47 protein-coding genes and 1 tRNA gene are annotated in these 47,029 nt (G+C 34.1%); 24 read left to right on the forward strand and 24 right to left on the reverse strand.

What is annotated here, in order from left to right:
• The 21 genes from Q1V95_RS12645 to Q1V95_RS12745 form a co-directional block, all read right to left on the reverse strand.
• Window positions 1–2,004: efflux RND transporter permease subunit (locus Q1V95_RS12645; protein ID WP_300674563.1), on the reverse strand; the 2,004-nt coding region annotated here is incomplete at its 3' end.
• A gap of 151 nt (window positions 2,005–2,155) precedes the next feature.
• Complete coding sequence (locus tag Q1V95_RS12650) at window positions 2,156–3,673, reverse strand: hypothetical protein (protein WP_300674566.1); 1,518 nt, start codon at window positions 3,671–3,673, stop codon at window positions 2,156–2,158.
• A 78-nt stretch (window positions 3,674–3,751) separates the two neighbouring features.
• On the reverse strand, window positions 3,752–4,546 hold the full coding sequence (locus tag Q1V95_RS12655; RefSeq protein ID WP_300674568.1) for a hypothetical protein: 795 nt from the start codon (window positions 4,544–4,546) through the stop codon (window positions 3,752–3,754).
• A 55-nt stretch (window positions 4,547–4,601) separates the two neighbouring features.
• On the reverse strand, window positions 4,602–5,240 hold the full coding sequence (locus Q1V95_RS12660) for a hypothetical protein (RefSeq protein ID WP_300674570.1): 639 nt from the start codon (window positions 5,238–5,240) through the stop codon (window positions 4,602–4,604).
• A gap of 244 nt (window positions 5,241–5,484) precedes the next feature.
• Window positions 5,485–7,047, reverse strand: a complete 1,563-nt coding sequence (locus Q1V95_RS12665; protein ID WP_300674572.1) for a helix-turn-helix domain-containing protein — start codon at window positions 7,045–7,047, stop codon at window positions 5,485–5,487.
• Window positions 7,048–7,331: 284 nt separating this feature from the next.
• Window positions 7,332–8,126 carry a hypothetical protein gene (locus tag Q1V95_RS12670; RefSeq protein WP_300674573.1) on the reverse strand — a complete coding sequence of 265 codons (795 nt, stop codon included), beginning with the start codon at window positions 8,124–8,126 and terminating at the stop codon, window positions 7,332–7,334.
• Between the two features lie 136 nt (window positions 8,127–8,262).
• A complete protein-coding gene (locus tag Q1V95_RS12675; RefSeq protein WP_300674576.1) occupies window positions 8,263–8,844 on the reverse strand; it encodes a hypothetical protein in 582 nt (193 codons plus the stop codon).
• Window positions 8,845–9,002: 158 nt separating this feature from the next.
• Complete coding sequence (locus Q1V95_RS12680; RefSeq protein WP_300674578.1) at window positions 9,003–9,719, reverse strand: hypothetical protein; 717 nt, start codon at window positions 9,717–9,719, stop codon at window positions 9,003–9,005.
• A gap of 127 nt (window positions 9,720–9,846) precedes the next feature.
• Window positions 9,847–10,422: a hypothetical protein gene (locus tag Q1V95_RS12685; RefSeq protein ID WP_300674580.1), complete on the reverse strand. Its 576-nt coding sequence runs from the start codon at window positions 10,420–10,422 to the stop codon at window positions 9,847–9,849.
• A gap of 83 nt (window positions 10,423–10,505) precedes the next feature.
• On the reverse strand, window positions 10,506–11,012 hold the full coding sequence (locus Q1V95_RS12690) for a hypothetical protein (protein WP_300674582.1): 507 nt from the start codon (window positions 11,010–11,012) through the stop codon (window positions 10,506–10,508).
• Between the two features lie 43 nt (window positions 11,013–11,055).
• Window positions 11,056–12,120 carry an ankyrin repeat domain-containing protein gene (locus Q1V95_RS12695; RefSeq protein WP_300674584.1) on the reverse strand — a complete coding sequence of 355 codons (1,065 nt, stop codon included), beginning with the start codon at window positions 12,118–12,120 and terminating at the stop codon, window positions 11,056–11,058.
• Window positions 12,121–12,239: 119 nt separating this feature from the next.
• Window positions 12,240–13,748 carry a hypothetical protein gene (locus tag Q1V95_RS12700; RefSeq protein WP_300674588.1) on the reverse strand — a complete coding sequence of 503 codons (1,509 nt, stop codon included), beginning with the start codon at window positions 13,746–13,748 and terminating at the stop codon, window positions 12,240–12,242.
• An 83-nt stretch (window positions 13,749–13,831) separates the two neighbouring features.
• Complete coding sequence (locus tag Q1V95_RS12705) at window positions 13,832–14,428, reverse strand: hypothetical protein (protein ID WP_300674590.1); 597 nt, start codon at window positions 14,426–14,428, stop codon at window positions 13,832–13,834.
• Window positions 14,429–14,543: 115 nt separating this feature from the next.
• On the reverse strand, window positions 14,544–15,374 hold the full coding sequence (locus tag Q1V95_RS12710; RefSeq protein ID WP_300674592.1) for a hypothetical protein: 831 nt from the start codon (window positions 15,372–15,374) through the stop codon (window positions 14,544–14,546).
• Between the two features lie 211 nt (window positions 15,375–15,585).
• Window positions 15,586–16,413, reverse strand: a complete 828-nt coding sequence (locus Q1V95_RS12715; RefSeq protein ID WP_300674595.1) for a PQQ-binding-like beta-propeller repeat protein — start codon at window positions 16,411–16,413, stop codon at window positions 15,586–15,588.
• Between the two features lie 209 nt (window positions 16,414–16,622).
• A complete protein-coding gene (locus Q1V95_RS12720; protein WP_300674598.1) occupies window positions 16,623–17,153 on the reverse strand; it encodes a hypothetical protein in 531 nt (176 codons plus the stop codon).
• Between the two features lie 34 nt (window positions 17,154–17,187).
• On the reverse strand, window positions 17,188–17,847 hold the full coding sequence (locus Q1V95_RS12725; RefSeq protein ID WP_300674601.1) for a hypothetical protein: 660 nt from the start codon (window positions 17,845–17,847) through the stop codon (window positions 17,188–17,190).
• A gap of 77 nt (window positions 17,848–17,924) precedes the next feature.
• Window positions 17,925–18,890, reverse strand: a complete 966-nt coding sequence (locus Q1V95_RS12730; RefSeq protein WP_300674604.1) for a hypothetical protein — start codon at window positions 18,888–18,890, stop codon at window positions 17,925–17,927.
• Between the two features lie 70 nt (window positions 18,891–18,960).
• Window positions 18,961–20,232 (reverse strand): hypothetical protein, encoded by a 1,272-nt coding sequence (locus Q1V95_RS12735; RefSeq protein WP_300674607.1) that lies wholly within the window; start codon window positions 20,230–20,232, stop codon window positions 18,961–18,963.
• 33 nt (window positions 20,233–20,265) lie between these two features.
• On the reverse strand, window positions 20,266–21,600 hold the full coding sequence (locus Q1V95_RS12740) for a hypothetical protein (RefSeq protein ID WP_300674609.1): 1,335 nt from the start codon (window positions 21,598–21,600) through the stop codon (window positions 20,266–20,268).
• Between the two features lie 4 nt (window positions 21,601–21,604).
• Window positions 21,605–22,024, reverse strand: coding sequence for a hypothetical protein (locus Q1V95_RS12745; RefSeq protein WP_300674612.1), 420 nt, complete (start codon window positions 22,022–22,024; stop codon window positions 21,605–21,607).
• A 218-nt stretch (window positions 22,025–22,242) separates the two neighbouring features.
• Between Q1V95_RS12745 and Q1V95_RS12750 the strand changes: the two genes are divergently transcribed.
• Window positions 22,243–22,692 carry a GNAT family N-acetyltransferase gene (locus tag Q1V95_RS12750; RefSeq protein ID WP_300674614.1) on the forward strand — a complete coding sequence of 150 codons (450 nt, stop codon included), beginning with the start codon at window positions 22,243–22,245 and terminating at the stop codon, window positions 22,690–22,692.
• 247 nt (window positions 22,693–22,939) lie between these two features.
• Window positions 22,940–23,506 carry a CPBP family intramembrane glutamic endopeptidase gene (locus Q1V95_RS12755; RefSeq protein WP_300674617.1) on the forward strand — a complete coding sequence of 189 codons (567 nt, stop codon included), beginning with the start codon at window positions 22,940–22,942 and terminating at the stop codon, window positions 23,504–23,506.
• Window positions 23,507–24,191: 685 nt separating this feature from the next.
• On the opposite strand, the gene Q1V95_RS12760 is transcribed toward Q1V95_RS12755, so the two are convergent.
• Both Q1V95_RS12760 and mce read right to left on the reverse strand, forming a co-directional pair.
• Window positions 24,192–24,265: transfer RNA gene (locus tag Q1V95_RS12760), tRNA-Ile, on the reverse strand.
• 62 nt (window positions 24,266–24,327) lie between these two features.
• Complete coding sequence (gene mce, locus Q1V95_RS12765) at window positions 24,328–24,726, reverse strand: methylmalonyl-CoA epimerase (RefSeq protein ID WP_300674619.1); 399 nt, start codon at window positions 24,724–24,726, stop codon at window positions 24,328–24,330.
• Window positions 24,727–24,965: 239 nt separating this feature from the next.
• On the opposite strand from mce, the gene rbfA reads away from it, so the two are divergent.
• The 11 genes from rbfA (at window position 24,966) to Q1V95_RS12820 (ending at window position 36,783) form a co-directional block, all read left to right on the forward strand.
• A complete protein-coding gene (rbfA, locus tag Q1V95_RS12770) occupies window positions 24,966–25,328 on the forward strand; it encodes a 30S ribosome-binding factor RbfA (RefSeq protein WP_300674621.1) in 363 nt (120 codons plus the stop codon).
• Window positions 25,329–25,333: 5 nt separating this feature from the next.
• Window positions 25,334–26,524, forward strand: a complete 1,191-nt coding sequence (locus Q1V95_RS12775; RefSeq protein ID WP_300674624.1) for an ABC transporter permease — start codon at window positions 25,334–25,336, stop codon at window positions 26,522–26,524.
• Between the two features lie 69 nt (window positions 26,525–26,593).
• On the forward strand, window positions 26,594–27,733 hold the full coding sequence (locus tag Q1V95_RS12780; protein WP_300674627.1) for an endonuclease: 1,140 nt from the start codon (window positions 26,594–26,596) through the stop codon (window positions 27,731–27,733).
• Window positions 27,734–28,068: 335 nt separating this feature from the next.
• Complete coding sequence (locus Q1V95_RS12785) at window positions 28,069–29,154, forward strand: endonuclease (protein WP_300674630.1); 1,086 nt, start codon at window positions 28,069–28,071, stop codon at window positions 29,152–29,154.
• 223 nt (window positions 29,155–29,377) lie between these two features.
• On the forward strand, window positions 29,378–29,914 hold the full coding sequence (locus Q1V95_RS12790) for a tRNA methyl transferase PRC-barrel domain-containing protein (RefSeq protein ID WP_300674632.1): 537 nt from the start codon (window positions 29,378–29,380) through the stop codon (window positions 29,912–29,914).
• A gap of 17 nt (window positions 29,915–29,931) precedes the next feature.
• Window positions 29,932–31,728 carry an endonuclease gene (locus tag Q1V95_RS12795; protein ID WP_300674635.1) on the forward strand — a complete coding sequence of 599 codons (1,797 nt, stop codon included), beginning with the start codon at window positions 29,932–29,934 and terminating at the stop codon, window positions 31,726–31,728.
• A 61-nt stretch (window positions 31,729–31,789) separates the two neighbouring features.
• Window positions 31,790–32,524, forward strand: a complete 735-nt coding sequence (aroE, locus tag Q1V95_RS12800; protein WP_300674637.1) for a shikimate dehydrogenase — start codon at window positions 31,790–31,792, stop codon at window positions 32,522–32,524.
• Between the two features lie 103 nt (window positions 32,525–32,627).
• Window positions 32,628–34,439, forward strand: coding sequence for a DUF349 domain-containing protein (locus Q1V95_RS12805; RefSeq protein ID WP_300674640.1), 1,812 nt, complete (start codon window positions 32,628–32,630; stop codon window positions 34,437–34,439).
• 10 nt (window positions 34,440–34,449) lie between these two features.
• Window positions 34,450–35,076 carry a hypothetical protein gene (locus Q1V95_RS12810; protein WP_300674642.1) on the forward strand — a complete coding sequence of 209 codons (627 nt, stop codon included), beginning with the start codon at window positions 34,450–34,452 and terminating at the stop codon, window positions 35,074–35,076.
• Between the two features lie 58 nt (window positions 35,077–35,134).
• Entirely contained in the window at window positions 35,135–36,178 is a 1,044-nt protein-coding gene (gene ribD, locus Q1V95_RS12815) for a bifunctional diaminohydroxyphosphoribosylaminopyrimidine deaminase/5-amino-6-(5-phosphoribosylamino)uracil reductase RibD (protein ID WP_300674645.1), read from the forward strand.
• A 2-nt stretch (window positions 36,179–36,180) separates the two neighbouring features.
• On the forward strand, window positions 36,181–36,783 hold the full coding sequence (locus Q1V95_RS12820) for a YigZ family protein (RefSeq protein WP_300674646.1): 603 nt from the start codon (window positions 36,181–36,183) through the stop codon (window positions 36,781–36,783).
• Between the two features lie 3 nt (window positions 36,784–36,786).
• Here the strand turns inward: Q1V95_RS12820 and Q1V95_RS12825 are convergent, their stop codons facing one another.
• Complete coding sequence (locus tag Q1V95_RS12825; RefSeq protein ID WP_300674648.1) at window positions 36,787–37,497, reverse strand: zinc metallopeptidase; 711 nt, start codon at window positions 37,495–37,497, stop codon at window positions 36,787–36,789.
• Between the two features lie 108 nt (window positions 37,498–37,605).
• Between Q1V95_RS12825 and Q1V95_RS12830 the strand changes: the two genes are divergently transcribed.
• The 11 genes from Q1V95_RS12830 to Q1V95_RS12885 form a co-directional block, all read left to right on the forward strand.
• Window positions 37,606–38,730 (forward strand): GNAT family N-acetyltransferase, encoded by a 1,125-nt coding sequence (locus tag Q1V95_RS12830; RefSeq protein ID WP_300674651.1) that lies wholly within the window; start codon window positions 37,606–37,608, stop codon window positions 38,728–38,730.
• Between the two features lie 360 nt (window positions 38,731–39,090).
• Window positions 39,091–39,456 carry an NADH-quinone oxidoreductase subunit A gene (locus Q1V95_RS12840; protein ID WP_079666894.1) on the forward strand — a complete coding sequence of 122 codons (366 nt, stop codon included), beginning with the start codon at window positions 39,091–39,093 and terminating at the stop codon, window positions 39,454–39,456.
• A gap of 104 nt (window positions 39,457–39,560) precedes the next feature.
• Window positions 39,561–40,118, forward strand: a complete 558-nt coding sequence (locus Q1V95_RS12845; protein WP_300674658.1) for an NADH-quinone oxidoreductase subunit B — start codon at window positions 39,561–39,563, stop codon at window positions 40,116–40,118.
• An 11-nt stretch (window positions 40,119–40,129) separates the two neighbouring features.
• The gene (locus Q1V95_RS12850) at window positions 40,130–40,624 is read left to right on the forward strand and encodes an NADH-quinone oxidoreductase subunit C (protein WP_300674660.1); all 495 of its coding nucleotides are present in this window, start codon (window positions 40,130–40,132) and stop codon (window positions 40,622–40,624) included.
• A gap of 87 nt (window positions 40,625–40,711) precedes the next feature.
• Window positions 40,712–41,935 (forward strand): NADH dehydrogenase (quinone) subunit D, encoded by a 1,224-nt coding sequence (gene nuoD, locus Q1V95_RS12855; RefSeq protein ID WP_300674663.1) that lies wholly within the window; start codon window positions 40,712–40,714, stop codon window positions 41,933–41,935.
• Window positions 41,936–42,043: 108 nt separating this feature from the next.
• The gene (locus tag Q1V95_RS12860; protein ID WP_300674665.1) at window positions 42,044–42,553 is read left to right on the forward strand and encodes an NAD(P)H-dependent oxidoreductase subunit E; all 510 of its coding nucleotides are present in this window, start codon (window positions 42,044–42,046) and stop codon (window positions 42,551–42,553) included.
• A gap of 125 nt (window positions 42,554–42,678) precedes the next feature.
• Window positions 42,679–44,034, forward strand: coding sequence for an NADH-quinone oxidoreductase subunit NuoF (gene nuoF / locus Q1V95_RS12865; RefSeq protein WP_300674668.1), 1,356 nt, complete (start codon window positions 42,679–42,681; stop codon window positions 44,032–44,034).
• A gap of 1 nt (window position 44,035) precedes the next feature.
• Window positions 44,036–44,908 (forward strand): hypothetical protein, encoded by an 873-nt coding sequence (locus Q1V95_RS12870; RefSeq protein WP_300674671.1) that lies wholly within the window; start codon window positions 44,036–44,038, stop codon window positions 44,906–44,908.
• A gap of 4 nt (window positions 44,909–44,912) precedes the next feature.
• On the forward strand, window positions 44,913–45,722 hold the full coding sequence (locus Q1V95_RS12875; protein WP_300674674.1) for a hypothetical protein: 810 nt from the start codon (window positions 44,913–44,915) through the stop codon (window positions 45,720–45,722).
• 54 nt (window positions 45,723–45,776) lie between these two features.
• Window positions 45,777–46,790 carry a 2Fe-2S iron-sulfur cluster-binding protein gene (locus Q1V95_RS12880; protein WP_300674677.1) on the forward strand — a complete coding sequence of 338 codons (1,014 nt, stop codon included), beginning with the start codon at window positions 45,777–45,779 and terminating at the stop codon, window positions 46,788–46,790.
• A 75-nt stretch (window positions 46,791–46,865) separates the two neighbouring features.
• Window positions 46,866–47,029 (forward strand): NADH-quinone oxidoreductase subunit H (locus Q1V95_RS12885; protein ID WP_300674680.1); only part of this gene is annotated, 164 nt, incomplete at its 3' end.

The following is a 47,029-nucleotide window of genomic DNA, read 5'->3' on the forward strand; positions in this document are numbered from 1 at the left end:
CGCTGCCATATCATAATCCATCGTGATTAAATATTGCGGGAAAGTGGCATCAAAACTCGTAAAGTTGTTTTGAAGTTCTGGCGCTTCATTTAGTTTTTTAACAAAATCTTTCGTGATTTTATCGGTATTTTCGATGCTTCCGCCACTTTTGTCCAACAAACGAAGTTCGTAACCACTCGTATTTCCAAATCCTGGAACCGTTGGCGGTGCAAAAACCTCAATCTGCGCATCCGAAATATCTTTCGTTTTCTCGGAAAGGTCGGCGATAAGGTCGTTTACAGAAATATTTCTTTCTTTCCAATCTTTAAGGTTAATCATCGCCATTCCGTAGCTCGAACCTGCGATTTCGGTAACGATACTGTAACCTGCCAAAGTGGTTACGTTTTCGACACCTTCAATTTTTTTTGCTATAGTTGTGACTTCATCCAAAACCTTTTCGGTACGCTCAACCGTTGCACCTTGCGGCGTTGTAACACTTACGTAAGCCATACCTTGGTCTTCCATTGGAATAAATCCTGATGGTAAAAACTTAGCGGTAACCACCATTAAACCTATAAAAAGAAATAAAACACCAAACGTAACACTCGTTCTGGTCGCAAATTTTGAAAGAATGTTTGTGTAACCATTAGTCAGTTTTTCGAAACCTTGATTGAATTTTGAAAAGAATTTATCGACGATATTTTTCTTTTTCTCGTGGTTATGAGGTTTAAGAATAATGGCACACAAAGCTGGTGTCAACGTCAAAGCATTAACTCCCGAAATCACGATACTAATCGCTAAAGTCAAGGAGAATTGTCGATAGAAAACTCCGACTGGACCATCCAAAAATGCCACTGGAATAAACACCGCCGACATGACAATCGTAATCGCAATAACAGCGCCTGCAATTTCTTTTGTTGCTTCAATAGTTGCAGGCAAAGGTGCCATGCCTTCTTCCATTTTTACGTGAACGGCTTCTACGACGACAATTGCGTTATCGACGACAATACCAATCGCCAAAACCAACGCAAATAAGGTCAATAAATTAATGGAGAAATCCAACATTTGCATGAACGCAAAAGTTCCGATAAGTGCGACTGGAACGGCTAAAACAGGAATTAAAGTCGAACGCCAATCTTGCAAGAAAATGTACACCACAATTCCTACCAAAATAAAGGCTTCAATCAACGTGATTAAAACCGCACTAATCGATGCATCTAAGAAACGCGAAACGTCGTAAGCCATATTAAACTCCATTCCTGGTGGGAAAGAGGTTTCTTTTAGCTCCGCCATTTTCTCTTTTACATTTTTAATAACTTCCGATGCGTTGGAACCTGGACGTTGCTTCATCATAATCGATGCCGACGGACGACCATCGGTTTTGGAAACCATTCCGTAGTTCATCGCTCCGAATTCTACATCAGCAATGTCTTTTAATTTTAAAATCGTTCCGCTCGCATCCGACCGAATCGGAATTTCTTTGTACTGCTCTGGTTGGAAGAATTTCCCCGTATATTTAATAACATATTGAAGTTGGCTATTGGTTTTACCTGAAGTTTCGCCAACTTTTCCTGGAGCTGCAGAGATATTTTGTTTTTGTAAAGCTTTCACCACATCTTCCGCAGAAACTTTGTACGCCGTCATTTTTTGAGGATCCAGCCAAACTCTCATCGAGTATTCTTTTTGACCCATAATTTCGGCACGTCCAACACCGTCAATACGTTTTAGTTCCTGAAGAACATTGATATCTGTAAAGTTGTAAATAAATTGCTCGTCCTGACTTTCGTCCGTGGAAGTAATATTAAGATACATCAACATACTGTTCACCTCCTTTTCGGTGGTTACACCAGCACGAATAACCTCTTCGGGAAGTTCGTCCAAAATAGTTGTCACACGGTTTTGAACGTTAACCGCTGCCACATCTGGGTCGATAGTGATTGTTCTCTTATAGACATTCAAGTCACTAAAGCTGAAATGCTGACATGAGGGTAGATTTTTTATTTTGAAAAAAATAAAATGCAGCATAACTCTTAATGCTGTATTTTGAATATATTCACTATAAAAAATATGACATCGAAATGCAATAAAGCTCATAAAAAAAATCCGTACACATTAGTTGTGATACGGATTCTTTATTAGGTACTTTTTAGCAGAATATGTTTTTCTACTTCAAAAATTATTTAGATAAAAGCTGGTTAATTTGAGTTTGTTGCGTTTTAACCAATTCTTTTAGCTCATCAATTTGCTTCTGTTGTTCGATTGTGTGAAGATATAATTCTTCCACTTTTTCCAATGTCTGTGTTGATAATTGAGTCAGGTCAAAAGCATAACCAGTTGATGTTTTTTCTAAATCTTTTATAGATGTTACACCTGGTAAATGGTGATTTTCTTTAACAAAACTTTCAACAGAATAAAGTGAGTTAAATTTATATTCTGGTTTAATTGCAGAATTTCCAGTAAAGTAGTCTTCAAATACATAATCGGCATAAGTACTCGCAGCAGTTTGAATACCACCATAGACTCTTAGCTTTATTGTATTGTTTAACCTATCTGGTATAGCATTGTTACTGCCAATTGCCACCCAAGAGTTCGCTAATGTTGTCGCATTCGTTTGATCCACAACTGCGGCAATCAGATTGCTTCTAGTCGATGCATTTGCTCCGTTACCCACTGTTAAATAAGCATTAGGGAAGCTAAAGTTATTTTTTCCTAAAGAAATCTGTCCATTATTATCACTAATTAGATTAGAACCAATAGCTACAGCTCCGTTCCCAGATACAGTATTGGCTGATCCAGAGGTAAAAGTTGTCTCGCTAGAAACTTTATTAAGTCGCCCTGTAACAAAATTCCAGCTCGAATTACCAATTAATTCGTTTGAGTCACCAGAGACAAAATTTGTACCTGCTTGACCATCAGCACCAACTAATTTGTTCCCATATCCATTTACAAAAGAAAGGATATGGTTAACTTGGTTGGCTTCTCCAAATACTGAACTTGAATATCCACTTGTTGTGACATTCCCAGTTCCTAATGTATTTCCTTTTCCGGCAACTATACTATATAGCCCTTTTGTTGTATTTTGATAACCTGCAGCAAAGGAGCTTACTCCAGCAGAAGTTGTTTGATAACCGAATGCGGCTGTATTATCTCCTGTAGCTGAGCTTCCATCTCCTACAGCAATTGAATTATTTCCAACAACTACTGGGGTTGTCCCACTTGAATAAACTAAAGCGTTACCTCCTCTTATTGCACCTAAAACATCCAGATCTGCACCTGCAATACCTGTTTGCTTTTTAATAGCTACGATGTTATTTTGATAGATTGCATCTGTATTAGCTGTCGAAGGATTTGTTGTTCCTTGTATGTTCCACGGTTCTTGATAAGCTGTAGCTGCAGCAGGATTAGCTATTTTCATCCAACGACCGGCTGTACCTTGTGTCTTATCGAAATAGTAATAACCAATAGATGTAACATTGGTTGTCTTATCTGTTGTCGTTGTTAATGCTTCAGTAACATAAACGATTGCACCTTCTTGTGTTGGAGTATATAAAGCATCTTTCGTTTGTAATTCGGACCCTTTTAGACGAGGTGCGATAAAACCATCAACTCTTGTAGAAATGTTAGGAGATGCAACTACATCTAGCGTTGCTGCTGGTGTTGATGTGTTGATACCCACACGTCCATCCTGAGCCATCGCAGATCCAGATAGTAAGATAAAAAATGAGGCTGTATAAAATTTAGTAATATTATTTTTCATTTGTATTAAAATTGATTAGTTGATGTTTAATCTTGTTGCATAAAGATAATTTTCCCAGTTGCCAGGACTAAAAGTCCAAGGCTGCGTTGTATCATCTGTATTATCAAAAAAGATGTAAAGTGTCACGCTATCTGCTGTTACAGTATATACTTTGGAACCCTGTATCATATTGTAGCTGCTAAAAATATTTCCCGCGCAAAGTGTAGCTCCACCTGGTAATACAGCATTAACGCCATTTGATCTTGTGTTATTAAGATCAGTATTGTCAGTTGTCACACGAGCATGGATCCAGAATTTCCCTGTTCCGGTCATTGGAGAAATAAGAGTTGCTCCAAAATTAACAGACCAAGTTCCTTTAGGTAAAGTAATATAAGCTCCACTGTCCTTATAGTTTGTGCCCGTCGTATTTTTATCAGATGCGATTTTACCACCACCAAAAGTTCCTTTTATGCCTGGTAAAGCAATCGCTTTCCAAGTTCCAACGCCATTAGCATCACTGGTAATAACATATCCATTGCCTTGATTACCATCCACTAGTTTAAGACCTGTTACTGGAGCAGTAGCAGTACCTCCAGTCTGGATTTCTAATTTTTGAGAAGGATTAATTGTACCAATACCAGTATTCCCATTAGCCAAAACTGTTACATCGTTTAACTGTTGAGCTGCTGTATGCCCAGAACCTGATGTTGGATTGTCTTTTGCACCATCAATATTGAAAACTCCTTGGGGGTTCCAAGTATTAACACCTGTTTGAGAAAAGCTCAAACCAGAAATTAGTATTGTACTTAAAATGATAATATTTTTCTTCATTTTGAAATTTTTAATCTTTGAAATTTTATTTTTTAATTTTTGAAAACGATATAAGCTAAATACTAGCTGGAGGAGGTCGAATTGAAAAATGATTAGAATTATTAGCACTATAAAGCGCATGTCCATCAAAAAAGAAAACAAACAAATAATCGCTAACTATTTTTTCTTTTAAATTAAAAATCTTTGCTAGCGTACTCTTTATTTGGATGTTCGTTATTGATCCAATTATTTTCTTCTCCTGATAATCAATACTAATGCTTGAATCAGAATTGTAACATGTCAAGCATAATTCGGTTTTCTGAACTGGCTTTAATATTTCATTTTTTAATTGTTTTTTATTTCTAGTTACAATCGTTTTTTCCTTACTAACACGCTTAACATTTACGTTTTGACCATCAATTTTAACGACATCAGCAAAAAGTAACTTTTCATTAGTAGATAAAACAGTATTTTTAGAAATATAAAGCTTACCAGGTTCTGGTTTTGAAATTGGATCATGTTGTTGATCATAGTTTTCAATAATTGATGCTCCTTCAGAAATATAAATTACAGAAGTAGTATTATCAACAGAAGTAGTATTATCAAAAATTTGCGCTTGAATACAGATGGAAATGAAAAGAAAAATCAGAATATAGCTGCATACACTTTTCCTAAAAAATGTTTTGCTATTGTTTTTCGTAATTAAAATTCTCATTTGTGTTTTTAAAATCCTATCCAGATTCTTTGTACAAAGAGAAGCTAATTTAGTTTTAAATAAAAGCTAAACACATTAGGATAAGCACCAACCCTAATCTCTAATAAAACACTAACAAACTGACTATCATATACTCAAAATTGTAAAATGCAAAAACACACTTACTAGGGATTGGGAAATTAGTTTAAACCGAATTTTAAATATATAACTGTTTTCAATGATATTTTTAATAGAAAACTTAAGCTTATTTGTCTTCATTTTCCAACAAAGTAATAAACTGAGATGGAGAAATTTTGGTCTTAGTTTTGAAATTAACGGCGAACTGACTGTAAGAATTATAACCGCACATTTCTGCGAGAACCGCAATTTTATATTTACGGTATTGCGGATTTTCTCTTAACAAAGTCATAAAATAATCTATTCTCAAATCATTAAGGTAACCATAAAAATCTTGATCATAATATTTCTTCAAAAGGAAACTTAATTTTTTTGTGGTAATATTAAGCTTTGCTGCTAGCCATGTAGCAGAAATATTTGGGGCAGTAAAAAAGTTCCTTTGCTCTAAAGACTTTAGTTGCTTGACAATTTGATCTTCGTTTTCAATTTCTCTAATTTTTTCAGTATTAGATACCAGAACTTCATTTTGGACAAGTTTTTTCTGTTCTAAACCTGCAATAATTTCCTTGTAGGCAATAATGAGTTTCTTACGTTTCATTCGATTGTAATAAACCAAACCTGTTAAACCAAAAAAACAGAAGAGAATAACAATAAGCCAAACAGTATTTTTATTTTTCTCAGCTTGGATTGTTTTTTTTGATTTTGAAGTCTCATATTTTGCAAGTGTACGAATACTAATTGTTTCGTTGTGGGTAATTTGCTCAACCTCTTCCAAAAAAGCAACTTGACTTTCTGGAGAATCTAATTTCGCCGCTAGTCGCTCTTTTAAAATGAGCTTTGTTGAGGCAATCGTATTTTTTCTTTTAGATTGCTCATAAGCCTCTGCAAAATACTTTTTTGCTTCAGTTTTTTCACCATCTTTCATAGCCAATAAAGCTTGGGCTAATTCATAAATTTCAAAGAGTGATGTATTTTTTCTAGTATTTAAGTCTTTAATAGTTTCGTCAGCTTTTTTGATACTTTCTCTAGCATCATCTATTTCACCACATTTCATAAGAGTAAATGCATTTTGCGCATAGACAGCAAAAATGAAATCTGAATCGGTTTTCTGTACTTCAAGTGGTACCAAGCTCAGGTATTTTTTTCGAGCTTCTGAAGCTTCACAATATTCAGCATCAATATCATAAATCTTAGAAAGATTGTAATAGTAGTCTGCTTCTTTATATGGATTATTAGCTTTTTTCAAAAGTTCAAGATAATCTTTCCATGCATCATCAGACTGCGTTATTAGCCCAGCTCTGCGATATGCCATTACCAAAACATTCTTATAAGCAAGTTGCAGACTATTAGGATTTGATTTGTCAGCTAATTTTTCTGCAGCTTCTGCATAGTAAATAGCCTGCATATAAAACCCCGTCTTAAATTTTGCAGTGCTTATAATAAAATTTGCGAAAGATTTTTCGGAATCTGTTTGCGCATTATGAAGTAAGGCAGATGCATTATAATCATAATTAGCGGAAGTCGTATTAATTATTTTTTTGTAATACTCATATTTTTTAGTTTTTGCCGCATCTGTTTTTTGTTGTGCCAAGGGAAAAGTCACAAAAGATAAAAAAACCAGAAAAAAAAATTTTGAAGTAGTCATTGCCTGAGAAAAAAGGATATGCAAAATTACAGAAACATCAAACAAACATTTAAATTTTTAACTAAAAATAAAAATGACATTTCACATAATTAGATACCAAATCAATCAGTATTTCAAATAGCAACATGCATATAATTAGAAATTTTACACAAAAAAAGCAAAAATAACTTACTTTACAATACAAAAAGAACGACAAATCATTAAATATATTCAACATTAATAAATAGTTATATTTATACTAAATACAATTCACATTATCTCATTTTTGAAATCTAATCTGGTTTTTAAAACAGTTTGAGAGTTTATACAAAAATATATTGTTCTCTTTATCACTTCCCAAAAAGTTTTTGCCAAAAGCTTTTCTTTTCAGGCTTTTCGGGTGCTTCAACATTTATTTTTACATAGTCTGCATTTTGAGAAATCTCGCCTTGTTTTAGGTTATGTGCTTTTTCAATTTCGCGCATTTGCTCTGCTGCCGCATCAATGTAAAGATAGACGCCTTCTTTATCACAATTGAACAGATTAGAATAACTGATCGACTTCTCCATTTCGAAAGGATTTGGCTCCACCACTTCTGTTGCTTCCAACAATCCCGCGCCTAGTTCTTTACTATGTTTTAAAGCTGCTAGAAAGACATCAATCCGTCCATCAGAAAAGAAAGAATCCAGTTCTTCTTTTACATGTGCATTGGTCTCGTAGTCGGACAACAAAGCAACAACCTTATCTGCAGGAATATAAACGCCAGACGAGTAATTTTCAAAAATCTTATTATGTACAGGATTTTCAATTTCGAAGTCGACGATATCTTGCCAAGATTTTGTATAGTTTTTAAAGCTCGGTTTATCTTCAATTAAAAACGAAAATGCTGAACCTCTTGTATAATAATATGTTCTAAAAAAACCTTGAGTAACTGCAATGAAATACCCATGTGTTTTCTCAAAATGATGAGTAGGTAGCACTCCCAAGGCAACCGAGATTAACTCAAAAAATTTAGATTTATAAAAATCATCAATTTTATACTCTGATGCAAGCTCTGGAATTCTGGCGGGCGTTGCGAGTGTGTCAAAATACCAATTTTTAATCTCTGTTTCCGAAATCGGATGGTAGCTAATATCAAATCCCATTATAATATATTTTTGTGTTTGTAAATCTAAATTTCTGTGTTTCGCGTTTAAGCTAAAATACAAAATTGATTAAAAAAATAAAGCTTTTCAACAATGAAATTCCAATTTTAACAAGGTTAAAACAAAAAAAGCATTATCAATGCGAAGGCATTTTGATTGAATAAATATCAAAATAATAATTATTGGTATTCGCCCAATATGCGCTAGAAAGCGATATGATTTCTGGGATATTGTCACCATCAAGATCTAAAAATAGAAAACAATTCCCTTCATCAGCAGAAATTAAACCAATAAAGCTTACCACCTTAGCTTCACTATTTTTAAGCATAATGTCATAAATTATTCCATGCTTTTCGTCTCTTCTTTCTGCGATTGATATAGAATACGTATCATGGCACTTTGGACATTGGAATGAGACTGTTTTCTCGTTCTCGCAATCAAAATTCTTTTTCAAACTGAGTTCAGAACCTATTATAAACTTATTCTTGATCAATGCATCATAATATTTCTTGGTTTCAACGGAGGAAAGTGTGGGCAAAGATTTGATGCAATCTTGGTATTCTTTTCCTTTTGCTCCGACACATGCGTTATAGCTTTTTGTAAAACCGTAGGATTCAGCCTTTTGTAATATTGGATCTTCGACAAGCCTTTTTTGATGATCATTATTGCAACTCGCTAAAACTAATGAAATTGCAAAGAGTAAAAACTGTAGTTTCATATTAATGTTCTTTCGTTGGCTTAAACACAAATTATCCGTTTAACAAATCAATATGTTGCATTAAAAAAATGATCTAAAATTCTTCTAGTTTTTGATTTGCTTTTGATTAAAAATAAGAAAGAAAAATTTTAATCAGTTAAGTAATTTTAGTAAAAAATTTATTTTAACATTGCTTTCAAATCATCCTTGTTGTAACGTTCGTCATTAATTGTTAAGGATATACTTTTGACATTTTCGAGATCGCTAATGACTTTTAATAGTTCTTTTTTAACGTCTATTTTTATTTGACGATTGATGTAAAATTGATGGATTCTCAAATCCTCAAGTTGTTGAAGGCTTTTAAGATCTTGAAAGTTTTTTAAATGAAACATATTTGTTAATTCTAAAACTTCCAGATTTTTTAGTTTTGAAAAATCAAATAATTCTTTTGACTGCAAATTAAAGAGAGACAATCGCTTAAGGCTGGTGAAATCTTCCAAAAAATCCAAATTAACAATAGCCGACACTGACGAAATCTCTAAGCTTTCCATGCTTTCTAAATTCGGAATCGAAAAGTCTTTTGATTTTGTTCTAAAACTTTCTAACCTCAAATCTTTAATAGAAAGCGGCTTTATAAAATCTAAATCATTAATGGCACCACTCGTCGAAATGTATAAACTTTCTAAAGAAATACAATCCGAAATTGGCGCATAATCTTTGACACTTCCACCTACCAAAAGGCTTTTTAGATTCTTAAAGTTTTTTATAAACCGAAGCGAAATTAGCTTATAGATATGCAAATGAAGATCTTCAACTTCATCAAGATTTTTATCTTTTAAAAATTGAATATCTTTCGCATCATTTATTTCGATTTCCAATTTTGAATGATCTTTCATTTTTCTAAAAATTTAATTTAGTTAAAAGTGCTCGTTTGTTTCAAGTTTATTCTAATAAATAGTAACAATTTTAAGCTGAAAAATTAACCTCAGCTGACAACAAAATTCCTCTTAGAATTCTGTTTTGTTAATTAAACAATTGATCTGCCAACAGGCAAAAAACAAGTCCACAAATGACCGCCGCAAACCCAATTATCCCCAACGGAATTGCTAAGGCTGTCAGAAACTGAGGTTGCGATTCTCTTATTTGGATGCTGTATTTTGATAAGTCGACAGGTTGAAGCGGCATCAAACCGCCGATAAAACTTTCCAATTTTGAAATATTGCTTCCTTGCCGAAATTCAATTTTATAATTTCCAATAGGTGCATAAAATCTGTACAATTCCATTCGACCAGTTGAAAAGTCATTGATTTGAGGTCGTAATACTGAGATATTTAAGTCTACTTCTTCTTTGGTTGATTCATCGTAAATGCAAACTTTGAATTTGTCAACTGGTGTACGTTTAAACATTTGACCTTTTTGCCAAACCGAGAAATAGCCAGCTTTTTCAATCGAAAATTGCCCACCGTTTTCCGAGAAAGCAATCTCTGAAATAACAGCACCACTGAAAGATTTTTTAAATATTTTAATCACTTTGATCAAAATAAAAATACCAATCGGAATTAAGCAAAGAAGTAAAACTCGGATTGTAACTAAATTCATTTTTTTTAAAAGTTAATATTTTGGGACAAGATTATTTTTTTAAACTTTAATCAGCTGAAGTTTTTTTAACATAAAAAATAGGTTTAAAGAATGCCGACTTTCCTTTTAATAGATGAATTGGTTGGTAACAAGTTCAGCAACAAAACATTAACAAACACTAAGCAACTGCTGATTAACCAGAAGAACGAATCGGACATTTCCTCTTCAGGAGGTAAATAGCCATTTTCGGTCCACTGTTTTACAGAAAGTGGATTTAATTTTTCGCTCAAATATTGCAGATTATCTTCCACAAGCATAAAAACTACAAAAAGGATGATGAAAAATAGTAAAACATTCAATATTCCAATTAGGATACTTCGAGATTTTACAAATGAAAAAACTTTAAAAAAGACTACTAAAAAGGCAAAACAAAGCACAAATTTTATCACTTCTAAAGTGACTTGCGGTTCATCAACAACTACCTTTGTATCGTTTTGAAATTTTATTAGCATCAGACCAAAAGCAAAAACAACTAAGGACGATACAACTGCCATTAGAAGCGCCCAAAATATGGGATATTTGCTGGCAAAGGTTTTAACTTTATCCATCATTTTTTTGTTTAATGAAAACGATTTGCTTTGCGTTCGCCATGCTTTAATTAAAATATTTTTCTAATTGTTCATCAGGAGATTTCAAAAACTCTTCGAATGTACACAAGTCTTTTAATTCTTCATGTTCAACATCGTAATAAGCTATTTTTTTCGATTTTGGATTCCAAACAATAAGTACATCTGTGTAGTCTCCCGTTGTTTTTGAAAGACGAAGTAGCTTTTGTTTACCAACTTTAAAGGGAATCGTTTCTGTAAGTGAAAAGAATTCCACAAACCCAAAATCTGAATCTGGTAAGTCAATATGAAGATTTTCGGTTTGCAAGAAATCAATTAAGGTTTTTGGTAATTTGTAAGCTTTAAGCTCATCTAATTTGTTACTAAAATCGTGAAACTCTTTTGGCTCGATTGACTTAAAATAAAGCGCCATCTCTTGGTCACCTTTTTCTAGAGCTATGCTGTAGGGACGCATACCATCTTTTTCAGCTAAGGTCACATCGGCACCTTTTTCGACAAGATACTTGCACATCGCCAAGTTAACATATCGCGCTGCAACACATAAGGGAGTCGGTTTGAACGGATAAACCATATCAGCGCCGTTGTAATTGATGTCAACATTGTGAGCAATGAAAAAGTCGATGGCTTGATAGTTTTGGGAACTGACAACTTTTCGAAAGGCATTTCCTCCATACTTTTCGACCGTATGTCCTAGTTGATGGATAATTGGTAAATTTTCAAAACGCTTTCCATAAATTGTTTGCTCAAAAGCGTCAGATTTAACGTTGTTTACGTCATTTACTTGCGCACCATTTGCAACAACATATCGAATTACGGCTTCGTTACAATATCGAACTGCAGTCAAAAAACTGGGATTATTTTTAACATTAAGGTTTACACCTTGTTGGATAAGCCATTTTACGGAATCAAAATTTTCCATAATCAAAGCAAAATCAAGAGGCAATTGCTCAACATATTTACCAAGCTTAATTCTTTCTTCAATGTTCCAGCCCTGCTTCAAATGCGTCTCTAAAGCAGCAATATTTCCAGCAATAATATCTTCTACAAGAGGCGGCAGCGTTTCGAATGTTCCAATATCTTTTATTTTCATCATCAATTATTTCAATTTAGAAGTCCGTTTTCCGTTGATTTTAAAAGTCATTTAGCTTATCTATCTAATTGTAATGCTTTTCGTTCTTCAATATTCTGTCCAAAAACGCAAAGGTTTTTAATTTACTCATCATCCAAACTTTGTCCTGTAATTAAATTTAGCCAACCTTGCTTTCCATTTTCTCGAGTATATCGCATGAAAAACTTATTGCGTTCGCCAACTTCTTTATAAAAATCAGAAATAATATTTTTGTCAGACGGCATATAGAAAACTGCTTTTTGGTTATTCTTTATCAAAATCAAAGGCTCGTCGTAAGAGGCAAACTCAACTTTATCATAGATAATATCAGTGAGTAATCTTAATGTCGGTGTAGTTCCATATTCTGCTAAAGCGATTCCGAATTTATTATAGCTTTTAACAAGAAGAAGATTTCTATTAAGGCTAATATCACTTATACTTCTTCCTCGGTTGCTATAACTCATTCTTTGAGACCCGTCAATCCACTTTAACTCATCAATCGGAATAGTACTTTTCATCAAAAAGCTTTGTCCCTTAGAATTTGGGGATAGATTGTAACCACTTTTCGCAACAATTGTAAAAGTCTTGTTTTTGTTGGCTTTAATTTCATACAAAAAAGTGGGAACCGTTCCGCACCAACCAAAATTCGACGGAAACTCTTGTTGTATTTTTCCCACGGCGCCAAGTTTTTCTAATCGATTATTTTGTAAAACTTGTATATAAAATCCATCAAAATTATAATCCCGAATTCCCTTTATCACAGGTTGCTGAAGCGTATTATAAACATCGTACAATCCATTATTTTTTAACACAACAAAATAGCTGTTCTTCACAATTTCATCATAAGTCTTACTAAATGGACCATCGGAAAAAGCTTCATCCCAAAAATCGACCAACTGAAACTTTCCGTCTGACAATTTTATAATTTTGTAATTACGGTCACTCGAAGATTGATAAGTCGAGAGTTCTTTATCAATATTATATTTATCATAATCCAGCGCTTCAATAATCGGACTTCTTCCTCCGTCTCCACTATCCGAACTAAAGCCTACTGTAAAGCCGTTGTTTTGAGGAATGATATAACTGCTGTTGTTATGTATACCTTGAACATAAATTCTATTATTCGGTAACTTCACAAATGCCATCGGAAGCAAATATGCAGAGACAATGTTCCATCGTGCTTTATTTTCTGGCAAAAAAGAATTATTCGTATTAAAACCATACACGCGCTTCAACCAATAATTAGGCGTAATCATTTGTATCGTTTGCAAATACTCAACATTATCTTTAGTAGTCTTACCGATTAGCCATTCTTTGTCTTTTAGTTTATTAATGATTTCGTCCTTTGACAGTTGTTGTACCTCATCAATCGAAATAAGCTTAGTATCAACAGATTCTAAATAAGCTGGCGTTTCGTGGTGCGTAGATTCTATAATTTCTAAAGGTTTGGTTTTAAAAATATATCTTTTGGTATACAAATCACCATCTTTTCTTGCCGGAAACATATTTCCTCGTCCCAATTCTAGATGTGTGACTTGATCAATTTCATAGACTTCTTGAGCTTCGGCAACCGAAAAAATTATTGTGAACAATATGCTAAAGAAAATTTTCATAAGTGTTTTGGAATATAATGTTTAAGATATGAAAATTTTGAACTTGATAACTTTAAATTTTAATTCAACTTAAAAAAGTACTTCTAATTTTTTATAGGTTGATTGGAAAATTGAGCATGAATTATACTTGCAGGTAAAGAAATTATTTCTTTTTTCTCTTTCTTTTTTATTGGCGAAATATTAATGTATATTCTGCAAGTCACCAATGTCCAAACATTCTTATTAGACCGATCTTTAGGCGGAACTACTTTAGGAAAACCTTTAAAAACTCTTATAATTTCGTTGTTTAGACTTTTGTATTTGGTTGGCTTTACTAATTTAAGATGGGTTAGAAATCCATCAGAAGCAATTAAAAAGGTCATTACAGCAAAATCATTCACCTCATTATCAATATCGTAGCGTTCGTCATTAATTCCATATTGTAATCCTCTTCGATTGATGAACTCTAAAAATTTTTCTTTGGACTCGAATAAGCTTACATTGTGTTCTGCGCCATAAGTCTCAAAACTCCCCGAAGGAAAATCAATACTCAAACTATCATTCTTCACATAAATGTCAGGTAAAATTGCAAAAGCCGACACTTTGGGAATTGGATCAACAATTTCGTATGGTGCTTTTTGTTGACCAAAACTCAACTTACAAAAAATAATAAAAAATGTAAAAAGTAATCGTTTTTTCATAATTCTAAAGCTACGGAAAATACGAAATATAAAAATCTTTGTTTCGAAAAATGGCTTTTGTTTTTGCATCTTTCGTATTCTATAAAAGGCTTACAATGGCATGAACATCTTAATATTACGTGCCTTCTCTAGTGTATTGGACGTATTTGGTTTTGTTGTTATTTGGGGGCGTTTTTTCTATCTGAAATTCCATATTCTTAAATGTCCAATTACGCTGACCATCCAGAATCTTGTATAAGTCAATATTTTCTACATCTACACTAGCTTTTTTAATATTTATTTTCAAGTAAGTTCTAATTTTGGGTTCATAAAATCGGCCTTTCCTTTCATTATTTTCCTCCATTGTCACACCTCCAACTTCCAAAAAAAGGTAGTTTCCAACAATGTTATAAGTAAAACCATATTGCCGTCTAATATCGGATTCTTGTGCAATACTCCCCTGCCCGAATATATCAAAACGAATAGAATTATCAGACGAGTTTGGACTTTTGTACCAAGTATAATCTGTCGTCATTCCAATTAATCGGCCCATTACCTCAGTCGACTTATTTTTCTCATCATAGAAAACCACCTTGTTATCTGTTAATTCCTCAATTGAGATTACACTTGGGCTTTGTTTTCCTAAAGACTCTAAAGTAACCCCTTTCTTGTCACACTTAAAATTGTGTAATTTAATTTCCTTTTTTAAAGGATTGTATTGGTAATTACCATCACAGTCTGTTTTATAGTACCTACCTCCAGAATATCCATAACTATATCTGAACCTGCCATCTTCACCAAAAAAATATTGGTAAAAATATACACTTGCAGGATTTCCTGTAGATTTAGACCAAAATTCGTTGAAAAGTACATTTTTCCCATTGTCAGGTATCGCAACTTTCATTTGGCTAAAGACGCTTCCGCCAATTAAAAGAATAATTAGCAATAAAACATTTTTTATTTTCATCTGTATGTTTTTCTTTTACAAAAAAGCACTGATTGTTGTTCTCCAAATTAATAGACATTAATCAAAACTATACAAAGCACATGCTTTTTGATATTGTCTAAATTAAAGAAAAAACCAATATGGAATTAATTATTGACAAACATTTCCCTGATTCAAATTTTGATTAAACGCTGCATTTTATCAAACCGACTGTTGTACGTTTGTTCTCATTTTATATTTCTACACAAATCAATTTTGGTTTATTTTCTTGCTTGTTAAATGTTCTAATAAAAACCTTGTTTTCATTCACTAAAATTGGAGCGTAAAAAGATATTTTGTCTATTAATTTTAGTAATTGAATTTCTTTTCCGTTTCGAGAATTGATTTCAGTTAAATTTCCTTTTTTATCTCTGATAATTATGTTGTTGTTACTCCACGCATAGTTAGAAGCATCTCCATTATTATATTCTGTTAAAACATCTCCGTTTTCTATATCAATGCAATAAAATGCACCTCCGTTTCCTGCTGTTCCAAAAAAAATGAGCTTATCTTTTTGTTCAATTTCTGTATACAAATAGCCTTTCAGTTTCGTTGTCCAAACCAGTTTATGAGTAACCGAGTCAAAACACTCTAACTTTGAACGTTGGTTATATTTTAAAACTCTGTTGCCAAAATTATACTCAGATTTTATGCTGAAAGTTTCTAATTCGAGCTGCTCTTCTATTGATTGTATTTGGGACTGTGAAATATTGAATAAAATCCCTGCATTGAGTTGCAATTGGCTTATTCCAGTAATAAATTTCCAATCGCTTGGTCGCACTATTTTTCCTTTTGTTTGGTTTTGAGAAAAAGAATATTCCTTTTTTGACACGTCACCGCAATTCGGATTAATTTCTAAAACAACAATTTTAGTTCGGTAAAGTCCATTTTCGTCAATATTTGTTTTATCAACAGTTTCAAAAGCATAGAACAGTTTTTCTTTCCATATAACGGGCATCGCATTATGATTCGGCTCAAAGTAATTTTCATCATCTATGTCAATTGTCCAAATTATTTTCATCCTGTCAAATGTTTGGTTTAGCATATCGAACAACAGAAAGAATGTAGACAAAGCGCGGGCTTTCGAAGAACTGAAAGTTCAGGAATGACCAAAGGAAGCCTATGATTTTTCTGATTTTCTAAATTAAAAATTTTAACTCAAACAAAACTCCTCCTAAAAAATGCAATAAACTTTTTAAAAAACATTTGGCTTTAGGCGATTTGCAGAATTCATTTGTAATTCCCATTATTCCATAATTTCTCTACTATTTCGTCTTGACTAAACTCAAAATAGTTTCCTTGTTTATCCTTATTTCGTTGAAACAGTTTATCATCAAATGCCTTAAAGTTTAATTCCAAAAAGCTGTCATAATAAGCATTATTTCCAAAAAGCGTGTAATTCCAAAAAGTTGATTTAAAACTTTGGTCATCCTCATTTGGCTCTTCATAAGATTTCAAACGTCTTACTATTTCCGTCAACTCTTCTTTGGTGATATTTTCCACGATTTGAGGTTCTGGCAAACTGATGTCAAATGCCAAATTTTCAGTACCGTCTCCTTCCCACCATTCCCAAAGATTAAACTGCGACATATCCTTTTCCGTCATTTCGTGGAGTTTCTTTTCCAATTTTTCATACTCCGAATTGTCTTCATCTCCGTTTTCGTCACAATAATCGGTATATGCTAAAATAAGTTTTAAGATTTCTGGATAACGTTTTTCAGCGGTTTCAAAGTCTGGTTCTATTTCTTTTCTTAGTTCCATTGTGTTGTCAGTTTTGCATTAACTTATAAGAAACCTACCATTTGTGCACTCTTAATTTCTGAATTTTCTCTTCCACTTTTGCATTGTAATATGCAAAATCCTTGTACTCTGGCATGCGAGATATTTCTTTTACAACATCTCCAAAATCTTTAGAAATCATCGCACTGTGTTCATTTTCGCATTCGTAAAACATTGCTTCGTTGGTGGTATTAATAGATTCCTCAAACTTCCTTTCCAAAGCTTCCAAATTATCTAGATATTTATTTGCTAAAGCACTTTCCAAAGTTGGTCGTTCTGTATTATTAATCTTGTTTTGCTGGGCTTCTTGTCCTTTTTCTAGACTTGTTTTTACATCTTCAATACTGGTCTTTTTTGTCATTGTTAAAAATACAATCGCATAAAATCCTAAAATGGCAACCACCAAAAAAATTAAAAAATGTAGCGTTTTGCCCTCGTTTTTAATGTACTTTCTGTATGCAAAATACATAAGTCCAGCACCTAAAATAAGCATCCCAAGTGCCAATCCAACATTACCCAAAAGCTCATAAACTGGCAGTAAAACCCTTGGTATTCTATACGCTGATTGCTCCGAAAAATATGTACTTCCCATACTAAATATCCCTGCACCAACCAATGCTATTGCAAAAGATTTAATTTTTTCGAGAGTTTTCAAAGTTGTGTTTTTGTCTGTCATATGACTATTTTTTGATCTTATATCGAATATTAGCACCTAAAATTTTCAAGACTAAAGGTGATGCAGATTCCGGTTTGTTAATTTTCTTTTATTTTTTCAATGAGTCGTTCAAAAGCGTCACGTTTCAGGGACGTATTAGAACTATAATAATCATCAATTATATCAAGAAGTATTTCGGAATCGCGGTTCCACTTGTTAGTTTTTTCTAAAGTAAATTTTATAAAATCATTCCATTTTGCGGGCATTTCTTTGAACTCTTCATCATACGTTCTTACCTCAGCGAGATTGGTTTTGTAAAAGTCTAAAACCTCTTGCGGAAAAAAGCTATAGATTAATTCTGATTGTCTAACGTCATCATAATAAGTTCCATCAAAAAAATATTCTTTTAAAGCTTCTTTCTGTACAGCAGTAAGCTGGGTTGCTGTTGGACTTTTGGATTTGTAATAAAGCATAAAATCTGAATCTGGCAGCAGTATATTATCAAAAAACATTAAACCCTTTTTTGCATAATTGCCTCTAAGCATCGAAATATATTTGGAAATATACAATTTGCATTTTTCATCGTCTTTTTTCTTAGCGATACTTTCTAGCCAAGTCATAAATTCTTCGACATCTTTTATGGCAGACTCATTTAATTCCTCGTAGTCTAAAATTTTCACCAAATCACCAGAAGTTTTCCCTATCAGTAAGGTTTTTGTAGGGAGAGGCGTCGAACCGGGAAGAACTATATCAACAGGTCTTGGGATAGACATGACAGCAGAAAAAGCGTTCGAAATTGTATTATCTACAACAAATTTTTTATTCGATAGGTCTATTTTTGGTTTCCGTAAATAAGAAAGAATTCTGATACTGTCAACGAGAACATAACTCTTATTGTCCGTTATCGGCAGCTTTTTTTGTTGGAGAAATAATGGTTTGGATATATTTTCTGTTATCACAACAACATCAGCATCCAACAGCATTTCTCGTAATGACCTTGTCTGTGCCGAAATTATATTTGTAATAAAAACTACGATTATAAATAAGGTATTTTTGCGATTCATATTTGGTGTTTTCTAAACCAAATATAAGTTTTTAATGCCAATGTTGAAATCTGTTAGTCGGTTATCATTTTTAATCATAATATTCGATTCCTTTTCGGTCAACCCAGCCTTTCTTGCCATTAGGATATTCGAAGCGAGCTAAATTTTCGATGTAAGGATCCAAACTTTTATATTTTGGCACTGTTCCAATATAAGGATAACACGTAACTAATTTTCTACGATAAAGATAAAGGTGTGTACTTTTGGGAACAATCAAGTTGTACTGAAATGGAAGAATATTTTTTTCCTCTCGTAAATTCCAAAGACCAAATTTTCCTTTTGATTTGGCAATGATAAAATAGGGCTCTAAAGGTGTAAAAAAACCAACATAGTACCAATAATCCTCCTCAATTAATTCTTTTTTATTATTAACAAAAACAACTTTTGAAAATGATTTTGGCAACTGATAATCTACAGAACGAAACCTATCTATTGCATCTCTTTTTTTGAGATACGAAGGCGTCGGCGACTCCGTCGTTGTCGCATTTACAATATGTTTACCTATCGTATATTTTGTATATAAAGATTCTGTATCATTTCCCATTGCCCATCTTTTAACAGCAGGTTCTTTTGATAATTTCCCATTAATATCAATAAAATGCATTTGATTTTGTAAATCAATGATTTGCAAATAATTTTCGGAATATTTGTAAAACGATTTTACATCATCTTTTAAGAGAATACCTTTATCAATATTATAAATAGATTTTTTAGTATTTGCAAAAACAGCTGCAAAATCGTGACTGATAATCAAGGAGTCACATTCTGGAAGCACAAATTTTCGCCCCTCATTTTTAATGCCCAACTTTTTGCCAATCGCATATAAAGCCACTTTTTCATTATAGTAATTAAATTGTTTAACTTCATTTCTGTCAATGCTTACTTCTTGATTTTCTGCAAATTTTTTAACACTGGAAAATGTCTCATTTTTACCATAACGTTCTTGATTTACCCAAAAGGAATTTGAATCTTTTGCCGTCATAAAGCTTATCGCCTTATCCTGCTTATCAAAAAACATAATAAGCATTTTCCCTTTAATTTTTATTGTTTTGTAAGTTCCTAAATTGTGTTCGTTATACTGTTTATCAATATAATATTTTTCATTTACGAAATAAATCCAGTAGTCGTGATCTTCGTCTTCAATAGTTTTTCCGATGACATTAATTTTACTATTAGAAAAGGAATTATCTACTTTGGGAAGCTTATTAAGAAAATCTAGTGTTGCTTTATTAATATCTTGTTCTTGTCCAAAACAAAGAATAGAGCATAAAAACAAGATAATTAAAGTAGGTATTTTCATCATTTGTTATTCGTGTTTTTTCTTAAAAACAAAATTCTATTGTTCTGCCACGCCAATCAAATCAGCTGTCGGTTTTAGATTATTGACAAAATCATTAAGCTTGTATTGATATGTTTTGTTGTCTTCTGTTCTAATTTCAACTTTGTAGCTTTCGGGAATAATTCTACTTTTAAGAATTCTTGACAGCAAATTTTTTCCCATATCGAAATCATCGCCTATTTGCAGATTACATTTTTCTTTATCAAAATCATAGCGACAATAATTCATTTCATTATTTCCTGAAATGTCCAACTCTTGTACAATATAAGCTAAAAAAGAAAAAGTGGATAAAATTGAAGTCGATGTCACAAAGTAAACTTGAAAATTACGCACTTCTTTCCTTTCGGGATAAGCAATATCATTAGGGTTGATAACATATTTAAGTATATTTTTTTTATCCTCAATTAATTTTCCATTGATGACATGAAAATGCTCTTTCAAAGGAAATTCGAGCTTTGGCGATTTCCCTTTTATTGTTGTTTTCACTTCCCACAAAACGATTCCTTTGTAGGAAGTATCTTGCTCGTTTTCATAATAAGGCAAGTATTGGTATTTTTTTGTCTTTTGCAAATCACCTGCATCAAAAAAACTTTCCCGAATTAAATTCGAATTAAAATAGGAGTTTTCGAAGCTTAGTTTTCCATTTTTCAGAATCTGTGTAACAACCGAATCATTCACAAAAACAATGCTGTCTTTGTTCTTGTCTTTGAAATGAAAATATCTGTTTCCCTTCTCTTTTTCTATGAAAGTAGAATCTATAGTTCTACTGTTTTCGTTGGACGTAAGTGTAACTTTAGTGCCGTTTTCATAAGTTCTAATGATTTTAGAATTTTCCTTTTGCTCGTAATAACTCAACTTAGGATTTTGTTGGTTGTAAACATAGCTTCGGTTTTTTACATTAACATTTTTTCCATGAGTAAAATCAATGCTTTTGTAATGAATCGTTTTTAGATTTTTGGGGTCAGAACGAAAAGTAGTTTCGACGAAAGAAGCGTTTAATGCCGTTCTGGTAAAACTTTTTACGGTGTCACCATCAAAATAATCAAACGTATAAGCATTTTCATTTCCAATTATTCTAACAGGATTCCCAAAATCATTAAAATGATAAAACACGGAAAAATTGGAGTTTGTTATTAGCAGTTCATTCGATTTAGAATTAACGATAATTTCATTAACTAGTTCGTTATTTGCCGACTTTAAAGTAATGGTCTTAATTTTATTCTCTTTCATACTTTGATAATCTCCAGAAAGAACCTTCTCAAGGTCTTTAATTTGAGAATTTAGTATCAAACTACTTAAGCTTAGCAATATGAATAAAAGTTTTCTTGACATCGGTTTAGTCTAACTCTTCTATGAATTCAAAATCATCTTCATCAGTCCTTGCCGGTTTTCCATACAAAGTATTTTTTTTGTATAGCAAAACATTGCCATCTAGGATTTTCGTTCCACTAAATTTTCGTTTCATTTGTGTGAAGACAATTTTGTTAGGTTCCTCAAAAAACCAACTCGTTACAAACCTCTCTCGCACACTTACTTTTCCACAACTACTAATACTTTTTTCAAGAATTTCAACATTATATTTTTTAAAATTAAATTCTAGAAAAATTTGATAACCCGCACAGGAATTTGGACTCGAAGTTTCTTCACAACCAAAACCTATTTTTCCTGTAAATGTCTTTCCAACAAATTCTTGGTTTAGTTGCGCGAACAACAATATAGAAACGAATGTTAAAATGAAACATAATCTAATCTTCATATTTGGTGTTTTCTAAACCAAATATAAGTTTTTAATGCTAAGAGCTTGCTTTAATTCTACTGAAATATTTTTTATAAGTATTTTTCATAACTTCGATAATCTACAAAATGCAGATCATGTTTGGGTATTCTTAAACTTTTATCTATCAAAAATCCGAAACATCATTTTGTACAATATGAGCTGTAATCTTTTAAAATAAAACCTAGTCTTAAAACAACATGGAATTATCAATCAAATTTTTAGAAAATAATGATATAGAAGATTTTCAAAAACTATTAAAAATTTTTGAAACAGTTTTTGAGTGGAAAAATTACAAGTTACCAACAGATGTCTACCTAACCAACATTTTAAAAAATGAAAATTTCAAAGTTATTGTGGCTATTAACAAAAACGAGATAATTGGTGGACTTACTGGATATATTTTGCATGCTTATGACATTCCAAAGCCTTCCTTTTACATCTATGATTTAGGAGTCAGCACCCGATTTCAAAATAAAGGAACTGGAAAAAAGTTGATTGAGTTTTTAAAAAAATATACTACCGAAAACAATTTTCAAGAAATATATGTAACAACAGAACAAGAAGACAATGAACAAGCAATCAATTTCTATAGGTCCACACCGATAAGTGGCGAATTAAAAGTTTTACAATTTAATTACCTTATTTGATAAAAAACTATTGCTAACATTGTATTAGTAAAACTTGGCGAAGAGTTAGAGTTAAAAATAGATTGCAATCATCGTTTCGGAAGAACTTCCACGAAAGGCTTCTGAAATAAAAAAAAGATTACATAAATGCTTGAGCAACAAACTATCACTCAGAAAATTCTTTTATACTATTGAATGAAATAAGACATGAACTTGAAATCTTGTCTGCGTAAAATAAAAGTAAATAGAATAAAAATTATTATAAAAAATGACACCAGATTTCAAATCAGCTATTTTGAGAGTAGTACCATATATTATTGTTTTAATTGTCTTGAAAATAGCTAGTCGTAACAAAAAAATAAATCAAGATAATTTTTTCTTGAAAAAGCCAGTAACGCCTACCCGATTCTTTTTCTGGTGGCTCGGTTTTTTACTTTACGTACTTGCAACTGAATTTGTGCTGTACAAATTTAATATTCTAGAAATAAAACCATGGAATCATAAGCCAGTTACAAGTATAGTTTTAATATTAGGCAGCGTAGTTTTAGCACCCTTATTAGAAGAATTACTTTTTAGAGGACTGTTACTACAAAGGTTATTAAATTTAAAACTTAAAAAATATTTCGCCATAATTATTCAGGCAATTGTATTTGTCTTGATGCATTCTTTTGCCTACGAAAATACATTGACATCTAACATAGGTATTGTTCAAACATTCATAGATGGCTGTCTGTTTGGAATAGCAAGAATGACAACAAAATCAATATACACCTCCGTTTCAATGCATGCAACAGGAAATCTGATTGCCGTATTAGAACGAATCTTAATAGCCTAAAATAAAAAAACATAAAATAAAAGGTCTATAATTAATAAAGAGATTGGCAAAAGGACAGTCCAGGTACTAAGTCCAAGGTTTGTCTTTTTTTGTTCCTTAAATACTGTAAGAATTATTTTTTTCAATAATTTAGGATTGATTCTGTTTCTACAAAGTCGAAACTTTCGTCTTCGATTTTCCAAGCCTTCATTATTCTACAGAACTATTAGCTTTGATTTTACAACGACAAACAATTTTGAATAACTGGCAACCTATTCAAAACGGACAAATAATGTTTAGCAAGCATAGAAAGAACTTTTGCACGTTTTTATCAAAAATACATAAACAAGTATTTTTATTACTTTTCAGGAGAATTTTATTTACTTAAAATAACTATTGGTTGTTGGCTTATTTAAGTTACCATCTCCAACTATTGATCAAGCACGGTAAGCTCTTTATCCAATCAAGAAATATTTCAAAAATCCCATAGGAGAACATTTTGATGAAAACGGATGACTCGTTCGTAAATATAAACTCAAAACATTATTACATTATGAGGCTAAGGCGCTTTCTAAGTTTCCTCTTGGAATCTTATTGATATGACGTGAAAAACAAAATACAATTAAAATAGATTGATTTCACATCTTAAGTAGCCATTACAAAAAAAACAAACTCCTTAATATATTGATATTAAGGAGTTTTTATGTGGCCCCACTTGGGCTCGAACCAAGGACTTGCTGATTATGAGTCAGCTACTCTAACCAACTGAGTTATAGGGCCTCAAAATTTGGTTAAATTTTGTGTGTGCAAAAATACTAATTTTTCTGTGCTACGCAAATTTTTTATGGCTTTTCTTGGCACAATTCTACCAACACACCATTTGTAGATTTGGGATGTAGGAAGACAACTAATTTATTATCAGCGCCATCCTTTGGTTCTTCTGATATAAATTGAAATCCTGCTTTTTTTAATCTTTCGATTTCGAAAAGGATGTCGTCAACACCAAATGCGATGTGATGAATGCCCTCGCCTTTCTTTTCAATGAACTTTGAAATGGGACTTTCTCCTTTGGAAGCTTCAAGAAGTTCGATTTTGGAGTCGCCAACTTGATAGAAGGATGTTACTACGCCTTCGCGTTCTACACTTTCTTGTTTGTAGGATTCTTTCCCCAATAGTTTTGAGAATAACTCGTCGGATAATCCTAAGGATTTGACTGCAATACCGAGATGTTCTATTTTCATATTTTAGATCTTATTATGTTTGCGTGAGGGCGAAGTGCATTGTTGGAGCTCGTTTTCTAAAAGCCTTGGCCGCGAAGCGAAGCCAAAGGGCGCTTTTGGAAAACAGCGACTGCACGTAGACCGACCTATCTGTTTTGTGGCTGCAAACCTCATAGGTTTTTGAAACCTATGAGGTTTGGCTTTGGAAAAACAACGGGGCACGCCCATATTATATCAAACAAAAGTATTAAATTTGCGGCATGAACGAAAGTAATAGACAAAGAAAAGTTGCGCAAATTATCCAAGAGGATTTTGCCGAGCTTTTTAGAAAACAATCTGCTGATAGTAACCAGAATTTTCTAATTAGCGTTAGCGATGTTAAAGTGACTGCTGACCTTAGTATTGCCAAAATATATCTGAGTATTTTCCCAGCGGAATTGCGTAACCCAATTATGAAAGAAATTGAGGAAAACAAAGCGCAATACCGCAACTTTATTGGTCAAAAGATGGGAAAACAGGTGCGTATTATTCCTAATTTGGCGTTTTATCTTGACACAAGTCTTGATGATGTTGAACGTATCGAAAAAGAATTAAAGGGCGAAGGCGACAATCCTATTCTGTAAGATTTGTGAGAAATAATCCGTTCTATATCGCGTCACGTTACATTACTGCCAAAAAAGGTAGTCATGCCGTAACTTTCATTACGTGGTTGGCAGCTTTCGCCATGATGATTGCTGTGGCATCTATGTTTGTGATTGTTTCGGTGTTTTCTGCTTTGGAAGACATCAATGGTGATTTGATTGCCAATCTGCACGCGGATCTCACTATTAAAAGCAAAAACGGAAAAACCCTTACCAATATCTCTGATATTAATAAGCTCTTGAAATCCGATACTAATGTCGACAGTTTTTCAAAAATGATTGAGGAGAAAGTCTACATTAACTATCGCGATAATGGCGAAATCGCTTATCTACGCGGTGTCGATTCTGCCTACACGCAGGTTAATCCCATCAACAAAACGGTGTTGTATGGCGCATATCCTAGTTTCGAATACTCCAACGAGGTATTGATGGAAAGTCAGCTGGACAATCGATTGGCGATTCCGGTTAACTCTTCTCAAGATTTTGCCAATATCTATATGCCAAAAGCTGGTAAAGGTATTATCCAACAAGAGGATGATATCTTTAATAGAAAGGAAATCTATGTTACCGGAATATTCCCAAGTAACGACCAACTTAACAACTACATTATTGCGCCAATTGAGCTTACTCAACAATTGTTGGGACTTCCAAAAAATTCGGCTTATCAAGTTGTTATTAAACTTAAAAACCCTCAGCTAGCAGATCAGGTTAAAGCAAGCTTATTGGCTCAACTAAAAAATAGCGTCGACATCAGCACAAAATCTGAAGAAAATGCTGCATTTTGGAAAATGATAAACACCGAAAAGTTAATGATTTATCTTATTTTTTCTTTGGTGATTTTCATTACGACATTCAACCTTGCTGGTGCGGTTATTATTCTGCAATTGGACAAAGCGCCACAAGCAAAAACCTTACGTTCATTAGGTTTTACGCAAAAAGACCTTAACACAACTTATTTTAACACAGGAATGTTGATTGTTACGATTGGCGTATTTTTAGGTTTAATAATAGGAACTATTCTGTGTTTCTTCCAGATTGAAACCAACTTCTTTATGGCTGGCGAAAATCTTCCTTTCCCTGTAAAGATTACACCAATCAATTATCTAGTTGTTTCGGTGGTAAGCTTATCATTTGGATTATTAATCGCATACATTTTTTCTAGAAAGTTAAAAAGCTAAATTTTAATCTTTATTTAATCATTAAGGATAAAATTAAGTATTAACTTTACAGCCCAATTTTATCTCGATATGAAAAAATTTTCTATTCTTTTAGGCTTGGCTATTTTTGGCTTCGCCTCTGCGCAAATCCCAAATGGGTATTACAACGGAACAGAAGGACTAACTGGTGCAGCATTAAAGACTAAACTTAGTCAAATTATTACTGCAAGCTATGTTGAACAAGTTTATGGAACAGGATCGACTGGATTATGGTTAGCATACAAAACAACTGACAGGGACTTATACTACGAGAAGGATAATACAATTCTTGATATGTATTCGGAAAACCCAGCACCGTCCGAACCTGGCACTAACAATGATCCATACAGCTACATTTTTGGTCAATCTAGTGTTGGTGGTAACCAGTGTGGAAGTGCTAACCAAAATAATGAAGGTTTTTGCTACAACAGAGAACACTCTTTACCTAAAAATTACTTTGGGGGACAGACTGCAACACCAATGTCTGTTGATGCCAACTTTATTATCCCAACGGATTATTATGTTAACTCGCAAAGACAAGATTACAACTATGGCGAAGTTGGTACTGCAACGAAAGTTTTTAAAAACGGAACAAAAATCGGAAACTGTGTAACACCTGGTTTTACAAAAACTGTATTTGAGCCTATTAACGAATTTAAAGGAGATTTTGCTAGAATGCACCTGTATTTCATTACAAGATACGAAAGCCAACTTCCATCATTCTACGCTCTTAACAAACCCGACAGCCCTTTTGATGGAAGCACTTACCAAGGTTTCAAAACTTGGTACATCCAGATGCTTTTGAGATGGGCAGCACAAGATCCAGTTTCTCAAAAAGAAATCGACAGAAATAATGCTGTCTATGCCTACCAAGGTAACAGAAACCCTTTCATCGATCATCCAGAATGGATTTCTGAGATTTGGAAAAGCAATATGTCAACTGACGATTTGGTATTCTCTAAAAACTACAAAATCTATCCTAACCCAGTTAAATCTGGTGGCGTAATTACCGTAGATGGTAAAAATCTAGACCAGTATCCAAAAGCTTGGATCTATAATATGGTAGGACAAAGAGTTATGGAAATTGACCAACCATTCAAAAATGGTAATACAATCCAACTTCAAAATTTACCAAAAGGTTTGTATATATTAAAGACAAAAGAATTAAATACGAAGTTCATCGTAGAATAGTTTAACTTTAAATAAAATCAAAAAAGGCATTCAATTAGTTTTGGATGCTTTTTTTGTGAATTTTAATATTTTTTTAATCTTGATTGCTTTTTTGGGGAAGTTCAAAATAAAATATCGACCAAAATCAACTTTAAAAATCGAATTTTAATTTTTATTAAACAAAACAACATCCGAGAATAAATACACGTAAATAATTGATTTTAAATCATTTAATTCAATATAAAACAAAGTGATTTTTGGAAATATTACATCAATATGAAGCTATTATTAATTTTAAAAAAATAATAAACAACTTTAAAATTAAAATGTATATTTACCGCCCAATTTTATTGAAAATGAAAAAAATCTCTATTTTATTAGGATTAACTGTATTCGGATTTGCATCGGCTCAAATCCCTGCCGGCTACTACAACGGAACAGATGGATTGTCTGGAGCAGCTCTTAAAACTAAACTTAGTACCATTATTGGTGCTGGATATGTAACGAAAAGTTACGACAATTTGTATAACGGTTATCCATCAACAGATACTGATAAGTATACAACTGCTGGTTTCGAAAATGATGGAACGGTTCTCGATATGTACTCTGAAAATCCAAATGGTGCTGACCCTTATAACTATAAACATGGTCAAAAAAAATGTGGCACTTATAAGTATGAAGGCGATTGCTACAACAGAGAGCATGTTGTTCCGCAAAGTATTTTCAGCGAAAAGTCACCAATGGTTTCTGACATGCACCACATTCGTCCAACAGATGGTAAAGTAAATGGTATGCGTAGTAACTATCCTTTTGGGAAAGTAGGAAATGCATCTTTCACTTCTCAAAACGGAACAAAAGTAGGATCAAGCGCGTCGCCAGGTTATTCGGGAACGGTTGCAGAACCAATTAACGAGTTCAAAGGGGATGTTGCAAGAATGATACTTTATTTTGCAACAAGATATGAGGATAAATTGTCAGGCTTCAACGCTAACCAAATTCTGGGAACTACAAAATTCCCTGGATTACAAACATGGGAACTTAACACACTCCTTTTGTGGAACGCGCAAGATCCAGTGTCTCAATTCGAAATTGATCGCAACAATGCTACTTATGCATATCAAAATAACAGAAACCCATATATCGACAATCCAGAATTTGTAACGAAAGTTTGGGGACTTTCTCCTCTAGCTGTGGAAGATGCAGGCTTTTCTAACAAATACAAAATCTATCCAAATCCTGTAAAAGCAGGTTCGTCGATTACTGTGCAAGGCAACGACCTTAAGCAATATGACAAAGCTTGGATATACAATATGGTCGGACAACGCGTTCAAGAGATTGACCAACCATTCCGAAATGGAAATACAATCCAAATTAACAATTTGCCAAAAGGAATCTATATCCTAAAAACTAAAGAATTAAATACAAAATTCGTTATTGAATAATTCCTTAGAAAATAAAATTTTGAAAGCATTCAGAATTTTCTGAATGCTTTTTTCATCACATTTTTAAACTATTGTTTAGTATTTCTGATTTGTTTTAAATATTTAACAAAAATATTACAAAGAAACATTTCCAAATATCACAAAACACTAACAACCTGCACTTTATAGTTAAAAAATAATGTTTATCTTTGATGCCCTTTCAAAAATAAATTCAAAATAAAGAATGAATACTAAAGGTCAAATTGTTGAAATCCTTGCAAGCTCGCCACTTTATAGCCAGCCAAAACCTGCATTCCAAAACAAGGAAGCAGAACTTAGTTGGGACGCTAACAATCCTAAATATTCTTTATTTGACGGAATATTAATTGGTGGTCATGACGGCATCGAACATTTTAAAATTGGACAAAGAAAAGGGGTTAACCAAATTGGCGGCGCAAAAGAATCGCTTTATGTCATCGCCATCGACAAAACTGAAAATAGAATATTGGCTGGAGCTGGACATAATCATCCAGGTTTATTTGCAAAAGTTTTTCAATTTTCAAAGTCTAATCTAAAATGGATTGACGAAGCTTTAACAACTTCGCCACTTAACATAAAAATTGAAAATACATCGAACAAAACTTTTCTGGATGCAAAACTCTACCAATTCGAGGACAATGTTTTCTTGGAGTTTTCACAACCAATAGAAAAAGCAATCTTCAACCAGTCGGTTTCTATTTTCAATAACAATCAAATTATCGCAACAATACAACAAGCTTAAAAATAAGAATCAAGTTTATGAAACTAAAGTTATCATTTTTAGCGTCATTATTTGCTCTAGCAGTAAATGCGCAATCGGCACCTGCCTATTACAATCAAGTTGATTTTAAATTAGCTGGTAACGACATGAAAAATCAGTTATCAACGCTAATCACCAGCACTCACAAAACAACAATCTCTTATGCTCAACTTCAGGAGTTGCTTAAGGTAAGTGATGTTGACAAAGACGTTGCTGGCAATCTATTATTAATCTACGGATCTCAAGCTTCTGGGACTCATCAAAGAAGTAGAAGCATCAATGGTTCTTGGAACAGAGAGCACGTATATGCAAAGTCAAAAGGTACACCCAACCTAGGAACTTCGGGTCCTGGTGCTGATGGTCACCACCTAAGACCAGCTGACGTTTCGCTTAACAGTTCTAGAGGAAATCTATCTTTCGATGATGGAACAGGTGCAATGGCGCAAAAAACCAGTCGTGGCGGTTGGTTCCCAGGAGACGAGTGGAAAGGTGATGTTGCAAGAATCCTTATGTATATGTACGTACATTACAAAAACCAATGTAAGCCACTTAACATTACTGAAGGTCCTAGCACTTATTCTCCTGACTTCCCAGACATTTTGTTAAAATGGAACATCGAAGATCCTGTTTCTGATTTCGAAATCCAACGTAACAACATCGTTGCTAACAAACAAGGTAACAGAAATCCATTTATCGACAACCCTTATTTAGCGACCGTTATTTGGGGAGGTCCTAATGCACAAAACACTTGGCCAGATTCTTTCAACGGTGGAACATCAACCGACACAGAAGCGCCAACTGCTCCAACAAATTTGGCTTACAACAATGTTACAGCAACGACAGCTAACTTATCATGGACAGCTTCTACAGATAATGTAGCGGTAACAAGTTATGATGTATACATGAACAACGCGTTCAAACAAAACGCAACTTCTACTAACATCAATATTGTTGGTCTAGCACCAGAAACAAATTATTCTTTCTATGTTAAAGCGAAAGATGCTGCAGGAAATGTTTCACCAGAAAGTAATACAATCAACTTTACAACACCTAAAGGAAGTGGTGATGGCGACGGAGGCAACACTGGAGCAACTTGTGGTACCGAAAACTTCGACAATATCCCAGTTCCTAGCCAACCACCGGCATCAGCTTACTCATTCCGTGAGTGGTCAACTAATGGTGTAATGTATGAAGCTGACAAAGCAAGAACAGACAAACAAATCTACATCGATGGTGATACTAACAAAGCTATCTGTATTAAAGTTGGTGGTGCAGATGCAGGATATCTAAAAGCTACTGGAATTACAGGTGGTATTGGAAGTCTTTCTGTAAAAACTTATTTACCATTTGCAGATAAAGGTGGCGAATTAGACGTTTTGGTTAATGGTGTTAAAGTAGGAACAATTCCTTTCTCTGCAAGCAAGAAAACTTACACAATTAACAACATCAACATCGAGGGTAATGTAGAAATCGTTATCACAGATACTAATTTAACTTACTACAACCGTGTATCTCTAGATAACTTATCTTGGACTTGCTATTCTAAAATGGCTACAGACGAAGTGAAAAACGCTGACAACAAAATCAAAGTTTATCCTAGTCCTGTTAAAAACCAAGAGATTTTTGTTGATGGTATCAAAACAACGGACAATGTAGAAATCTACAACCTTAATGGTCAAAAAGTTCAAAGCTTTAATCAAGTTAAAAACAAGCAAAAACTTAACTTGAACAAATTACCAAAAGGAATCTACATTCTAAAAACATCAACTTCTTCTACGAAGTTCATCGTTGAATAATATTCCAAAAATCATATGAAAGACCGAAGTTTTCTTCGGTCTTTTTTTATAACTTTACTCTATGGAACAAGCGCACAACTTCGGACTTTTAGGAAAAAACATCTCCTACTCTTTTTCAAAAAAATATTTTGAAGAGAAATTCAAGAAACTATTTTTACAAAATCATAGCTATAATTTTTTTGATGTTCAAGATTTGGATAACATCAAGGATTTATTTAATTCAGAAAATTTAAAAGGTTTTAATGTTACCATTCCTTATAAGGAAGCGATTATTCCTTTTCTTGATGAATTAAGTGAAGAAGCCGAAAAAATTGGTGCGGTTAACTGTGTCAAAATTATTGATGACAAAAAGATTGGTTTTAACACCGATGCTTTTGGTTTTGAAAAAAGTCTTTTGATTCATAAAAAGCCACATCATACCAAAGCTTTAATTCTTGGTGATGGCGGCGCTGCAAAAGCGGTTAAATATATTCTTGAAAAACATGGCATCAATTTCCAAAGTGTTTCTAGAAAATCCGAATTAAATTTTGACAATTTAGATTCTAAAACGGTTGCTGAGCATTTTTTAATCATACAATGTACGCCAGTTGGGACTTTTCCGAATGTTGAAGATTGCCTTAACTTCCCTTTCGAGGCTTTAACCAAGCAACATTACATTATTGATTTAATCTACAACCCTAACGAAACAGCTTTTATCAAAAAAACCAGAAATCAAGGTGCCATGACACTTAATGGCTATTATATGTTGGAGCAACAAGCTGAAAAAGCTTGGAGCATTTGGACAAAAGCGCTTTAATTTTCTTTAGTTTTAATAAAAAAAATTTAAAAGTTGGCTATTTCAATAAAAAAAAATTAATTTAGTACGATAAAAAGTTCTTATTCTAATAAAAAGTTGGGCTATGATAACAGAGACTGGAAATCCTGAAAATGAAGAAAACAAAGTACCTTTAGACGAATCTCCAAAAGATTCTGCACAAGCTTCTCAAACTGACGATTTCGATTATGAAGCAGAAATTGAAGCTTTGCCAGAAGAAAACCCTATAGAATCTATGTCTTTGGACGAAATTCTGGACGAGTTGGAGAAAATTGTCAACATGAAAGATGCTGGTTCGCATTCCAGAAAATTCCAACAACTTAGAGATGCTGCCAATCTTCACATCCAAGAAGAGATTGAAGAAAAAAAACATCAATATGTTGAAGAAGCTAATGACGAAGCCAACTTCAGTTATCAACATCCCAAGACATCTCGCCTTAACGCTTTAACGCATATCTATAAGGAAAAAATGGACGACTTTCATAAAAAACAGGAAGAAGAACATTCTAAAAACTTAACAGAACGTCACGAGATTATCGAAAGATTAAAAAACCTTTATAGCAATTCTGAAGCTGGCACCAACCTTTTCAAAGCGATTCGTGAGATTAAGGAAGCTTGGTCTAATGCAGGACAAGTTGCAAAATCAGAATTCAAAAATCTTAACAACAATTATTTCCATCATCTTAAAATGTTTAATGAGATGTTGGATCTTAATAAAGAATACCTCGAGCAAGAATATAGCCACAATCTTGAGCGTAGACAGCACATCATCGACAGAGCAAAAGAGCTTCTAGATGAGCCTTTGGTGCAAAAAGCACTCAACGAACTGCAATATCTTCACAAGCTTTGGAAAGAAGAAGCAGAACCTGTTGCCGAAGAATTCCGTGAGAAAACTTGGGAAGAATTCAAAGATATTTCTCAAAAAATCCACGAAAGAAAATCTGAACTTTTTGCTAATCTTGAAAAAGAACAAGAAGCAAATCTTGCAAAGAAAACTGCAATTATTGAAGAATTAAAAAAACTGGCTGCACCAAGCCAAAATGTTAATCACAATTATTGGCAAAATGCAATAAAAACAGTAGAAAACTTAAGATTAGAATTTTTAAAAATTGGAAGTGTTCCAAGAAAAGTTTCTAACCAAACTTGGACAGATTTCAAACAAAATCTACGCGCTTTTAACACAGCAAAAAATAGTTTTTACAAAAATCTAAAAGATTCTCAAATCAAAAATCTTGAAGCTAAATTATCTTTGATAAAAACAGCACAAGACAATATGTTGTCGGAAGATTGGGAAACAATTGTTCCGCTTTTCAAAAAGCTGCAAGAAGACTGGAAGCACATTGGTCATGTACCAAGGTCGCAAGCCAACAAAGTTTGGGACGAATTCCGTGAAGCTTGTAACACGTTTTTCAAAAATTTCCGTGACAAGAACAACGCTGCAACGGATAACTGGAAAGATAATTTCAAAAACAAACGTGCTTTATTGGATGAGTTAAAAACCATTAGCAACGAAGAAGGCAGCATCGAAAGAATTGAGCAAATCAAAAACCAATGGAATGCAATTGGTAAAGTTCCGAAAGATAAATTAGGCATCAATACAGAGTTTAACAAAACTTTACGTGAAAAACTTAAGCTCAACAAAATCAACGAATTCGACCTTAACGAAGAAAATCTAACGGAAAATCAGTTAACCGATAAAGCTCGAAAAATCAAAAATCAAATTGCTGATTTGGAAGCTGAAGTTGTTAAACTTGAAAATAATATTTCATTCTTTAGCAATGCATCAAGAGAAAATCCTTTGTTGAAAGATTCATTCCAAAAGCTTGATGACAAAAAAGAGCAATTGGAAAGCTTGAAGCAAACACTTCACAACATTATTGCAAGCAACGATAACTAATATTTTGATTATGTTGAGAAAATTATCATTCCTCTTAATTATGGTTTTTGCGATTGGACAACTATCTGCGCAGGACACAGCGACGGTAGAAGGTCGTAACGTTACGGACTACATTTCTGTTCCAGGACCGTTCAAAGTTGGAGATTCTGAATATTTTCTTTATTGGAGCAAAAAAAATTCGCCGACTTGGTTTCAACAGAAATACTTAAGAAGCGATGATGACTACGACAAATATCAAGAGTTAATCAACATTTCTTATTTTGATAAAGAAATCGATATCGATGATGCTGTTAAGAAAAAAGTAGATAATATCACAAAAAGAAAAACGGACCTTAACGATACTTATTCTTTTATCGACGTTATCGAAAGTCCCGATGGCAACGAGTTGATTGTAGATTATGCTGTAACTATTGTTCCGAAAGAAGGCACTGGAGAAGCTTATACAGAATATAATATCGACCGTTTTCGTCCAACAAAAAATGGCGACCAAAAAGGTCTTTTAATCTTTTCTTATTCGAGAAGATTTTATGATTCTGACTTCCGAGGGACTTCAAAATACATTAATAAAAAAAGAAGTCAAATGCTAGATGCCGTTATCACAGCGCAAATGCCAACGATAAAGATTTTAGCTAAATAAATTCAACCTCAATAAAATTTTTAAAACACTTAACTTTGCTTAAGTGTTTTTTATTAATATGACCGACAAAGATTATCTTCAACGCTGTATTCATTTAGCAGAAAAAGCTATTGGCAAAACCTATCCCAATCCTATGGTTGGTGCAGTTATTGTCCACAACGACAGAATTATTGGTGAAGGATTCCACAAAAAAGCAGGCGAGCCACATGCCGAAATCAACGCTATTAATTCTGTAAAACCTGAAGACTTAGCACTTTTAAAAGAATCGACAATTTACGTTTCTTTGGAACCTTGCGCCCATTTTGGGAAAACGCCGCCTTGCGCTTTGAAGATAAGAGAAATTGGTTTCAAAAAAGTTGTAATCGGCGTTATCGACAGCCACGATAAAGTGAGCGGAAAAGGTGTCAAAATAATAGAAGATGCTGGTATTTCTGTAGAATCAGGAATTCTTGAGCACGAAAGTTTAGCACTCAATAAAAGATTCTTCACATTTCATCAAAAGAAAAGACCATATATTATTCTAAAATGGGCAGAATCCGCTGATGGATTTATGGATAAAAACTTCCAGCCAACCCAAATCAGCAATAGTCTTTGCAAGCAATTCGTTCATAAAATGAGAAGCGAAGAACACGCAATTTTAGTTGGAAAAAACACCGCTTTGCACGACAATCCAAGTTTGACAACGCGAGAAATTACAGGACGAAATCCAATTAGGATTTTAATCGATTTTAAATTAGAAGTTCCCGAAGATTTCGCCATCTATAACCAAGAAGTTGAAACTTTGGTTTTTAACTCAGTTAAAAATGAAGTCAAAAAAAATATTCAGTTTATCAAAATTGAAAAAGAAAATTTCATTCACAATTTAATGGAAAAACTATATGAGCTGAACATTCAATCGGTTTTGGTAGAAGGTGGAAGTTTTACGTTGCAACAATTTATTGATGCTAATATTTGGGATGAAGCTTTTGTTTTTAAAAATCCTGATTTAAAATTAGAAAACGGAACCAAAGCTCCAAATTTAGATTTTAAAGTTTCTAACGCATCCGAAATCCGTAACAATATTGTCGAACATTACATTAACCCCGAAAATCCTTTTATTTAAGAATGTTCGAATACCAAAGTATAGAAAAAGCAGTTGAAGATGTTTTAATAAAAGAAAAAGGAAGCAAGTTTATTGGATTTGCTTATCCTGTTGTTTCGGAAGAGGAAGTAAAATCTTGCTTGCAAAAACTCTATGAAGAACATCCAAAAGCAACGCATCACTGTTACGCATTTCGATTGGGACTTTCTGGCGAAAATTATCGTGCAAACGACGATGGCGAACCAAGTGGAAGTGCTGGTTTGCCTATCTACAATCAACTTCTTGCGCATCAACTAACCAACATTCTAGTAGTTGTCATTCGTTATTATGGTGGAACAAAATTAGGCGTTTCTGGCTTGGTTAAAACATACAAAGAAACTGCGAAATTCACTTTAGAATCGGCAAAAATCATCACCAAAGAATTGGAAAGTGATTTGAAGCTAAGTTTTAAATTCAGTCAACAGAATGTTATTTTTTCTTTGTTAAATAAGAACGGTGCGCAAATCCTAAACTTCGACGCACAACAAATTTGTACCATCGATGCCCGAATCAAAACAGCCCAAAAAGAAAGCATCTCCAACCAATTGTCAGAGATGCTTCTAGATTTTGAAATCGTTGATTTATAATTTTTAGCTTCGACGACCTCCAAAGAGCATCGACGCCCAATATAATAGCTGACCAAGCGAGCCAATTGCAGCGACAACATAAGTTCTTGCTGCCCATCTTAGACTGTCCTCTACCCCAACATATTCTTCTTGGGTAACAGTTCCAGATGATTTTAGCCACTTCATTGCGCGATTGCTCGCATCATATTCTACAGGCAAAGTCACGAAAGCAAACAAGGTTGTTACCGCAAAAAGTGCAACACCAATTCCTAAAATCCAAGTGTTACCTTGTGGATTATCCATTGTTCTTGAGGCAAACATCACCGCAATACCTGCCATAATTACAAATTGTGATAAGGTTGAGCTGATGTTAACCATCGGCACCAATTTCGACCTTAGTTGCAACATCGAATAACCAACCGCGTGTTGAACCGCGTGTCCAACTTCGTGTGCCGCAACCGCTGCCGCTGCCGCATTTCTCTGCATGTAAACGCCCTCTGAAAGATTAACAGTTTTATCAGCAGGATTGTAATGGTCCGTCAATTGCCCAGGAACAGAAATTACCTGCACATCATTGATACCATTATCTCGCAACATTTTTTCGGCGACTTCTTTCCCCGACATTCCGTTCCTCAAATGCACATGAGAATAATACTCAAATTTTGATTTCAATCGGTTCGATACTATCCAACTGGCGAGCATCGTAAGACCGATAATTAAGTAATAACTTGACATTTTTATATAATTTACATAACTTTTACTTCCTCAAAATTTGAGTAAAAAGTATGCCAAAGTATTGTAACAACTGCCATTTGCGCTTATATTTGTTTAATATTGAAAATTATGTCACACATCACCATAAAAAAGGTTGAAAACAAAAAGGACTTGTCAGATTTCGTGCAATTTCCAAACGATTTGTACCGCAACAATCCTAACTATGTACCGCCTTTGACCAACGACGAACTTAACAATTGGAATCCTAAAGAAAATCCTGCTTTAGAATATGCAGATGCGCACCAGTTTTTAGCTTTTAAAAATGATAAAATTGTCGGTAGAATCGCGTTGATGATTAACCATAAAGAAGAAAAAGATTTAGGTGTTAAAAAAGTAAGATTCGGTTGGTTAGATTTTATTGATGACCAAGAGGTTTCTAAAGCTTTGATAGATGAAGCTATTAAATATGCTAAAGCCAACAACATCACAAAAATCGAAGGTCCAATGGGCATTACCAACCTTGACAAAGCTGGGATGCTAACTTTAGGTTTCGACAGACTTGCGACGATGATTGGCATCTATAACGAAGCTTATTACCCAAAACACTTAGAAAATCTTGGACTTGTTAAAGAAAAAGAGTGGGTAGAATTTGAGATTGTTTTTCCAGAGGTTTTGCCAGAAAAAGTGGTTAAGTTCAATGATTTGATTAAAGAGAAATACAAACTAAAAGTTTTAGAATTTAATTCAAAAAAAGAAATTCTTCCTCTGGTGGAACCCATGTTCAAACTCTTGGATGAAACCTACAAAGGATTGTCGACTTACACTCCAATTACAAACGAACAAATCAAACATTACAAAGAAAAATATTTTGGCTTTATCGATAAAGATTACATCATTTGTATAGAAGACGAAAACCATAATCTGGTATCATTTGCGATTACAATGCCCTCTTATTCTCGCGCACTACAAAAAGCCAACGGAAAACTTTTACCATTTGGTTGGTGGCATTTGCTAAAGGCTGGAAAGAAAAATGACCGCGCCAATTTTTACCTTATCGGCATCCATCCAGAATACCAAAGACGTGGTGTAACAGCGATTATCTTTAAAGAAATCTATGATACTTTTAAAAAGAAAGGTGTCAAATATCTGGAGACGAATCCGGAATTGGAAGAGAACAAAAACATCCAACTTCTTTGGCAAGATTACAATCCAATTAATCATAAAAGAAGACGCACCTACAGCAAGGAAGTTTAAAATTTAAGCAAATGTTTAATTTTTTAGTTATCGAAAATCCGAATTAAAATGAAGAACCAAATTATCATATACGCAATTCTTATCGTCATATTTTTAGCATTCAACTTTATTAAGCCAATAAAAGACGCTAGAACTAACGACCTGATTAACATTGTATTCGCAAGTTTTTTATTTCTTTATATCGCTTACATCGCATTTGTTATATTGAAAAAAATGGGCAACAAAAAGTAAGAATTCAGTTATTTGTAATTATTCTAAATTAGCTTTTTTTAGGCAATCTCAAAAGACTTAGAGCCTAGGATTTTTCTGTTATTCAATCATAATTTTGTACTTTTGCAGGTGCATAAATTAGGTACAATAATGAATTTACCAGAAAATTATATTCCGATACTCATCCAAGCTGCTGTAGGCCTTGGATTTGTGATAGTTTCTTTACTAGGTGCTCACTTTTTAGGACCGAAAGTAAAAAGTGAAGTCAAAGACCAAAGTTGGGAGTGTGGTGTGGAAAGTGTCGGTAATGCGAGAACGCCGTTTTCGGTTAAATATTTCCTAACCGCTATTCTATTTGTTTTATTCGATATCGAAATCGTATTCTTCTACCCTTACGCTGTTAACTTCCGCGAGTTGGGTGTGGAAGGCTTTTTAGCTATAGTAACTTTTGTATCCATCTTTTTCCTTGGTTTCTTTTATGTTCTTAAAAGAGGCGCTTTGGATTGGGATAAATAACAATAATGATGAATTATTAATGATGAATTTTGAATTTCAATTCTTAAAATAATTGGACTTTTAAAAATTTAAAATCTATAATTCAAAATCTAAAATTTAAAAAAATGTCAGATAATAAACCAGTCGTTAACATGAACAATCCTGCTCCTGCTGGTTATGAAGGAGAAGGTTTTTTTGCGACAAAATTAAGTAGCGTTATTGGTCTTGCTAGAAGTTATTCGCTTTGGCCTTTACCATTTGCAACATCTTGTTGTGGTATCGAGTTCATGGCAACCCTTAACCCAACTTACGATGCTGCGAGATTCGGTATGGAGCGTAACTCGTTCTCACCTAGACAAGCAGATATGTTGATGGTTTGTGGAACTATTTCTAAAAAATTAGGACCAGTACTTAAGCAAGTATACTCGCAGATGGCAGAACCAAAATGGGTTGTTGCTGTTGGTGCTTGTGCTTCTAGTGGTGGTATTTTTGACACTTATTCTGTACTTCAGGGTATTGACAAGATTATCCCAGTTGACGTATACGTTCCGGGATGTCCTCCAAGACCAGAACAAATTATCGAAGGGGTAATGCAAGTCCAAGAACTGGCGCAAACTGAAAGTCTTAGAAGAAGAGACTTACCAGAATATAAGGCTTTGTTAGACTCTTACGGAATTAAATAAATCAGGAAACAATGACAAACGAATTTGTACTAGAAGCTTTAACAAGAGAATTTCCTGATTCTATCCTTGCATCATCTGAGCCTTATGGTATGTTAACCATCGAAGTTAAAAAAGATGACGCGAAAAAGATTATTCATTATCTAAGAGATTCTTCTTTAGAATTTAATTTTTTAACAGATATCTGTGGTATTCATTATCCTGAAACTCCAGACAAAGAAATTGGTGTTATCTACCACTTGCACAATATGATGGCAAATTTCAGATTGCGTCTTAAAGCTTTTATGCCAAGACAAAATGCTGAAATTGATTCTTTAACAGAATTGTATGCTGGTGCAAATTGGATGGAGCGCGAAACTTACGATTTCTATGGTATCAATTTTAAAGGGCATCCAGACTTAAGACCAATTCTTAATATGGACGATCTTGGTTACCACCCAATGTTAAAAGAATATCGACTAGAAGACGGAACCAGAACGGATAAGAACGACAGCATGTTCGGAAGATAATATAGCTCATGGCATTTGGCTTATAGCTTATGGCATTTTAAAGTCCAAGCTAATCGCTAAAAGCAAACCGCTAAAAGCATTACTATTATGAAAGACAACGAATTATCAAACATACTTAACCAATACGAGTCAAAAGAACAGATTGACGGGCAACTATACACCCTCAACCTTGGACCAACCCACCCTGCAACACATGGTATTTTCCAAAATGTGTTGACCATGGATGGCGAGCGTATTCTTCATGCTGAACAAACAGTGGGATATATCCACAGAGCTTTTGAAAAAATCTCTGAAAGAAGAAACTTCGCTCAGATTACCACGCTTACTGACCGTATGAACTACTGTTCTGCACCAATCAACAATATGGGTTGGCACATGACAGTGGAAAAGCTAATTGGTGTAGAAACGCCAAAACGCGTTGATTATATGCGCGTTATCCTAATGGAGTTAGCAAGAATTGGTGACCACCTAATTTGTAACGGCGTTACAGGTATGGATGCAGGAGCCATTACTGGACTTACCTATATGTTCATCGAGAGAGAGCGTATTTATGATATGTATGAGCAAATTTGTGGTGCTCGTATGACAACCAACATGGGAAGAATTGGCGGTTTCGAAAGAGATCTTTCTCCAAAATTCCATGAGTTGTTAAAAGATTTCCTTAAAACTTTCCCACCAAGATTCCAAGAGTTCTGTAATCTATTAGAGAGAAACAGAATCTTTATGGACAGAACCATTGGTGTTGGAGGTATTTCTGCAGAACGTGCTTTAAGTTATGGTTTCACAGGACCTAACCTAAGAGCTGCAGGTGTTGACTACGATGTTCGTGTAGCACAACCTTATTCATCTTACCAAGATTTTGATTTCGATATTCCAATTGGTACTGCTGGTGACACTTATGACCGTTTCATGGTACGTCAGCAAGAAGTTTGGGAATCGATTAAAATTATAAAACAAGCTTACGAAAATTTACCAGAAGGACCTTTCCATGCAGACGTTCCAGATTTCTATTTACCAGAAAAACCAGACGTTTACACAAAAATGGAAGCTTTAATCTACCATTTCAAAATTGTAATGGGAGAAACTGAAGTGCCTCGTGGTGAAGTTTATCACGCTGTAGAAGGTGGAAATGGAGAGTTAGGTTTTTATCTAGTAAGCGACGGCGGAAGAAGTCCATACAGATTGCATTTCCGTAGACCTTGCTTTATTTATTATCAGGCTTATCCAGAAATGATTACAGGATCTGTAATCTCTGATGCGATTGTAACGATGTGTAGCATGAATGTGATTGCAGGCGAGCTAGACGCGTAAAAAATTATAGATTTTGGATTAGAAATTTTAAATTATAATTCAAAATCATTTTTATAAAATAAATTTTAGAATTCAAAATCTAAAATTCAAAATTTAAAATTTAAAAAAGTGAGCGAAACTATTGCTTTTAAACCTGAAACTTTAGAACAGGTTAATAAAATTATCGCTAGATATCCAGAAGGTCGTCAGAAGTCGGCACTTATTCCTGTTTTGCATCTTGCTCAAAAGGAATTTGGGGGTTGGTTAGACGTACCAGTTATGGATTACGTTGCACAAGTACTTAGCATCACACCAATTGAGGTATATGAAGTGGCGACATTCTACACGATGTTCAACATGAAGCCAGTTGGTAAGTATGTTTTGGAAGTTTGTAGAACAGGACCTTGTATGGTAAGAGGTAGTGAAAAAATCCTAGACCACATTCGTACAACTTTAAACATTAAAGATGGCGAAACAACAGCTGATGGATTGTTCACACTAAAACCAGCTGAGTGTCTTGGTGCTTGTGGTTATGCGCCAATGCTACAACTTGGTAAGTTTTATCACGAAAATTTAACCATTGAAAAAGTTGACGAAATCTTGGAGCTTTGCAGACAAGGTCAAGTTGATTTGGGTTAATAAAGTTTAAAAAGATTTGATTTTTTTTGAATTGAATCAAACCTAGGTAATTAATATTAAAATGCAAAAAGCAGATACACAGAGCTTATCGAAGTGTAAAAGCTAATTGCAATAAGCAAATAAAAATGAGTAAAAAACTTTTACTTAAAGACGCCCACGTAGAAGGCATTAGATATTTCGATGTGTATCGAAAGCAAGGTGGCTATGAGGCTGTTGAAAAAGCTTTGAAAATGACAACCGATGAAGTTTTGGAAGAGGTTAAAACTTCTGGACTTCGTGGTCGTGGTGGCGCAGGTTTCCCTACAGGTATGAAGTGGAGTTTCTTAGCGAAACCAGAAGGTATCCCGAGACACTTGGTAGTAAATGCCGATGAGTCGGAGCCTGGTACTTTCAAGGATAGATATTTGATGGAGTACATTCCGCATCTTTTGATTGAAGGAATGATTATCGCATCTTATACTTTGGGAGCTAATACTTCTTACATCTACATCCGTGGCGAATATTCGTGGATTCCAGACATCCTAGAAGAAGCGATTGACGAAGCTAAAAAGGCTGGTTTCTTAGGTAAAAATATCTTGGGAACTGGTTTCGATTTAGAAATATATGTTCAACGTGGTGCTGGTGCTTATATCTGTGGAGAAGAAACAGCTTTACTAGAATCTCTTGAAGGTAAAAGAGGAAATCCTCGTCTTAAACCACCTTTCCCAGCTGTTAAAGGACTTTGGGAAAGACCAACCGTGGTTAACAATGTAGAAACAATTGCGGCAGTTGTGCCGATTATCAATATTACTGGTGCCGAATATGCCAAAATTGGTGTTGGACGCTCAACGGGAACTAAATTAATTTCGGCTTGTGGTAACATCAACAAACCAGGCGTTTACGAAATTGACATGACAATTTCTGTGGAGGAGTTTATCTACTCTGACGAATATTGTGGTGGAATCCCGAATGGTAAAAGATTAAAAGCGTGTATTCCTGGAGGTTCTTCGGTTCCGATTTTGCCAGCGAATTTACTTTTAAAAACCATTAATGGTGAACCGCGTTTGATGAACTACGAATCTCTTGCAGATGGTGGTTTCGCAACAGGAACAATGATGGGTTCTGGAGGTTTCGAAGTTTTGGATGAAGATCAATGCGTTGTAGAACATACAATGACCTTGGCTAGATTCTACAACCACGAAAGCTGCGGACAATGTACGCCTTGCCGTGAAGGTACAGGATGGATGTACAAAATCTTAAAGAAAATCAATTCTGGAAAAGGAACTTTGGCAGACATCGACCTACTTTGGGATATCCAAAGAAAAATCGAAGGTAACACCATTTGTCCATTAGGAGATGCAGCGGCTTGGCCTGTTGCAGCAGCAATTCGTCATTTCCGTGATGAGTTCGAATGGCATGTTAACAATCCAGAATTATGTTTAACTCAAAATTACGGCCTGGCAAATTATGCCGACCCAATACCTGTAGCTGCAGAAAACTAAAATGAAAAAACTTGTTGTTGTAGGACTTATGATGTCGAGCTTTGTCTTTGGACAGGCTGAAAAAGATTCTTTAAACGTAGAAAACAATTTTGTACTAGCTAAAGATGTTGTTAAAAAACCTGAACCTTTGTCAAAAAAAGGACAAATGTTTGTGTTTTTTGGGTGGAACAGAGGTGCGTTTACAAACTCTGATATTCACTTTTCGGGAAATGGTTACGACTTCCAACTTAATAATGTTGTAGCACATGATAGACCAACGAAGTTTGGTATGGTGTATTTTGATCCAAGCTGGTTCACTGTAGTACAATACAATGTCAGAATCGGATATTTCATCAAAGATGATTTGGCGCTTGTATTAGGGATTGACCACATGAAGTATGTGATGGACCAAAACCAAACGGTAGCATTTTCGGGACATATCTCGGATCCAAAATATGCTGCAATGGTACAAAATGGACAAGTTAATTTAGCTGATGAGGAGTTTTTGACTTTTGAGCATACGGATGGACTTAACTATGAAAACTTAGGTCTCGAAAAATACAAAAGTTTAATTAATAAAGATAAAGTAGACCTTGTTTGGTCTTACGGATTAGGAGCTGGATTTATGTTTCCAAAAAGTAATGTGAAATTATTCGGTAACGAGAGAAGTGACCGTTTCCACGTTGCGGGACTTGGTACAGATGCCAGAACCAGTCTTAACTTGGTGCTTTATAATCACGTAATGGTAAGACTAGAAGCAAAAGCTGGTTACATCAATATGTGGGACATCAAGACAACATTAAATAATAAACCAGACAAAGCGCGACAAGATTTTGTTTTCGGACAAATACTGGCTGGAATTGGTTATACATTTAATACTAAAAAACAGAAGTAAGAAGATGAAGAAAGCATTAATCGTTTTATCAATGTTATTTGGTGCTTTAACCTTTGCACAAGATGTCAAGATAAAAAAAGGTGATCTTTTGATTGACGAAAAGCCTGTAGCGAAGGTTAGCGATAAAGATTGGTTTTATGACTTTAGTACATTAGATGGCAATTTAATGTTTACGGTTAAAAAAAGAGGTGGTGAAACACCTGACCAAAAGGCTTGGCTGGAATTTAAAGGAGCCAATGGTAACATACAAGAAGTTGATTTTGACCCTAAGTCTAATACAATGAGTGTTGGAAAAACGATGGCAAAAAATGCGATGGTTTTAAGTCTTATTAATGCAAATGGAATTGACCAAGAGAAAGTAAAAGAGTTCTTCCAAACTCAAGATCTTAAATTCTCTGGAGCAAACGCTGAAGCGGAAAAAGCTTTAGCTGATGAAAATTCTAAAGAAGATTTAATTGCTACTGAAAATAAATTAGCAATTGACAAAAATGGTAGTATTCTCTGGAGAAAAGATGAAAAAATTGGATCTATCGAGAAAGTGCAAAAGAGCAACGGCATGGCTACTAAAAATTATGAATTCATAGTATATGATAATAATAAAAAGCAAATTGCCAACCTTGCGTATACTGATTTGAGAAGTGAAAATGCTAAAAATGGAGGTTTGTTTATACAGACTTTTGATGGAAAGAAATTAGCGTTTGATCTTTCTTTAATAAAGTTTGGCACAAGCAATTCACTATCAATTAACTTGGATGATGCAGCAAATAGAATAGTAAAAAAACTATTTGCAAACGGATATTTTAAAAACGATTAATACTAAATGCTAAGCCATTTAGAGGAAATATAAATAAATAACGCTTTAACTAATATGAGCGAAGAAATTAAAAAATTCAAAGTAACCATCGATGGACAGACAACCGAAGTCTTGCCTGGTACTTCTATTTTGGAAGCTGCTAGACAAATCGGTGGCAAATCTGTTCCGCCTGCGATGTGTTACTATAGCAAATTGGAAACTAGTGGTGGTCGTTGCAGAACTTGTTTGGTAGAAGTGTCAAAAGGTTCTGAAGCAGATCCTCGTCCAATGCCAAAATTGGTCGCTAGTTGTAGAACTGGTGTTATGGACGGTATGGAGGTTAAAAATTTAACTTCAGAAAAAGCACAAGAAGGTCGCAAAGCGGTTACCGAATTTTTGCTAATCAACCATCCTTTGGACTGCCCTATTTGTGACCAAGCTGGAGAATGTCATCTTCAAGATTTGGGCTACGAGCACGGTGTTGAAGGAACAAGAACAGAGTTCGAAAGAAATACTTATGATGCTGATGACATCGGTCCTTATATTAAATTAAATATGAACCGTTGTATCCTTTGTGCAAGATGTGTCTTGGCTGCTAATCAGTTGACTGAAAAGCGTGAGCATGGTATTTTGTTCAGAGGAGATCACGCAGAGATTTCGACTTATCTTAACAAAGCTTTGGACAATGACTTTATCGGAAACGTTATCGATGTTTGTCCAGTTGGTGCTTTAACAGACAGAACGGCGCGTTTTGCAAGTAGAGTTTGGTTCACTAAGCCAGTTAACGCAACTTGTAAGTGTGACAAATGTAGTGGTAAAGCAGTATTGTGGATGAAGGGTGATGAGATTATCCGTGTTACAGCGAGAAAAGATCAGTACGACGAAGTACAAGATTGGATTTGTAACGAATGTCGTTTCGAAAGAAAAGATCCTAAATATTGGAGCATCGAAGGTCCTAGACATATCGACAGACATTCTGTAATCTCCCTTAACCATTACGAAAAGCCAAAAGACTATTACAGACAATTGGATAATCCTGATGCTAAAGAGATTGCAAAAAAAGACGAAGAGAATATCGAAAATAAATAATTTGAAAATTAGATAATTTGAGGTTTCGTCAACGAATTTTATTCAGAAACGAATTTCAAATTTCAAATCAAAAATATGGAACTATTAACTTTTAAACTAATATTAGTCCTAGCTTTATTCTTGCTAGCACTTACGGTAGCAGCCTACTCGACTTGGGCAGAGCGTAAAGTGGCAGCAATTATGCAAGACCGTATTGGACCTAACCGTGCGGGACCTTTTGGACTTTTACAACCTTTGGC

Source organism: Soonwooa sp. (assembly GCF_030151385.1).
In the GTDB taxonomy this organism is placed as follows: Bacteria; Bacteroidota; Bacteroidia; order Flavobacteriales; family Weeksellaceae; genus Soonwooa.

Bases quoted from the DNA above. Each gene is read 5' to 3' on its own strand.
- Q1V95_RS12650 (WP_300674566.1), bottom strand. From the start codon at position 3,673: ATGGCTCAGGATGGACGTGTGGGTATCAACACATCAACACCAGCAGCA.
- Q1V95_RS12655 (WP_300674568.1), bottom strand. From the start codon at position 4,546: ATGAAGAAAAATATTATCATTTTAAGTACAATACTAATTTCTGGTTTG.
- Q1V95_RS12660 (WP_300674570.1), bottom strand. From the start codon at position 5,240: ATGAGAATTTTAATTACGAAAAACAATAGCAAAACATTTTTTAGGAAA.
- Q1V95_RS12670 (WP_300674573.1), bottom strand. From the start codon at position 8,126: ATGGGATTTGATATTAGCTACCATCCGATTTCGGAAACAGAGATTAAA.
- Q1V95_RS12675 (WP_300674576.1), bottom strand. From the start codon at position 8,844: ATGAAACTACAGTTTTTACTCTTTGCAATTTCATTAGTTTTAGCGAGT.
- Q1V95_RS12680 (WP_300674578.1), bottom strand. From the start codon at position 9,719: ATGAAAGATCATTCAAAATTGGAAATCGAAATAAATGATGCGAAAGAT.
- Q1V95_RS12685 (WP_300674580.1), bottom strand. From the start codon at position 10,422: ATGAATTTAGTTACAATCCGAGTTTTACTTCTTTGCTTAATTCCGATT.
- Q1V95_RS12690 (WP_300674582.1), bottom strand. From the start codon at position 11,012: ATGATGGATAAAGTTAAAACCTTTGCCAGCAAATATCCCATATTTTGG.
- Q1V95_RS12695 (WP_300674584.1), bottom strand. From the start codon at position 12,120: ATGATGAAAATAAAAGATATTGGAACATTCGAAACGCTGCCGCCTCTT.
- Q1V95_RS12700 (WP_300674588.1), bottom strand. From the start codon at position 13,748: ATGAAAATTTTCTTTAGCATATTGTTCACAATAATTTTTTCGGTTGCC.
- Q1V95_RS12705 (WP_300674590.1), bottom strand. From the start codon at position 14,428: ATGAAAAAACGATTACTTTTTACATTTTTTATTATTTTTTGTAAGTTG.
- Q1V95_RS12710 (WP_300674592.1), bottom strand. From the start codon at position 15,374: ATGAAAATAAAAAATGTTTTATTGCTAATTATTCTTTTAATTGGCGGA.
- Q1V95_RS12715 (WP_300674595.1), bottom strand. From the start codon at position 16,413: ATGAAAATAATTTGGACAATTGACATAGATGATGAAAATTACTTTGAG.
- Q1V95_RS12720 (WP_300674598.1), bottom strand. From the start codon at position 17,153: ATGGAACTAAGAAAAGAAATAGAACCAGACTTTGAAACCGCTGAAAAA.
- Q1V95_RS12725 (WP_300674601.1), bottom strand. From the start codon at position 17,847: ATGACAGACAAAAACACAACTTTGAAAACTCTCGAAAAAATTAAATCT.
- Q1V95_RS12730 (WP_300674604.1), bottom strand. From the start codon at position 18,890: ATGAATCGCAAAAATACCTTATTTATAATCGTAGTTTTTATTACAAAT.
- Q1V95_RS12735 (WP_300674607.1), bottom strand. From the start codon at position 20,232: ATGATGAAAATACCTACTTTAATTATCTTGTTTTTATGCTCTATTCTT.
- Q1V95_RS12740 (WP_300674609.1), bottom strand. From the start codon at position 21,600: ATGTCAAGAAAACTTTTATTCATATTGCTAAGCTTAAGTAGTTTGATA.
- Q1V95_RS12745 (WP_300674612.1), bottom strand. From the start codon at position 22,024: ATGAAGATTAGATTATGTTTCATTTTAACATTCGTTTCTATATTGTTG.
- Q1V95_RS12750 (WP_300674614.1), top strand. From the start codon at position 22,243: ATGGAATTATCAATCAAATTTTTAGAAAATAATGATATAGAAGATTTT.
- Q1V95_RS12755 (WP_300674617.1), top strand. From the start codon at position 22,940: ATGACACCAGATTTCAAATCAGCTATTTTGAGAGTAGTACCATATATT.
- mce (WP_300674619.1), bottom strand. From the start codon at position 24,726: ATGAAAATAGAACATCTCGGTATTGCAGTCAAATCCTTAGGATTATCC.
- rbfA (WP_300674621.1), top strand. From the start codon at position 24,966: ATGAACGAAAGTAATAGACAAAGAAAAGTTGCGCAAATTATCCAAGAG.
- Q1V95_RS12780 (WP_300674627.1), top strand. From the start codon at position 26,594: ATGAAAAAATTTTCTATTCTTTTAGGCTTGGCTATTTTTGGCTTCGCC.
- Q1V95_RS12785 (WP_300674630.1), top strand. From the start codon at position 28,069: ATGAAAAAAATCTCTATTTTATTAGGATTAACTGTATTCGGATTTGCA.
- Q1V95_RS12790 (WP_300674632.1), top strand. From the start codon at position 29,378: ATGAATACTAAAGGTCAAATTGTTGAAATCCTTGCAAGCTCGCCACTT.
- Q1V95_RS12795 (WP_300674635.1), top strand. From the start codon at position 29,932: ATGAAACTAAAGTTATCATTTTTAGCGTCATTATTTGCTCTAGCAGTA.
- aroE (WP_300674637.1), top strand. From the start codon at position 31,790: ATGGAACAAGCGCACAACTTCGGACTTTTAGGAAAAAACATCTCCTAC.
- Q1V95_RS12805 (WP_300674640.1), top strand. From the start codon at position 32,628: ATGATAACAGAGACTGGAAATCCTGAAAATGAAGAAAACAAAGTACCT.
- Q1V95_RS12810 (WP_300674642.1), top strand. From the start codon at position 34,450: ATGTTGAGAAAATTATCATTCCTCTTAATTATGGTTTTTGCGATTGGA.
- ribD (WP_300674645.1), top strand. From the start codon at position 35,135: ATGACCGACAAAGATTATCTTCAACGCTGTATTCATTTAGCAGAAAAA.
- Q1V95_RS12820 (WP_300674646.1), top strand. From the start codon at position 36,181: ATGTTCGAATACCAAAGTATAGAAAAAGCAGTTGAAGATGTTTTAATA.
- Q1V95_RS12825 (WP_300674648.1), bottom strand. From the start codon at position 37,497: ATGTCAAGTTATTACTTAATTATCGGTCTTACGATGCTCGCCAGTTGG.
- Q1V95_RS12830 (WP_300674651.1), top strand. From the start codon at position 37,606: ATGTCACACATCACCATAAAAAAGGTTGAAAACAAAAAGGACTTGTCA.
- Q1V95_RS12840 (WP_079666894.1), top strand. From the start codon at position 39,091: ATGAATTTACCAGAAAATTATATTCCGATACTCATCCAAGCTGCTGTA.
- Q1V95_RS12845 (WP_300674658.1), top strand. From the start codon at position 39,561: ATGTCAGATAATAAACCAGTCGTTAACATGAACAATCCTGCTCCTGCT.
- Q1V95_RS12850 (WP_300674660.1), top strand. From the start codon at position 40,130: ATGACAAACGAATTTGTACTAGAAGCTTTAACAAGAGAATTTCCTGAT.
- nuoD (WP_300674663.1), top strand. From the start codon at position 40,712: ATGAAAGACAACGAATTATCAAACATACTTAACCAATACGAGTCAAAA.
- nuoF (WP_300674668.1), top strand. From the start codon at position 42,679: ATGAGTAAAAAACTTTTACTTAAAGACGCCCACGTAGAAGGCATTAGA.
- Q1V95_RS12870 (WP_300674671.1), top strand. From the start codon at position 44,036: ATGAAAAAACTTGTTGTTGTAGGACTTATGATGTCGAGCTTTGTCTTT.
- Q1V95_RS12875 (WP_300674674.1), top strand. From the start codon at position 44,913: ATGAAGAAAGCATTAATCGTTTTATCAATGTTATTTGGTGCTTTAACC.
- Q1V95_RS12880 (WP_300674677.1), top strand. From the start codon at position 45,777: ATGAGCGAAGAAATTAAAAAATTCAAAGTAACCATCGATGGACAGACA.